This window comes from Streptomyces sp. NPDC002958 (assembly GCF_055563255.1).
This window is the reverse complement of the sequence record NZ_JBVHDS010000010.1, coordinates 56102-113536: the sequence shown is the minus strand read 5'-3', so window position 1 is coordinate 113536 and position 57435 is coordinate 56102. Positions and strand designations below refer to the sequence as shown.

Below are 57435 nucleotides of genomic sequence, written 5' to 3'. Positions count from 1 at the left end.
ATTCCGACCGGCGGAACGCTCAGGCCGACTCGCGCGGCACCAGCCGGTGTGCCGGCACGATCTCCTTGGCCGTTCCCGGACCGTCCCCGTCGAGCCGGTCGCGATCGACGTGTACACCGTCGACCAGCCCCGCGTACCGGCACTCACCGCCCGCGGCTTCCTCACCGACTTCGGATGATGTCCTCATCGCCGGGCCCAAGGACATCCCGCAGGTGCCGAGCGTCGCCCATCCCCGGGGCGGCGAAGGACAAGGCTCCTCAGCCGTGCCAGGACCGCCACAGCGCCGCATAGGCACCGTCCGCCGCCACCAACTCGTCATGGCTGCCCAGTTCACAGATCCGGCCGCTCTCGACCACCGCGATCACATCCGCGTCGTGTGCGGTGTGCAGCCGGTGGGCGATCGCCACGACCGTACGGCCGTCCAGCACCCGGGCCAGCGAACGCTCCAGGTGCCGGGCGGCCCGCGGGTCCAACAGTGATGTCGCCTCGTCCAGCACCAGTGTGTGCGGATCGGCCAGGACCAGCCGGGCCAGTGCGATCTGCTGGGCCTGAGCAGGTGTCAGTGCCAAGCCGCCGGAGCCGACTTCGGAGTCCAGCCCGTTCTCCAGGGCCTTTGCCCAGCTGTCCGCGTCGACCGCCGCGAGCGACGCCCACAGCTCGGCGTCCTCGGCGCCGGTACGGGCCAGCAGGAGGTTGTCGCGCAGCGAGCCGACGAACACATGGTGCTCCTGGTTGACCAGCGCCACATGCGTACGTACGTGCTCCGCCTTCATCCGTGACAACTCCGCGCCACCGAGCGTGACTTCACCCGTGCGCGGGGCATAGATCCCGGCCAGCAGCCGGCCCAGCGTGGACTTGCCGGCACCGGACGGGCCGACCAGCGCGAGGCGCGTCCCCGGTGCGATGTCCAACGACACCTGGTGCAGGACGTCGAGCCCGGCGCGGTAACCGAAGCGCACCTCGTCGGCCCGTACGTCCCGGCCGTCCGGGACGACCTCCGCATCGCCCGCGTCCGGTTCGATGTCCCGTACGCCGACCAGCCGGGCCAGGGACACCTGTGCGACCTGCAACTCGTCGTACCAACGCAGGATCAGGCCGATCGGGTCGACCATCATCTGCGCCAGCAGCGCACCCGTCGTCAGCTGTCCCACGGACAGCCAGCCCTCGATGACGAACCAGCCGCCGAGCATCAGCACCGCGCCGAGAATCGTCACGTAGGTGACGTTGATGACGGGGAAGAGCACGGAACGCAGGAAGAGTGTGTACCGCTCCCACGCAGTCCATTGCCGGATGCGTGTGTCCGACAGCGCCACCCGGCGCGCACCCAGACGGTGCGCCTCGACGGTCCGCCCGGCGTCCACGGTCTCCGCGAGCATTGCCGCGACCGCGGCGTATCCCGCGGCCTCCGAACGGTAAGCGGACGGTGCCCGCTTGAAGTACCAGCGGCAGCCGAGGGTCAGGACCGGCAGGGCGATCAGCACCGACAGCGCCAGTGGCGGAGCCGTCATGGTGAGCGCAGTCAGAAGCAGCCCTGCCCACACGACACCGATCGCCAGCTGAGGCACTGCCTCGCGCATCGCATTGGCCAGCCGGTCGATGTCCGTGGTGATCCTGGAGAGCAGATCACCGGTCCCGGCCCGCTCCAGCACACCCGGTGGCAGCCCGACCGACCGTACGAGGAAGTCCTCGCGCAGATCGGCCAGCATCTCCTCACCGAGCATCGCGCTGCGCAGGCGCATCATCCGGGTGAACACGGTCTGCACGATCAGCGCGAGCGCGAACACCCCGGCGGTGCGCTCCAGATGCAGGTCGGTGACGCCGTCGGAGAGGTCCTCGACCAGCCCGCCCAGCAGATACGGGCCGACGATCGAGGCGATCACCGCGATGGCGTTGAACGAGATGAGCACGGTGAACGGCCTGCGGTGGCGCCGCAGCAGTTCCCGTACATAGCTCCGTACGGTGGTGGGGGTGCCGACCGGCAGGGTCGTCACCGACTCCGGCGCGGCCGGGTCGTACGCCGGTTCTGCGACGCCGATCATGCCCGTTCCTCGATTTCCTCGATCGTCCTGACCGCGCCCTGAGAGGTGAGGGCCGCGATCTCGTCGTCCGTCTCGCGTGTCACGACCGCCCGGTAGCGGGGGTCCGTGTGCAGGAGTTCACGGTGCGCGCCGACCGCGACGACAGCGCCCCGGTGCACCAGCACCACCCGGTCGGCGAGGTCGAGCAGCAGCGGTGACGAGGCGAACGCCACGGTGGTACGGCCCTTGCGCAGGGCCTTGATTCCGGCGGCGACCCGGGCCTCCGTGTGCGAGTCGACGGCGGAGGTCGGCTCGTCGAGAACCAACGCCTCCGGGTCGGTCACCAAGGAGCGGGCCAGTGCGAGCCGCTGGCGCTGGCCGCCCGAGAGCGACCGGCCGCGTTCGGTGATGCGAGTCGTCATCGGGTCGCCGTCCGTGGCGACGGACGCCTGCGCCAATGAGTCCAGCACATCACCGCATTCGGCGGCGGACAGTGCGTCCTCGGCGGTCACCCGGCCGGACGACGGAACATCGAGCAGTTCGCGCAGCGTGCCGGAGAGCAGTACCGGGTCCTTGTCCTGGACCAGTACGGCGGTCCGCGCCACATCCAGCGGGAGTTCGTCCAGCGGTACGCCACCGAGCACGACGGACGGGGTCTCACGCTCCGTCGATGCGTCGTGCGTGCAGTCCTCCGCCCCGTCCTCCGCCGCGTGCGCCCCGTTCTCCGCCGCGTCTCCATCCGCGCCCGCGCTCGCCCGGGAGCCCGCGTCCACGTGCGCGTGTCCGCCGAGCCGGTCGGCCAGCCGGCCCGCCTCGTCCGGATCGCCGCAGACCACCGCGGTGAACAGCCCGGCCGGGGCCATCAGCCCGGTGACCGGGTCGTACAGATCGCCGGTCGGTGTGGCGTCAACGGTCGACGACTGGGTCGTGCGGCGCAGCGAGAGCACCCGGACCGCACGCTGGGCGGACGGCCGCGAGAAGGAGTACGCCATCGCGATCTCCTCGAAGTGACGCAAAGGGAACAGCATCAGCGTCGCCGCGCTGTACACCGTGACCAGCTGACCGACCTCGATCCGGCCGTCACGGGCCAGGGTTGCCCCGTACACGACCAGCGAGATGAGCAGCACGCCCGGGAGCAGCACCTGGATCGCCGAGATCAGCGACCACATCTGCGCGCTGCGCACCGCGGCCTTGCGGACCTCCTGCGACGCGCGCCGGTAGCGGCCCAGGAACAGCTCTTCGCCGCCGATTCCGCGCAGTACCCGCAGCCCGGCCACGGTGTCCGAGGCCAGTTCGGTGGCCTTGCCCGCCTTTTCGCGCTGGAGGTCGGCGCGCCGGGTGGCCCGGGGGAGCAGCGGCAGCACGGCCAGGGCCAGCAGCGGCATGGAGAGCGCCACCAGGGCGCCCAGTGACGGCAGATAGAGGATGAGCCCCACGCAGATCAGTACGAGGGCGGCAGCTGCCGCCGCGAAGCGGGAGAGCGCCTCGACGAACCAGCCGATCTTCTCGACGTCGCCCGTGGACACCGCGACGACCTCGCCCGCGGCGACCCGCCGGGTCAGCGCCGAGCCGAGCTCCGCGGTCTTACGGGCCAGCAGTTGCTGAACGCGCGCGGCGGCGGTGATCCAGTTGGTGATGGCGGTCCGGTGGAGCATGGTGTCGCCCAGCGCGATCAGCACACCCAGCACCGCGATCAGGCCGCCCGCCCACGCGAGCCGGCTGCCCGAATGGTCCACGACCGCCTGCACGGCGAAGCCGACGGCAGCCGGCAGACCGGCGATGGAGCACTGGTGCAACAGCCCCCAGGACATGGACTTGAGCTGGCCGCGGAGCTGGTTGCGGCCGAGCCAGAGCAGGAAGCGTGGGCCTGACCTGACATCGGGTTCGCCAGGATCCGAGTACGGAAGATCGCGAATCTGCATGACGTCCCATGGTTCGGTGTGCCGGTTTGTTCGGTGAATGACTCAAACCGTGCAAGGTTCACCCCGCAAGGCCCGTCGGAGCAATCGATTTTCTCGACGAACGGTACTTATCGCGCCATGGTCGCGATGCGGGCGGGCGGGGAGGCCCTGCGGGGACCGGCCCGGTCGAACCGGGCCGGTCCCCGCAACCCGTGGTGTCGGCCGGTCAGGCCTTTTCCGGATTCTCCGAGTCCATCCCGGAGCGGGCCTTCTTCCACTCACCGCGCGTGAAGTCAGGTATCTGCTGCGGTGCGCCCTTCGCCTTGATGGACAGATGGCTCAGCGGTACGGGTGACGTCCATGTGGCCGCGTCGTACACATCGAAGTCGGGGACGAGGCCGAGCCGCATGCACTGCATCAGCCGGAACACCAGCATGTAGTCCATACCGCCGTGACCGCCGGGCGGGTTGGCGTGTTCCTTCCACAGCCAGTGGTCCCACTGGGTGTACTTCGAGAAGTCGCCCCAGCTGTCGTTGGTGTGGTCGGGCTCGATATAGATGCGGGCTGGGTAGTCCTCGAAGACACCCTTCGTACCGCCGAGGCTGTTGATCCGCGAGTACGGATGCGGAGTGGACACATCGTGCTCCAGCCGGATGACCCGTCCCTTGGCGGTCTGGACGAGACTGATCGTCCGGTCGCTCTCGATATAGGTCTCCTTCCAGCTCGGATCACCGGCCGGCATGTTTTTCTCGCGGTACTCGGCGAGCCCCAGAGACGGGGAACCCATGCTGGTGATGCTCACGGCACGGTCGCCGCGATTGATGTCCATGTAGTTGGCGACCGGACCGAAGCCGTGGTTGGGGTAGAGATCGCCGCGCAATCTGGTGTGCCACAGTCGGCGCCAGGGACCTTCGTAGTACCCGGGATCGAACATCAGACCACGCAGATCGTGGTTGTACGCGCCCGCGCCGTGCAGCAGATCACCGAACAGACCGGCATGCGCCATGCGCAGCACCCGCATCTCGTTCCGCCCGTAGCAGCAGTTCTCCAGCTGCATGCAGTGGCGTCTGGTGCGCTCGGAGAGGTCGACCAACTCCCAGAGCTGGTCGAGCTGGAGGGCGATCGGACACTCCACCCCGACATGCTTGCCGTTCAGCATGGCGGTCTTCGCCATCTCGAAGTGGAAGTCCCAGGGCGTCGCCACATAGACGAAGTCGATGTCCCCGCGCTTGCAGAGATTCTCGTAGTCGTCCTCGCCGTTGGTGTAGACGGCGGGCGCCGGCTGACCGGCGGCCGTCACCCTGGCAGCCGCCCGCTCGGCCTTGGCCTTCACCGGGTCACAGACTGCGACGACCTGAACGCCGCTGACGGCGAGGAAGAGATCGATCATGCCGCCACCACGGTTGCCGAGGCCGACGATGCCGACCCGGACGGTGGAGCGCCGGTCGAACGGCACCCCCACCATGGTGCGTCCCCGGCGTTTCGGAACGGCCGCCTGATCCGTGACAGCGGCCTCCCGGCTCCGGGCGGGGGCGGCGGCTGCGGTGCCGCTGCCGAGGCCGCCGAGCCCGAGCCCGGCGCCGGCCACTCCAGCGGTCGTCCACAGGACCGAGCGGCGGCTCATCGATCCTTCGTCGCCGTCCTGCGTACCGTCGTTCTGCTGTGCTGCGTCGTTCATCGATCCTCCAGAAGGGGGGTCTGACGTGCGCGGCTGATGAATGAACTTCGGTAAGGACCTTGGTCGTCGGAACTGCTGATGCGCAAGGGCAGTGATTGGACTCCTGTTCCGAAACCATGGACTTTCGTGCCCATGCAAAAGCCGGGCGGGCCCGGAAACCGAGCCCGCCCGGCGATTGAGGACATCGTCAGGACCGGCAGGTGCGTCAGGTCCGTCCTACGGCCGAGGACGAACTCGGCCGCAGGACGGCCCGGTCATCAGCGCACGACTGCCCCCGGCCGTGTGGCTCGCTCCAATTCCATCAACACCGAGTAGTACGAGCGGCCCGTGGCCCGGTCCATACCGATCTCGCACATCCGGTTGGCCGAGAGATACGCGTCGTACTCCCGCGCATTCACCTCGGCGGCCTCCTTCGCCGTCGCGGAGGCCGTCAACTCCTTGTGCAGCATGCCGCGGTCGCCCGCGAAGGCGCAGCACCCGGCGTCGTCAGGGATCACGACCTCCTCCGCGCAGGCTTCCGCGACCGTGCGCAGCTGCTCCACATCGCCCAGATGCTCCATGGAACACGTCGGATGCAGAACCGCGGAACCGGTCTTGCGCAGCACTGTCAGCTCGGGAAGCAGCTCGTCGGCCGCCCAGACCAGGGAGTCGACAATGGTCAGTTCGCGGTGCAACTCCCGGTTGTCGTCGGTGAGATACGGCACCACCTCATGGGCGATGCCCAGCGTGCACGACGAGGCGTCGACGACCAGCGGCAGCTTTCCGCCGGCCGTCCAGCCCCAGGCCGCTTCCACGATGCGATTGGCCATCACGGCATTGCCCTCGTCGTACCCCTTGGAGTGCCAGATGGTCGCGCAGCAGGTCCCCGCGACATCGTCAGGGATCCATACCGGCTTTCCGGCGCGGGCGGAGACGGCGACGACGGCCTGCGGCAGCGACGGGCCGCGATGGCCTTCGGGACCGCCGAAGATACGGTTCACACAGGCCGGGTAGTAGACGGCGCTCGCCCCGACACGGGAGGTACGGGGCAGCTTCCGGGCGGCGGCGCCGGGGATCTCGGGCAGCCACTCGGGCACCAGATCGGGCCGCACGGCCTTGCGGGCGAGAGCGGTGATGGTCTCCAGCGGCCCGTCGCCGATCCGGTCACCGATCCGGTCGGCCGCGGCGATCGCGAGCCGTGCAGCCGCCTCCACGGCCTTGAAGTTCTTCGCGGTGCGCGCCGCGATCCGCTCCTCGCGCGGCGAGTGCCGCTGGTGGCGGAAGTCCTTCATCATGGCGCCGGTGTCGATGCCGACCGGGCACGCGAGCTTGCAGGTCGAGTCGCCCGCGCAGGTGTCGACGGCGTCGTAGCCGTACGCGTCGAGCAGCTGTGCCTCCACCGGTGAACCGCCCGGCTGCCGCATCATCTCCCGGCGCAGCACGATCCGTTGGCGCGGCGAGGTGGTCAGGTCATGGCTGGGGCAGGTGGGCTCGCAGAAGCCGCACTCGATGCAGGGGTCGGCGATCGACTCGACCTCGGGAATGGTCTTCAGCCCGCGCAGATGGGCCTTCGGGTCGCGGTCGAGGACGATCCGGGGCGCCAGGACCCCGTCGGGGTCGATGATCTGCTTCGTGCGCCACATCAGCTCCGTTGCCTTCGGGCCCCACTCCAGCTCCAGGAAGGGGGCGATGTTACGGCCGGTGGCGTGCTCCGCCTTCAAGGAGCCGTCGAAGCGCTCCACCGTCAGCCGGCAGAAGTCGTCCATGAACGCGGCGTAGCGGTCGACGTCGGACGGCTTCGCCGCGTCGAAGGCGAGCAGGAAGTGCAGATTGCCGTGCGCCGCATGGCCGGCGACCGCGGCGTCGAAGCCGTGCTCCGCCTGAAGTCCGAGCAGTGCCTCGCAGGCATCGGCCAGCCGGGAGGGCGGCACTGCGAAGTCCTCCGTGATCAGTGTCGTACCCGAAGGCCGGGAGCCGCCGACCGCGGTGACGAACGCCTTGCGGGCCTTCCAGTAGCCCGAGATGACCTTGGCGTCGCGGGTGAACTCATTGGTCACCGAGGCCACGGGCGCGACCAGGTCGAGCCCCTCGACGACGGTCGCCGCCGCCCGCTCGTACGCCTCCTGGCCCGCCTCGTCCGGAGCCCGGAACTCCACCAGCAGCGCCGTGGTCTCCTTGGGCAGCTCGGCCCAGTCCGCGGGTACGCCCTGGACGCTCACCGACGCGCGCAGCGTGTTGCCGTCCATCAACTCGACGGCGATCGCCCCCGCCTCGTTGAAGCGCGGCACGGCGGCCGCCGCCGCGGTCAGGGAGGGGAAGAACAGCAGGGCGGTGGAGACGAGGCGGTCCAGCGGCAGTGTGTCGAACACCACCTCGGAGATGAAGCCGAAGGTGCCCTCGGAGCCGACCATCAGACCGCGCAGGATCTGCACGGGGGTCGAGCCGTCGAGGAAGGCGTCGAGCCGGTAGCCGTTGGTGTTCTTGATCTCGTACTTGGCGCGGATCCGGGCGGTGAGCTCGGCATCCGCCTCGATCTCGGCCTTGAGTGCCAGCAGTCCCTCGCACAACCGGGGCTCGGCACGGGCCAGGTCTTCGTCCGCCGCAGGGTCGCCGGTGTCGACGACCGTGCCGCTCGGCAGTACGAAAGTGAGGGAGGAGACGGTGCGGTACGAATTGCGGGTCGTTCCCGCGGTCATCCCGGAGGCGTTGTTGGCGACGACTCCGCCGATCGTGCAGGCGATGGCGCTGGCCGGGTCGGGCCCCAGCAGCCGGCCGTGCCGGGCGAGGGTGGCGTTGGCCCGCAGGATCGTCGTCCCCGGCCGGATACGGGCCCGAGCGCCGCCGTCCAGGACCTCTATGCCCGCCCAGTGGTGGCGTACGTCGACAAGGATGTCCTCACCCTGGGCCTGACCGTTGAGGCTGGTGCCGGCCGCGCGGAAGACGACCTCGCGGCCCTTGCCGTGTGCGTACGACAGGATGGCCGAGATGTCGTCGATGTCCTCCGGGACCACGACGACCTGGGGGACGAACCGGTAGGGGCTGGCGTCGGAGGCGTACTTCACCAGGTCGGAGACCTTGCACAGCACCTTCTCCGGCCCCAGCAGGGAGATCAGCTCGCCGCGCAGCGGTTCGGGCGTTCCCGGAGCCTGCTGGTCGGGGACCCGGTCCGGGGACGGTGTACGCACCGCACCGGGGCGGAGTGCTTCCGGCTTCGGCTCCAGCAGTGGCATGTCGAGCTCTTTTCGGCGGTTGGTCTGTACGGCGACGGCGCAGGCGCAGCACCCATCGGGTGTACGTGTGCTCGTACATGTCTAACAGGGACGCTCCGGCATTCCGTAGACCAGGGCGGACAACAGCCCGCCGAGCAGCTCGCGCTGTTCGGCGGTCAACGGAGCCAGGATCTCCTCTGCCGCGTCCCGGCGCGCGTCGCGCAGTGACCGGAGGGTGGCGAGGCCCTCCTCGGTGATCTCGATACGGACCACCCGGCGGCTGTCCGGGTCGGGGACGCGACGCACCCGGCCGCTCGCCTCCAGACCGTCGACGAGACTGGTCACGGCGCGCGGGACGACGTCCAGGTGCTGCGCGAGGTCCGCCATCCGGGGCGGACCGTCGTAGTGCGCGACGGTGCGCAGCAGCCGGGACTGTGCGGGAGTGATGCCGATCGGCTCCAGCTGGCGGCTTTGAATCCGCTGGAGCCTGCGGGTCACCCGCAGCAATTGCTCGGCGAGCACGCCATCGGCGTCGGAGGAGTCCATGGGGGAACCGTATCAGGACCTTGTGCAGTGTGAGCATAGGTAACAATGAGCTATGCTCTCAAAAGTTGGCGTCACCGGTCCGAATCTCCGGTGCGAGTCACTGCTCCCTGGCCCGAGTCGCCGGTCCGAGCGCCTGGTCCGAGTCACCACTCTGAATCCCGCTGTCGCGCGCCCGACGAAGGAGCCCATGAAACCCGACGAAATCACCTGGACACCCCCGCCCCGGGACAGGAGTCGCCCGCCCGCCGAGCTGCGCCGCATCCTGCGTCTCTTCCATCCCTACCGAGGACGGCTCGCCCTGGTCGGGCTACTCGTCGGCGCCTCGTCGCTGGTGTCGGTCGCCTCGCCGTTCCTGCTGCGCGAGATCCTGGACACCGCGATCCCTCAGGGGCGTACGGGACTGTTGTCGCTGCTCGCCCTCGGCATGATCCTCACCGCCGTGATGAACAGCATCTTCGGCGTGCTGCAGACCCTCATCTCCACCACGGTGGGCCAGCGCGTCATGCACGATCTGCGCACCGCGGTCTATGCCCAGCTGCAGCGGATGCCGCTCGCCTTCTTCACCAGGACCCGCACCGGCGAGGTGCAGTCCCGCATCGCCAATGACATCGGTGGCATGCAGGCGACCGTCACCTCCACGGCGACATCACTGGTCTCCAATCTCACCGCGGTCGTCGCCACAGTCGTCGCCATGCTGGCACTCGACTGGCGGCTCACCCTGGTCTCGCTCCTGCTGCTGCCGGTCTTCGTCTGGATCAGCCGCCGGGTCGGCCGTGAGCGCAAGAAGATCACCACCCGGCGTCAGAAGCAGATGGCCGCCATGGCAGCCACGGTCACCGAGTCGCTGTCCGTCAGCGGCATCCTCCTGGGGCGGACGATGGGCCGGGCGGACTCCCTCGCCAAGGGCTTTGCCGAGGAGTCCGAGAAGCTGGTCGACCTCGAAGTGCGCTCCAGCATGGCCGGGCGGTGGCGGATGTCGACGATCGGCATCGTGATGGCCGCCATGCCTGCCGTCATCTACTGGGCAGCGGGCTTCGCCCTCCAGTCCGGCGGCCCCGCCGTCTCCATCGGCACGCTCGTCGCCTTCGTCTCGCTCCAGCAGGGCCTCTTCCGCCCCGCCGTGAGCCTGCTCTCCACGGGGGTGCAGATGCAGACGTCCCTCGCACTCTTCCAGCGCATCTTCGAGTACCTCGACCTCGATGTGGACATCACCGAGCCCGAGAACCCCGTCCGGTTGGAGGAGATCCGCGGCGAGATCCGCTTCGAGGACGTCGACTTCAGTTACGACGAGAAGAACGGCCCGACCCTCAGCGGCATCGATGTGACCGTGCCGGCCGGCGGCAGCCTGGCGGTTGTCGGGCCCACCGGGTCCGGCAAGTCCACGCTCAGCTATCTGGTGCCCAGGCTCTACGACGTCACCGGCGGCCGAGTCACGCTCGACGGTGTCGATGTACGCGATCTGGACTTCGATACCCTGGCGCGGGCCGTGGGCGTGGTCTCCCAGGAGACGTACCTCTTCCATGCCTCGGTCGCCGACAATCTGCGCTTCGCCAAGCCGGATGCGACCGACGCCGAAATCGAGGCGGCTGCGCGTGCGGCGCAGATCCACGACCACATCGCCTCATTGCCCGACGGGTACGACACCCTGGTCGGAGAGCGCGGCTACCGCTTCTCGGGCGGAGAGAAGCAGCGCCTTGCCATCGCCCGTACGATCCTGCGCGACCCGCCCGTCCTGGTGCTCGACGAGGCGACGAGCGCCCTCGATACCCGTACGGAATTCGCCGTGCAGGAAGCGATCGACGCGCTCTCCGCGGGGCGCACCACCATCACCATCGCGCACCGGCTCTCCACCGTCCGCGACGCCGACCAGATCGTCGTCCTCGACGGCGGCCGAACCGCGGAGCGGGGCAGCCATGACGAACTCCTCCAACGGGACGGCCGCTACGCCGCACTGGTCCGTCGGGACACCCAACTGGCCCCCGAGGCAAGCTGATCGGCGAGGTCGGGCCCGGTGCCCGCGTCGAGGCCGTACACGCGGCGACGCCGCCGCTCCCGTGGGACGGAGAGCGACGGCGCCGGGCGGAGCAATGGTCAGACGAGCCAACCCACGAAGTGGACGATGCCGGCGAGCAGGTTGGTGATGAGGTTCATTCGGTGTTTCTCCTTGTGCATGGTGCATCTGTGGGACTGCGCAGTCGCGGTCTGCAGCCCGTCGCTTGCGCCCCGTAATCATCATCTGTCGCAGGGAAGTTGAGCAACGAAAAGCGAAACGATCACGCGTTCGAGCGAACGTCCGATCCCCTGTTCGTGTGTTCTGTTCGTGGGCGTGTGGGACCGTGTTGCCCGGGATGGGATTCCAGAGGCGGGATAGCGTGTTCGCATGGTGAACGAGTCTCCGGACAGCCCGCCCCGTCGCACGCACCGCTCGACCCGGCGCGGCCGCTTCGTGCTGCTCATCGGCATCGTCCTCGCCCTGGTCGTGGCAGCAGCCGTCCTCGTACCGCTGCTCACCCGGGGGCCGGAGGTCGAGCGGGCGCGCTCACTGGTGATCCCCGAAGGATGGCGGGCGTCCCAGGTGTACGCCGCGGTCGACAAGACGCTGGCCGTCGCATCCGGCACCACTGAGAAGGCCGCGGGTGCGGCAGATCTGCCGCTCCCGGCCGAGGCGAAGGGCAATCCCGAGGGCTACCTCTTCCCGGCGACGTACCCCGTCACCTCGGACACCACCCCGGAGAGCCTGCTCAGGTACATGGTCGACACGGCGATCGAGCGATTCGGCGCGGACCACATCACCGCGGGCGCGCAGCGCAACGGCGTCTCGGTGTACCAGACGGTGACGATCGCAAGCATCGTGCAGGCCGAAGCGGACACCGAGCGCGACATGGGCAAGGTCGCCAGGGTCATCTACAACCGGCTCGACCAGGGCATGCCGCTCCAGATGGACTCCACACTCAATTACGCGCTGAATCGCAGCACCCTGGACATCACCACCGGCGACACGAAGATCGACAGCCCGTACAACAGCTATGAGCGCAAGGGCCTGCCGCCCACACCCATCGGGAACCCGGGGGAGCAGGCGATGACAGCGGCTATCACCCCCACGCCCGGACCATGGCTGTACTTCGTCACGGTTGCGCCGGGGGACACCCGCTTCACCAGCAGCTATGAGGAGCATCAGAGGAATGTGGAGGAGTTCAACCGCAACCGCCGCAGCGCGTCCGGCGGCTGAGCACCCCCGTTGTCACGCCGGGGTGGGCGCGCGGCTGGGCGCCCCTGCCGTCACACCACGGCGGGCGCGATCTCCTCATCCATTGCCGTCGCTGTCTCCGCCTCGGTCTCGTCCAGCAGCCGGGTGATCGCACGCACTGCGGCCCGCCCTGCCCGGTTGGCGCCGATCGTGCTGGCGGACGGCCCGTACCCGACGAGATGGACGCGCTCGTCCCGTACCGCCCGCGTGCCCTCGACCCGGATGCCGCCGCCCGGCTCGCGCAGCTTCAGTGGCGCGAGGTGATCGACGGCAGCCCGGAATCCGGTCGCCCAGACCATCCGGCCGTCGTCCCAGGCGACCCCGGTCGGCGTGATCCGGTCGAACATCGGCACCCGGTCGAGGACCCCCTCCTCGCGGGCGCGCCGGACCGCGTCGGTGAGCGGCAGGCCGGTCACGCTCACCACACTCTGCGGCGGCAGCCCGCGCCGCACCCGCTCCTCCACCATCGCCACGGCGGCCCGCCCCTGGTCAGCGCCGAACGGCCCGTCCCGGAAGACCGGCGCTCGACGCGTCACCCAGTACGTCTCTGCCGCCACCTCTGCGATCTCCATCAGGTGTTGCGTACCGGAGGCACCGCCGCCGACCACCACCACGCGCTGCCCGGTGAACTCTGCGGGCCCCGGGTAGTTCGCGGTGTGCAGCTGCCGCCCCCGGAAGCTCTCCTGACCCGGGTAGCGCGGCCAGAACGGCCGGTCCCAGGTGCCGGTGGCGTTGATCAGAGCACGGGCGGCGTACGTGCCCTCGGATGTCTCGACGAGCAGCCGACCACCGTCGCCTTCACGCACTGCGCTCACCTCGACCGGTCGGTGAACCCGCAGGCCGAAGGTGCGCTCGTACGTGTCGAAGTACTCACCGATCACCTCGGAGGAGGGCCGGCTGTCGTCGGCTCCGGTGAGTTCCATGCCGGGCAGTGCGTGCATGCCGTGGACCTTGCCGTACGTCAGCGAGGGCCAGCGGAACTGCCAGGCGCCGCCTGGGCGCGGGGCATGGTCGAGTACGACGAAGTCACGGTCGGGCTCCAGTCCTGCGCGTCGCAGATGGTAGGCGCCGGACAGTCCTGCCTGTCCGGCGCCCACCACGACGACATCCACCGTTTGTGCTGCGGCCGTCCCGAAATTGTTCACACTTCTACTAACTTCTTCGGGGGTGAGGATCTTCCCGCGATCGGCTGCGGATCTCACTCGCAGGCGCAAGCGCCGTCCGGACGGCACCCTCGAGCGCCAGCCCCACGGCAACCCGCTGCCGTGATGTCCCCATTGCGGACGGCGGCGTCCCGTCGACCAGATCCGCTCCGGCACGGGCGATGGTGCCGGGTGGCGCGAGCGCATCGGAGTGAAGGACCCCGGTGGCACTGAGCACCTGCCACAACACGGGAAGCAGCACCGGCCTGACGGTGCGCCGGAACCAGCGCGGCACTACCCGTAGACACACCCAGGGCAGAAGCCGGAACAATCGGCCTCCACATCGAGCGACCGGTGGGCAGACGAAACGGGTGGCCGGAGCGCCCGGTCGCCGGCGGGGGATACGCTGAAAGGACGTCAGCAGCCGCGACAACACGCGGCGGAAGCCACTCCCAGCAGGTCGATGTGACCGCGCGAAGTGAGCAGAGCCGAACGGAAGATGGCGCTGAATGTAGGCAATCCACGACTGAGACGGTCAATGGCGTCTCGGCACGTGGGCGCGCGATCTCGCCTTATGAGCGAGAGGATGGAGGCATGCCTCATGCCTTCACCACCAGCGTCCTGCACATCACCACCGGAGCGACGGAGACCGTCACCGACCTGACGCACGAGTGCGAACAGTTCCTCACCCGGTCCGCCGCCGGGCACGGTCTGCTCAACATCTTCGTACCGCACGCAACCGCCGGCATCGCCATCCTCGAAACCGGATCGGGCAGCGACGACGACCTCCTGGCCACCCTCCATACCCTGCTCCCCGCCGATGGCCGCTGGCAACACCGCCATGGCAGCCCAGGCCATGGCCGCGACCACGTACTCCCCGCGCTCGTCCCACCGCACGCCACGCTGCCGGTGATCGGGGGCCGACTGGAACTGGGGACGTGGCAGTCGGTGTGCCTGGTCGACACGAACATTGCTAAAGACAACCGTCAGGTTCGTCTGAGCTTCCTGGGCTGACCAAGATCGCTCCCAGGGGTCGTGCCGCCGATTCTCCGTACCATGCGTGCGCGAACGGAGAGAATCTTGCACGGTGACAGCTGGGTTGTCGGTGAAGGTGCGGCGTCGTCGACGACCTTCTGGCCATGATCGCAGCGCAGGAGGCATGGGTCTCCCCGATGAGCACAGAGTGTCGCGGCTCCGTGATCAGCGTTTGAGACCGCTGAGGCGATTTCCGAGAACGCCGCGTAAGGTCCGCGCCGTGGCGAGACTGCACCAGCACGCGCCCAGGCTGGGCGAAGACGATCGCACGGAATCCGTCGCTCCTCTGCTCCATGACCAGGCCGTCTGGCAGCGCACACTCCGGCGGCAATACTCTCCGCGCCTCGGCGAGTCGGTGTACGGGGAGAGGCGAGGGCCATACCGCCACAATCGACACAGGTTCTGAGGCTGCTGGAGACCTACCGGGACCGGCAGCAGCCAAGCCTGTCATGACATCGCCGACGATCGCGGGCAGCGCACCCGTCGACGGCAGGTCGCCGCGATCCGGTTACTCGGCGGCGGCGGCGGGGGCTTCGTTACGGATCCTGTCGACGAAGGCTGCCTCGACCTGTGCGATGCGGTTGGCTTCTTCGAACACGCTGAGGACCTGTGCGGCGGGGATGACGACAGCGCCGGATGCGTCCGCGAACACGTAATCACCTGGGCGGACGGTCACGCCAGACACGACGACCGGCCGGTTGGCCTCGAAGGGTGTCACGACATCGCCACCCCACTTGGTTGACTGCCCCAAGCAATAGGCGGCGAAGTCGTAGGTCGCGATTTCGGTGAAGTCCCGGAGACGCCCGTCGGCCAGGACGCCCGCAAGACCGTGTGCTGCCACCAGCGAGAGCTTCGATCCGCCTCCGAGCGATACCCCGGGATGCCCGTTGCCGGCCAGCACCAGCACCCGCCCCTGCGCACCGTTTTCGATGGCGTCATGGAACAGCCGGGAGAAGTTGTACTGCTCGAGTGGGAGTGCTTCCTCGCACGAGGGGAGGAACGAGATCGTTATCGCGGGGCCCAGGAGGATACGGCCCGGGGTTGGGGTCACCAGGTCGTTGATGTGACACCGGTGGCGGTGCATCCGTCCCATGGCATCGGAGACGTCTGGGGTACGTACTCGCGAGGCAAGACCTTGCAGGCGGTCGTTCTCGTGTGCCATGAGGCCTCCCGTCCGGTCGTGCAGTCGTACGTCAGGCCGGTGTGGGGATCTTGACGTAATCCAGTCCACCGGCGTCGAGCCACATCTGGGTGGGGGAGCGGACCAGGCGAAGCAGGACGCTGTCGCAGCCGGGACAGCGCAGCACCATCCCGGGACCACCGAGGTAGGCGTGCGTTTGGGCAAGCATCATCTGTTCGCCGCAGCCACGGCATCGTCCGGAAGCCATGGTCATGTCGGTTCCGAACAGAGACTCGAGGTCCCCGGCAGCGGCGTTGCCGTCAAGGAAGTCAGGCGTCAGGGTCACGGAATTCACCTCGCTTTGTGCCGATGCACCCGGAGAGTCGTCGCCACTGGTGAGCCCGGCCACTGGCGGGGTACCACCCATGGCCGCGCACGCCACCTGCCTCGCGTCATCTGCTGGGTCCAAAACGCTCGGTTCGGATACGGCCAGGGTGGTGGCCGAGAGCCACCAGCAGTCCGGCGGCCTTTTCGACGAAGCCGGTGGAACCGCAGACGTAGCAAGTGGGTTCGAAATCCGGTGGCCACCCGGCGTCTGACAGGTCAGAAGCGGTGAACCGCCCCGGGGGCCGTGGCCACTGTGGTGGGGTGGAGCGGGAATAGAGGTACGTCTTGTCGAGGCCCGGGTCGTCCCGTCTCAACTCCGATACGAAGAGCTGGTACTCAGGGCTGCGCACGGAGTACACCAATCGGAAGGGCGTACGGCTGCCGATCGCGCGGCGCATGCGGATCATCGCCATCAGTGGCACCAGGCCGGAGCCGCCGGCCACGAGCAGAATCGGCTCCTTCTGTTCGGGACGCCACACAAACCATCCGCCGACCGGTCCGCGCAGCTCGACCACGTCGCCCACGGCGAGTTCGTCCGTCAGGTACGGGGAGACCTCGCCGTCATCTACGCGCTGAACGGTCAGCTCGACGCTCTTGCCGTCGGGTGCCGACGCCAGTGAGTAGCTGCGCTGTGTGCTGTAGCCGTCCTCCGCCGTGAGCCGCACATCGACATGCTGTCCCGCCAGATGACCCGGCCAGTCGGGCACCTCGAAGACGAGGGTGCGCGCGGTTTGGGACTCGACGCGCCGATCGGTCAAACGGGCAGCCTTCCAGCGCAGCCGGTCGCTCAGTCGCCTTGATACCGCTGCTCGCGCCATGGGTCCCCATAGTCGTGGTAGCCGATGTTCTCCCAGAAGCCCCGCTCTTCCTCGTCGAGTAGCTGGATGCCGCGCACCCACTTCGCGGACTTCCAGAAGTACAGGTGCGGAATCAGCAACCTGGCGGGGCCGCCGTGCTCCGGCGCGAGTTCCTCACCGTCGTATCGGTAAGCGATCCATGCCTGCCCGTCGAGGAGGTCCTCCAAGGGGACGTTGGTGGTGTAGTCGCCGTAGGAGTGAACGAGCGCGTAATCGGCACTGGTCTCCACGTCCTCCAGAAGGACGTCCAAGGACACTCCCTGCCACTCCGTCTCGAACTTCGACCACTTGGTGACACAGTGCAAGTCAACGGTTTGCTTTTGGCTGGGCAACGCCATGAACTCCGCCCAGTCCCAGATGTGCCGTGCGCCGGTCTCTGTGCGGATGGTGAACTCCCACTGGTCGAGGTCCACCGCAGGGGTGGGTCCTGCCGACAGAACGGGGAAGTCGGCGGTCTCGTACTGCCCAGGAGGCAGTCTGTGTTGTGCATCCCGTGCTCGGCCGTGGAACCCGCGTGAAACGATGGGCATAAAGCGCTCCCATTCTCCGCACAATTCGGTTTCCATTCTCCAGGACATCGCGCAACACAGCATCTCGAGACGAGCCGGCGCGGTGTCGTTCTGGGCATCAATCCGGCTTGTCCTCCGCCCCCGATCCTGCGGATGTCCGTGTATGGCTCAGCAAGGGCAGCGCAATCAAGGGAAACACGATCACGGACAAGAGGCCCGCTGCCACCAGCGCGGCTGCGTTGGCCGGTCGGATTGCGTCCAGCTTCAACCCGATCGCTGTCGCTGCCACGATCACGGGGAGGGAAGCGGCCTGCAGGAGTCCACTGGCCGTGATCTCTGCCCGCGAGAGACCCGCGCTGCGGTAGGCCAATGCGGGCAGTCCACGAACGAGGAGGAGTGCGGCAAGGAACATCGGTACCCGCAGCACCGTCGCGGCGTCCGCGAACAGTGCGCCGAGGTCGAACTGGATTCCGCTGGTCACGAAGAAGACCGGGACGAGGAATCCATAGCCCAGGACCTCCAGTTTCACCTGGAACTGCGGATGCGTCCGTTCGGCGTCTGGGTCGACCAGCCGCAGTACGGCCCCAGCCATGAAGGCACCCAAAATGGCCTCGAATCCGAGATGTATGGCGACCGCGGACAGGCCGACGATCAGAAGCATGGTCAGGCGGATTCGGACTTGGGCGCTCGTGTCCGCCAAATTCACTACGGCTCGGGACAGCCACATCGAGCGCCCCGCACGTATCGAAGTCACCGCGATGAGCGCCGTCAGGCAAGCCAGGCTGAGCAACAGAAGCAGCCTGGAGGCCGGGCCCGAAGCATGCTCGGAGAAGAACAACGACAGCAGCAGCACAGCGCTGATCTCACCTGCAGAGGCTCCACCGATGGTCAGTTGGCCGACTGGCCGGTCGATTGCGTCGGCGTCCTTCAGGATCGGGACCAGAAGCCCCAAGGACGTTGCCACCAGCGCGGTGCCGATCAGCAGTGGGCTCTCGACCAGCCCGGCGAAGTCCAGCACCCAGCCAACGATCCCGGCCAGCACAATCGTGCCTGCCAGACCGATGGCGACGAGCCGCGCCCGTGGGCCGCGCAGTTGCTGGAAATCGATCTCGAGCCCGGCAAGGAACAGCAGGAAGCTCAGTCCAATGATCGACAACGCCTGAACGGTGGCGTCCGGCTGTACCAGATTCAGCACCGCCGGACCAACGATCACACCGGCCACGATCTCGAGGACTGGGCCCGGGAGGGGGGCTCGGGGCACCATGGCGAGGAGGAACGGGACGGCGGCGCCTACCGCGAGAACGATGACCAGATTGTCGTAAGACATGGTGACTCCGGTGGCCGGTAGGCGGTGCGCTGGCTATGACCACTGTTGCCCCTTTACGTGATGCTATGGGCTGCTGGTCCTTCTGGTTAGGCGAGGATCTCAACAAGGTGTCGAACGGCCTACCGGCGGATGCAGAACTACGCCCACGGCTCTTGCATCGCCTGTTGCCAGGCCAGCAAGCCTGCTTGCCGCCTACGGGGGACCACCCTACGGCCGTAGTTGACACACACTCCGAACTTGGCTGCGCCCGCGTTCGTAGGGATGAGACTGCGAACGCAGGGGCGAGCGGGGTACTACTCCGTGCCGGGCCACTCGTACACGGTCAACTCCAATGACACGTCTCGTACGCCCTGGAGACGGACGTCCGTTGGCGGTTCGACTTCGAAGCGGTGCACGGGGTCGTTCACCAGGCGGAGGGTCGGCTTGCCGGCGCCCTTCTCCAGGTGTGATGCGATCACGAGCGTGTAGTTTTCGCCCTCAGACCAAGCCCGTACGAACGCCGAACGCGTCAGGGTCAGCTCGCCCGGGACAGCACGCCCGTGGGCCTTGATCTCGTAATAGCGCCCGGTCGAGTCGTATGCGTCGGCGCCCACGCCCGACGTACCCCGCTGGTCGTCCAGCTCGGCACCCTGCTCTTGCAGGATCCGGCGGAGCGCCTGGATGACGAACTCCTCCTTGTGGTGGTCTGCGTAGCCGAGCGGTGAAGCCTGGCTGCGGGGCGGGGCCCCTCCGGGCTGGGCTGGGGGAGTGGGGTCCCGTGTCGGCGAGGTGAAGGTCCCGCCGTCCCCGGCGTACGGGCAGGGGTGCTGCCCGGTGTGGACGGCATTCCAAGGCGGGTGACCTTGCCGGGCAGCACGTCGAAGGCGGCCGCGTCCACAAGGGGGCGCGCGGTTGGCGCGTGCTGCGGGCCGGCTTGGGTGTCGGGTCCTGGGTTTCCGGGCGCGGGTGCGGGAGTTGAACCGGTGCGGGGTGGCGGGACGATGCGGATCGGGCCAACAGCGGAGACAGTCGCGCCGGTGCCCGCGCCCCGCTGAACGGTCGGCTTTCCGTTCGGCATCGGCGCGGCGGGAACCAGCTGTGCACGCTGGCGTAGTTCTTCGGCGAGCCGTTGCCGTTCCTCGCGGTCCCGCTGCCCTGCCGATGTGAGCGCGGTCCCGGCCCCTGCCTCCACCAGGCGCTCCTCCCAAACGTCCCGCCAGCTGTGGCCCACGCGCGACCGTTCTTCCGCGAAGTGGCTGGCGATGGCCGCGCCCGCACCCGCCTTGGTGGTCAGCGCCGTGTGTGAACGCAGGAACAGCGTGTTGCGGCCGCGGTCTATCTGCGCGTCGACGGGGAGCTCGATGGGCTCGTACGCGCCTCCCGGATCGAGGCGGATCTGCAGGCCGGGGAGTAGCCGGACCTCCAGGCCCGCCAGCCAGGTCCAGCCGGTGAAAGCCTCTGCCGTCTCGGGCTCGTCGCGCACCAGAAGGTCCTGGAGCGCGGCGACTCCCCGCCGGAAGTCCTCCGTGAGGCTCGCGTCGGCCGGTTGGTCCAGGGCTGCGCCCTCGGCCCCGTCCACGCCTTCGGTCTCGTACGTGACCCGGGCGCCTGCGACGTCCAGGGGTGTGACGCGCAGCCGTCCGAACAGTGCCGTGAATTGCTGCACGTTTCCTCCCGGCTTCCACAGGGGCAGACGGTCCGTCAGGACTCGCTCGACCCCGGAGTCAGCCACGGCGAACACCGATCGACCCTTGCCTTTGACCCAGCCGGCCGTGGTCCACAGCGGCAGACTGCGGTCGGATCCCCGAGCAGCAGACGGCCTTGCACCCTTCACCACCTGGAGCAGCGCGCCCCGTGACCTCCTGGCGGTGCGCATCGGGGGCGCACCAGTGCGGTGCCCGGGTCCGCATCGGGCGCGGCGGGCAGAGTGCGGCGCATCGTTCGCCACACAACGCGGTGGAGTGCCGCATCCATAACAGGGTGCGCATCGCGACGCGCGGCCGCACCGCCGATGCGGTTCCGCCGGGGGCGGGGCCGACGGGACTGTCCAGCGAGAAAACAGCGTCGCCCGGCCGCCTGGAACCGCTTGCGCTACTCGCGGAGCTCCTTCTTCTTCTGCGCGTCCGCCTTCGACACCGGCCCCTGTCAGCAGTTCGCCGGACTACTCCGGGTGCGCCTGGACACCCCGGCCCGGCGGAATATCAGCTGACACCAGGCGCCGGCCCCTCGGCCGGGCTCATTCCTCGGCCCGTTGGGTGATGGACGCCTCGGTACAATCGCCCAGGAATTCGTACCACCGGCGCTCCAGACAGACGTAACGCACATCGGCTTCGACGAGGCTGAGGAACCCGGCCACGGTTTCGGACAGACGTTGCTGCAGCCCCGGGTCGATCAGCGTTCCGTCCTCCGTGAAGGCCTGGTAGCTGTTGGCAAGGCTGAACATGTCCGGGTAGACACGGGTACCGAGGTGCTCCAGGGGGACCCTCAGCGCCCACAGCCCTCGGTTGCCGCCGACCAGGGACGGCGAGGCGGAGACAAGCATCGCGTGCTTGGTCTTGAACGGCTGCGGCCGCACACGCGAGACCCAGTCGATCGCGTTCTTCAGCAGGCCCGGCATGGAGGCGTTGTACTCGGGGGAGGACATGACGAAGGCGTCGGCCTGTTCGATCCGGTCACGCAGCAAAAGAGCGCCGTCCGGCAGCCCTTCAGCGGCCTCCGCGTCGCCGTCGTACAGAGGCATGCCGAAGTCGTGCATCGCAGCGTGGTCGACGGTGGCGCCGGTGTCGGAAATCAGCCGGGCCACGAGCGACGCGAGGCGGGCATTGGATGAATCGGCCCGCAGCGCGGCGCCGAAGACGAGCACCCGCAGCGGGCCGGGCTGGGCCTCCGTGGGCATGTGGTACGTCCTTTCGTCGCAGGGGCCCGTGCTTGGCCCGGGCACCACGCGGACCATTGGTTCCATGGTGAGGCCTTCACCCTCCAGGGGGCCGGTTGAGCTCGCCCGAAGGAGGGAGGAGCCCAGGCACCGAACCGTCCGCTGTCACCTGCGGGTCAGAGCACTTCTCACAATCGCTTCACCACCGCGCTGAAGTTATCCGCGGTTTGATCTCGGCTAGTGGTGGTTCTTGCAGCTCGCCATGTTGATGAGATGTCATCAACGGAGCTTCGCTGTTGTCGATGGAGGAACTGGCCCGGCGCTCTCGTTCTGCCGCCCCGCCATTGTCACCGTCCGAATCCAGCCCGGTGCGGCACGTCGCCGATCGGCCGCATCGTGCCGCATCCCGTTCCTTCCCAAGTGTGGTCATGCGACCGATAGCGGCTGCGTCGTTCGGCACGCAGGCTGGGGGAATGGACGCCATCGTGCTTGGAAACGCGGAGATCACCCGTGTGGTGGAGCTGCCCGCCAAGGGCCGCGCCTGCGACTACGTCTTCCCCGACGTGCCCGTCGAGCACTGGCAGGCACACGAGAACTGGCTCGTCCCCACCTTTTTGAACCCGGCCGCCGACGAGACCGCTTTTACAACGCGGCGGTCACGAAGGGAGCAGAGTTCTGCCTGGCGCGCACCGGTATCTGACTGGGGCGGTGGCCGGGCGGCCATGCCGACGTGGGGTTCACGGTTGCTGTTGGGCCTCAGCCGGAAGCCGGGTGGGGTCTGTGGGATCGCAGTTGCGGGTCCGTCACCCCGCCCGGGCAGGCGAGCGGGTCGATCGGCCATCCGGCGCGCCGGGCACCGGCTTGGTACGCGCTCTCGTAGAAGGCGAGTACGGCTGCACGCGGGTCGGCCTCGGCTCGGACTTCGTCGTACGGCAGTACGGCCAGGTGGCTGTCGTTCCGGGCGGCCCAGTGCGCCGCCGCGGGCTCGAGTGGCTCCTCGGCCAGGTGCGTGGGCTCCGGAGCGGTGTAGGAGTAGAAGGCGGGCGCGGGGAAGGTGTCGTCCCCGAACCAGAAGCCAAAGCTGATCACTTCCCGGGAGTACGCCTCCCGGGTGACAGGGTCCAGCTGCTGAGGATGCTCGATGTGACGATCGGAGAACCGGGTGTGCGCGATGTCGAAGGTGTGCCAGAAGTGGTGCACCGGGCTCACCTTCCCCGAATACCCTGCGGCGAATTCCTCCAGCACCGACGCTACCTGGCTGAGGACCTGCCAGTAGCGGTTGGCCTGTGCGGGCTCGTACGTCGCATGCTCGGCGTCCTCGGCGAACGGTCGGCCGGAGTCGGGCAGGCCGAAGGGCCTGGGCACGTCCAGTCGCACCCGGATGCCCAACGTTGCCAGCGCCTCCATGACCGCGTCGTGGAAGGAAGCAACGGACTGGCCGACGAGCGGAAAGGAGATCTCCCGGCCGTCCAGAGTCGACACGACCAGCCGATGCGCGACGAAGTCGAAGTCCATCGTGAAGATCGGGTTGCCGTCGACCTGCCCCATCGGGCGCGTTGTGATACCGCGCCCCGCGAGGTGGAAGGGGACATTCCACCAGTGGTTGCGCCGGGCGCTGGCGGCGAGACGGATCTTCCCGACGATCTGCGCGAAGCGGTGGAGCGTCTCCTTGGTGTCACGCCACTCGGCAAGCGGGATCGGCAGGAACAGTTCCATGGTCATCACCCTTCCCTCTGACCTTGCTGAACGGACCCGCGCCGTCCGGTAGTCCTGGCGCGTCCCGCCCCGTTGTCAGGGTCGCTTGTCACCCTCCCCGGCGTTCCCCGGACCGGGCTGCCCCAGCTTCACCGGACCGTTGCGACGACCCGGCGGACGAGTGCGTACGTACCAAGGCATCGCTCGGGGCCATGGTGACGCTCGCACCGTCCTTCCAGCAGGAGAACAGTACGGTGACCGCAGGCAACTCACTCGCCATGACACGGCGGCCCTTGACCGGCGAGGGCCTCGCCGAAGTCCTCAAGGGCGCCCAGGTGGTGGTGGACGTGTCCAACTCCCCCTCATTCGCGGACGACGCCGTAATGGAGTTCTTCCGTACCTCGACCACCAACCTCCTCCAGGCGGAGGCCGAGGCGGGCGTGACCCACCACGTCGCCCTGTCGGTGGTCGGCACCGAGCGCCTCCAGGAGAGCGGGTACTTCCGTGCGAAGCAGGTGCAGGAGGAGCTGATCGAGGCGTCCGGGATTCCGTACTCCATCGTGCACGCCACGCAGTTCTTCGAGTTCATGAAGGGCATTGCCGCCGAGGCGACCGACGGCGACACCGTACGTCTGGCCCCGGTCAAGATCCAGCCCATCTACTCTGACGACGTGGCCGCCGCCGTGGGCCGCACGGCTGTCGGCGCCCCCGTCAACGGGGTGGTGGAGGTGGCGGGCCCCGACACCTTCCGACTGGACGAGCTCATCCGCCAGGGTCTCGCCGCGAAGGACGACCCGCGCACCGTCGTAACTGATCCGCACGCCACGTACCCACCGGGAGAGAAACCCAACCGCAAGCGCACGGCAAGGGCCTGCGTCTTCGACACCACCCCCGCCCAGCGCCGGCCGCACGACATACGGGTCCACTCCGCGGCACGCATCGCGGTGACTTTCAGGGCATGCTGGCCACGAATCGTGACGTCAGCTACCGGAGCATCGAGATTTATCGCCTGGAGGGCGGCAAGATCACCGAGGAGTGGGTCGCTTCGGACATGATCAGCCTGATGCAGCAGATCTCGCCCGCGCCGGTCTGGGCGGCATCGGGATGCTCCTGGTGCATGTTACGCCGCAGATGTCGAAGGTCGAGACGTACGCGGCGATCCGGTGTGACCATCGTCGACCGGCTCACCTTCAACGGCACCTTCAACGGCACCATCATCGAGACCGGCACCGACTCCTATTGGATCGCCAGCACCCGAGCCCGTGCCGCGCCGCGCCGCTAAGGCCGGGTGACACACCTGCGGCCCGCGAGGCACCACTGGGATGCCACAGATCCCGTCAACGGCCCGGCAGCCGCGTCGTGACTTCCTGCAGCACCCAGCCGTTGCCGTCCGGGTCACTGAACGAAGCGAACGAGCCGTAGCTGGCTCGCTCCGCATCCGGCCCAGGCACGCGTCCCTCGATCCCGGCGCGATGGAACACCCCGTCCGCGTCGTGGAACACCTCGCTGACCTCTACGCCGCGATCGGCGAGCTCGGCCCGGGCCGCCTCAATGTCGGAGACGATGAGGTGCAGGCCCTCGGTAGAGCCCGGTGCGGCGGAGCTGAGCCCGTTACCGAAGATGACCGAGCACGGCGAGCCGGGCGGGGTGACCTGTACGACGCGGAAGTCCTCGCCGTGGGCCACGTCGGCGTCGAGCCGCCACCCCAGGTTCTCGTAAAAATTCTTGGCTCGATCGACGTTGGTGACCGGTACCACCACGACCTCGAGTTTCATGTCCACGATCGATTTACTCCTGTCACTTGGTGCCTGACGGCCTCGCCTATGACGATGCATGCAGCTCGTGGCACCCGCGGCAGTATCCGTGGAAGGCCCTGGGCCGTGGTGGGCGCTGAACCTGGGAACGGACCCCTATGTAACATATTGCGATCTTGATGCTACTTTGAGTGTATAAATGATCCTAGCCACACGCGTGCCTGGTGGCGGGCGGCGGCGCGGGAGGTGGTCGGGTCGATGCCCTGGGTTTCCGTTGCTACTACCGCCCCTGTGCTGCGCATCGGCTTCCCACACATGGCGGTGGTGGGACATGCCGTGCCGGTTACGAGAGCCCGCACCGGCGGACAGTGCCCCGGAACGGTCAGGAGCGGCGACGTGTCGCCACCGGTGCCTCTGACATGGAGTCCGACATGACCACACCCCGGGACCTGTTGATCGCCGCCTTGGACATCGCCTCCGACCGTCCCGTCGAACGGGGCGACCTCTCGCTGGCCCTCGCGGGGGCGGAACTCATCGACCTCGTCAATGCCGGAGCCGTCACCCTTGACGGCGACCGCATCGTGCCCGGCCCACAGCGGGCCATGGACGATCGCCTGTTGGACGTGGCCGTGTCGTCGCTCGACCGCGAAGCGCCGTACGAGTCCGTCGAGGACTGGCTGTGGCGCCGAGGCCGTGGCCTGTCCGAGACCTACCGCGCCGCACTGGAGGCAGAAGGGACGTTCACCCGGCAACGGCACCGCTGGATTCCCCGCAGGATCGACCGGACAGCGCCGGCCGACTCACCGTCCCGTCGCCACGCGGCCGAGCGCTGGACGTCCGGCGAGCCCGTCCTCGCCAGCTTGGCGGCTGCCGTGGGGGTCCACGACGAGCCGGCCGACGACTTCGAGGGTCCCGGCGCCGACGCGCTCGTCACTGTACTGGTCGGCGTCAACGAAGCAGTGACGGAACTCGCAGCCGTACGGCAACAGCGGCAGATCGAAGAGGCGGCCTTCGACAACATCTGGCGAGAGCCGTGACCGGGATGCGGGACGGTGAGTTCTTCGGTGCACGAGCACCGGGACGTTCGACTCGCACCAGCCCGTCACCCGGCGGGGTCCTGGGAACAAGACCGGTCCAGACATGGACCGGCGCCATTCATCGACCCCAGCGTTGGGACCAACCGCGAACCGCCGACGATCACTGTCTGAAATGGTCCGGGGCAGCCGTCGGACACAGGAGCCATAGACCATGTCTTGGAACTACTCGGCGATCCGAGCGGAACTGCGTAACGGGGTCCTCTGGGCCACGATCGACAATCCCCCGATCAACCTGATCGACGAACGGTTCGTAGCTGACCTGATCGCGTTGCTCGACGACACCGAGGCCCACGGCAGTGCGCGGGTCGTCGTCTTCCGCAGCGGGGACCCCGACTTCTTCATCTCGCACGTCGACCTCGAGCGGAACGCCGAGTACACGGCGATGGCGGCGACGTCCGGCGGGCCCGACGACAGCAGCCTCGGCACGCTGTTCCGCAGGCTCAGTGAGGCGCGCCCCGTGACGATTGCGGTCCTCGAAGGCCGGTCGCGCGGCGCCGGTGCGGAGTTGCTGTATGCGTGGGACATGCGGTTCGCGTCTGCTGAGCGTGCGGTGATCGGCCAGTCGGAGGTGGGCACGGGCGTCTTCCCCGGCGCGGGCGCGGTGCAGCAGCTCGTGCGGCTCGCCGGCCGCGGCCAGGCCATGCAGGTGATCCTGGGGTCCGAGGACCCACGGCTTGAGCCGACGGCTGGGAGCGGCCGAGCCTGCTACTTGACCAGGTGGAAGTCCGGATGCCGCAGCCAGGCGGTCAAGAACTCCACATCACCGACATGCCGGAACCAGCGGCCACCGCCGCCCGTGTCATAGGAGACCTCCGCGACCGTCCCCGGTAGGGATGCCACCAGTGCCCTCGCGTTGGCGAGGTCGGCCTCGTCGGGCGTCTCATCGCGCGGGGTGCAGTACCCCCACAAGGTGCTGAACGCGTACGACCGCCGCCACCCGCTCAACCCGGGCGGCAGCGTGCTGGTCCTGATCTGCCTGGGCTGGACCCTGATCGCGCCGCTGATCTCCTTCCACAACACCGGAAAGGACATAACGAACGCCCAGCGCGCGGCGGGCCTCCCGGTGACGTGCAGCCAGGCGACGAGCATGTGGCTGGTCTTCGTCTTCGGCCTGAACACCTGGTACATGCAGCGCCAGCTGAACCTGGTCACGGAGGCCCACGCGGGAGCCGCCCCGGGCGCGGCGGTATCGCTGGCGGTGTGAACATCCCGGGCACAGGCCCCCGTTCGCCCGTCGCCCGCTCCCCGGCGATCTTCGACGGGGAACGGGCGACAGGCCGCTCGGTCGCTACGTATCGTGTGCCGAATGGAGATTCGCATTGCCACCGACGAGGACTGGCCGAGCATCTACCCGTTCTACTCCGCGATCATGGCCAAGGGGTGTACGTACGCGTTCCCCGAGGGGCAGAGCCTCGACGAGGCGAAGCCGTGGTGGATGGAGCAGCCGCCGGGACGCACCGTGGTCGCCGTCGTGGACGGCAGGATCGTGGGCTCGGCGAAGATGGGGCCGAACAAGCCGGGACGCGGCTCCCACATCGGGACGGGCTCATTCCTGGTCGACCCGGCCCACCAAAACAAGGGCGTCGGCCGCCGGCTCGGCGAGTACGTCATCGAATGGTCCCGCGAACAGGGGTTCCGCGGCATCCAGTTCAACGCGGTCGTGGAGGTCAACGAGCCGGCGGTGCACCTCTGGAAGTCGCTGGGCTTCGAGGTCGTCGGCACCGCACCGCTGGCCTTCGACCACCCCGACGAAGGACTCGTCGGCCAGCACATGATGTTCCGTCCGCTCTGACGCCGCGCATGGCGGTGGCCCCCGCGCCGGGGCCACCGCCATGAGGGAGGGGACGGATGCTCACGCCTCGACGGTGTACACGTCCTCGCGCAGCTCCTCGACCAAGAGGTAGTCCCGATCGAGCGCTGTTCGGTGTCCTGGCTGGTCAGGAACACGCGCAGCGGGCTGGTGAGCAGATCCTCGGTCGGGCTGATCCGGTCGCCAGGCTTCTTCTTGACGGTCAGGTCCACCACGCCGGGCAGGGCCCGTATACGGGAGACGACCGCGTCGTCGACGCCGACGACCCGCCCCGACAGCGAGGTGGGGATGTTGTACACGACCGCGGGCTGCCGGATCGAGTACGGCGTGTCCGCTAGCCGCTCAGGAAGCGCTCCGGATCGCCGTAGGCGAGTGCCGTGAGCTGGGCCTGGTCCAGGCCGAGGCAGGTCTGGTGCATGGCCGGGTGCATATTGCCGTTGAGGCGCGCACCGACCTCCACCAGGGCGGGGCCGTCGGCCCCCACGATGATCTCCGCGTGCGCGGGGCCGTTGACGATCCCGAGCGCGTCCAGGACCTTCTCGACGTACGGCACCAGCTGTCCGCACACCGGGTCGGCGGGGTCGACGAGGATGTCGCGGTTGTACAGGGGCCTGCCGTGCTCGGACAGCCGCTTCTCGTAGCGCCACACCCCGCAGACCCGCCGCCGGCCGTCGCACGGCACCGTGTCCACGATGTATTCCGTGCCGGTGAGGTAACTCTGGATCAGAGCATGGTCGTTGGCGGACCCATAGATGTCGTGGGTGCCGAGGACACCGGCGACGGCGTCGCGCAGCTCCTGTTCGGTCCGGCACACCCGCACCCCGTCGGTGGAGGCGGAGGAGAGCGGCTTGGCGACGCAGGGCCAGTGGCCGCCGGACACGACCCAGGCCGCCGCAACCACGGCGTCGTCGGTGCACAGTTGGGACGCGGTGCGCAGACCGGCGGCGGCCAGGGTGTCGATCATGCGGGCCTTGTCCCGCCGCGCCGTGGACAAGGCCGATCCGTTGCCGCGCAGGCCGAGCTCCTCGGCAAGCCGGTCGGCCAGCGGGACCCCGGGCTCCTGGCCGGCGAGGACGAAGGCCCCTTTGCGCTCGGCGAGGAGGCCCGGGGTCACCGCCTCGTTCATGACGAGGAATTCCCGGTACGACGCCGCAGCCGGCTGGAGCATGGTGAGCATGGGTTCGGGGGTACCGGAGCCGTGACCGCAGAGGCAAGGGCCGTAACGAAGCCGGAACCACGGCGCTGTGTTGTCAGACAAGGCCGCTGGCACGGCATCGTTCAGCACAGTCGCCCTCTGCCAGAGAACCGGGCGCGGGGTAGTGTAACTCGGTTATTCAGTAGGGGAGTTCGTGATCACGATTTGACGATGAATACGCCGCCGCGTGTCATCAGACGCACCGGGGGTCACGCTGGGGCATGGGGTGCGCCTTGCTCGTGGCCGGGGCGGGTCGAGCGGGTGGCGTAGCCGGCGAGCAGGGTGCTCATGTCGGTCAGTCGGGGTTCGACGTCGACGACGGAGTGGGACAGTTCAGGGGCGGTCTCGTAGAAGGCGCACAGGAGGTCGTTCAGGCGGCGAAGCCGATGTTGGTGACGTACTCGTACTGACCCCACTGCGGCCCAAGGTCGACGATGACGTCCTCCCAGGCGTCTTCCAGGCCCTGCTGATCACCGGATGCCCAGGCCTCGACGATGCGCCCCCAGCTCCGGACGTTCACCGTCCGGTACTCCACCACCCGCTGCAGCCGGGGTCGCGCTGGTCAATGTACAGGTGGGCACGCCAGCAAGCGCCGTTGACTACACGGTCCGGCTCACCCCCCATGCCTACCTCAGGGGGATCGAGGAAGCTGACCCGGGCCTCTATCCGTCTCCGAGGAGCGACTCGCCGGGTGCCGCCACCACTACCGTCGGTCGGCTTCTCGTCGGTCTTTACGCTGCTGCTGACCATCGTCGCGGCGCTCGGCGTCTTCACGGCGTCCAACCCTGGAGTTCGTCGACCGTGTGACCAACGGCCCGCTCGTCGGAATCGGAGTATGACCGGCACAGAGAAGGTCGTTTCTTTGCCTCCTGAGCTGTGACGCTTTCGACCGGAAGAGTGCACCCCTGGCGCAAGGGCGTGCCTTGTGCCAGGGGTGCGGTCAGGAACGGGCTGCCGTGAGGGTCAGCGAACGGCGTAGGCCTTGATCAGGGTCTGCTCGATCTTGCTGCCGTTGGTGTCCTGTGCCTTGACGCGCAGGGACACGTAGCCCGAAGTCGGGTTGTTCACGGACACCTTGTAGCTGCCGTCGCTCTTGCTCTTGACCTTCGCGGGGTGCCAGGTGGCACCGTCGTCGGTGGACGCCTCCACCTCGACCCCGTCGATGTCCGGGGTGGCGCCGTTCTGGAGGGCGAAGGCCAGGTCGAAGTGGTAGTTCTTGCCGCCCGTGGCGGTGTTCTCTTCGTCCAGGTCCAGGCCGTACTCCGGCCAGAGCAGCGCCAGGTCCTCCTGGCCGTTCGTCGGCCGGGTGGACTTGAACGTCCACGCGGTGCTGGTCTTCGTGGACAGCGGGAACCACTCCCGGTGCTCGGCGTCCTTGGTGATCCGGTAGGTCGCCGGGTCAGGGCTGACCGGCACCGTGGTCCACGCGAACCGGTTGGTTTCCGTGAGGAGTTTGCCGTCCTGGTACAGCCGCACCGTCGACTTGTCGTCATCGTCCAGGTTGTCGCCATCGTTCAGGAAGAAGGCGTGGTGTCCCGGCTCGCTGTCGCCCATCTCCGACATGTTGAGGGTGACCTGGTCACCGTCGCGGAACGCGTTGGTGGTCTCCGGTCCGGCCGGGCCGTTCGCCGCACCCAGCCAGGTCTCCTCGCGCTGCTCGCCCGGGCTGTAGTTGCGGATGACGTCACGCATGACGCGGAAGATGTCGGTGCGGTCCGGGTTGGCCTTGTGCCACCACCCCATGTCCTTCATCGTCGGCCACTTGCTGCCGGTGGAGTACCACTCCTCCCGGTCAAGCGGCGCCTCGAAGGATTCCACGAACTGGAAGATCGTGCCCTCTCCCGGGCGGATCGCCGAGGTGGTGTCGCCGAGCAGAGTGCCGTTGGTGCCGCGGTAGTGGGACTTCACCACGGCCGAGTTCTTCCTGGTGACCGCGTCGGTGGGGTCGGCCGGGATCCCACCGGGAACCATCAGCGCGATGTTGTACACGGAGGGGTCTTTCTTGATGCCCTGCAGGTTGATCCGCGTGGGACCGTCGGCCATCCGGCCGAAGAGCACCGCGCCCTCGTCCTGGGTGAGGGTCCAGGCCGGGATGGCAGAGCCGGTGGAGCGTGGCACGCCGGCGTAATAGGGGCCGGGCCGGTCGTTGACGATGATCGCTGCCTTCGCACCGGCGCCGGCCACTGCGGCGATCTGGTCGACGGCCTTCCGGGTGGCGTCGCGGGTGACGACCGCGAGCTTGCCGTCGAGGTCCTTGCCGGCCAGGTCCTCCGGCCGTCCCGTGCCGGCGTCGACCGCCCGGAGCTTGCTGGAGCCGTACAACCAATCCGCATAGACCACCGGCTCGAGTGGGAGCGCGCCTCCCTGCCCTGCAATGGACGCCCGGATCACCGGCGAGTACCTGCGCTGCTGGAAGTTGAACTCGAAGGTGCCGTCCGTCACTGGCGCGGTGGGCACCACATAGGCGTGGTCCCACAGCGGGTCGGATGCGGCCTTCATGTAGTCGATTCCCCGCTTGCCGGGGAGCTGCTGGCGGTACCCGAGTTTGTAGCCGTTCGCCTCGGACTCCTTGGGGGTCGCGACCTTGACCTCCTTGCCCAGCCGGGCGTCCATCGTGATCGTCTGGTCCGTCTTCAGATCCACGACGGGCTCACCGGCGAGCGTGTGGTTCAGGGTCCGGGAGGTTACCTTGTCCGTCGTGTACACGAAGCCCATGACGGAGTAGCGGCCCTGCGGCAGTGCGACGGTCTTGGTTCCGCCCTGGGAGAAGACCTGGCGGACGACGCCGTTGTCCAGGTCGAACACCGTGAGTTCGCCGAGGGCCGGGTCTCCGTTCCGGTCGATCGTGTTGAGAGTGAGGTCGACGGTGGGCACGTCCTTCGTGGCGCCGACGGTGGTGCGGATCGCGGTGCCGTCGGCCGCGGTGGCGGTGATGACACCGGTGTAGTCGCCCATGGCGCCGAGTTCGGGACGGTAGGTCACCGTCACGCTGGCGGTGGAGTTGGCCGGGACCGTCACGTTGTTGGCGCTGAGCGTGAACATGCCGTCCGGCGGGGGTGCCGTCTCTCCGCGGCTGAGCAGGCGGAGCGACAGCGTGGTGTCCGCCGTGGAGGTGTTGACGTAGTCGATCGTCTTGGTGACCGGTGCGCTCTCGGCCGACTTCTTGCCCATGCTGATGACGGCGGGGCTGGAGTAGACCTCGGCGTCGATCGCCTTGGGCACGTCGACGCGGCCGTTACCGCCCTGGTAGGCGTTGTACGAGCCCTGCTTGGCGGTGCTGGCCAGCACCTGCTTGAGCCGGTCGGCGGACCAGTCGGGGTGGCGCTGGGCGAGGATCGCCGCTGCGCCGGACACGTGCGGGGTGGCCATCGAGGTGCCGTTGGCCGCCGTGTAGTTGGCGTCGACCGGCGTACCCATGGAGGTGCCGGCGGCGCGGGCGGCGACGATGCCCACGCCCGGTGCGGTGATCTCCGGCTTGACCGCAAAGGTTTCCTTGACCGGGCCGCGGCTGGAGAAGTTCGCGAGCTGGTCCTGCTTGGACACCGCGCCGACGGTCAGTGCGTCCTGGGCGGCACCGGGCGAGCTCACGGTCCCCTTGCCCGGGCCCGTGTTGCCGGCCGCGATGACGAACAGGGATCCGGAGGACTCGGTGAGCTGGTTGACGGCCTGACTGATCGGGTCGGTGCCGTCGCTGGGGACCGAACCACCCAGGCTCATGCTGATGACATCCGCGCCCTGGGCCGCCGCCCACTCCATGCCGCCGATGACCATCGACTCGGAGCCCGAACCGGCCGTGTTGAGGACCTTGCCGATGTACAGGTCGGCGCCCGGCGCCACACCCTTGAGCCTGCCGCCCGACGCGGCACCCGAGCCGGCGATGGTCGAGGCGACATGCGTGCCGTGACCGTGGTGATCGACCGCGTCAGGGTCATCGGTGAAGTTCTGCGCCTTCTTCACCTGCCCCGCCACATCGGGGTGGTCCGGGTCGATACCCGTGTCGAGGATGGCCACCTTCGTGCCACTGCCGTCATAGCCGGCCGCCCACGCCTCCGGAGCACCGATCTGCGGCACACTCTGATCCAGCGTCACGCGCACCGGCTTGTCGAGCCAGAGCTTCTTGATCCCACCGGCAAGCTTCGGCGCCTTCGACGCGGCGGCGCTGTCGTCATCAACCGCCTCCCAGAACGCCGACACCTTCTTCTTGCCGGCGTGCAGCGCCACCGCGTTGGCACTGGGCAACTCATCCTTCTTCACCGAGCCAGCCGGCGCGTCCCGCTTGAGCACCTTGCCGGCCTTGCCCGGCGCGCCCCCGTAGGTCGCGATCAGAGGAACGGCGGAACGGCGCGCGTCGTCATAGCCGTACTCAACCAGCTTGGTGACATTGAACAGCTCACGGTCGAGCTCGTTCGCAGCGAGGTAAGGCTGCGCCTTGTCCGGGATGACATAGACCTCGTCACCCACCTTCAGGGTGGTGAACGCCGCCGGGGTACCGTCGGCCGCGGGCTCCACCGTCGCCGCCTGCAAGCCATCGGCGTGACGCTCCAACGTCACCACCTCTCCCGTGACGAGGGTGAGCTTGTGCGTGGCGACAACGGGGCTCTTCTGCTGTGGCTGGCTCGCCCGGGTGGCCGGCGTTTCGGCGGCGGCGGCGACGGGGAGGACGGCAAGCGTTCCGGCCACACACGCCGCGGTCAGCAGGCCCAGGACCGTCCCTACTGGACGGTATGTCAGCCAGTAGGGTGTGGAACTGGCCGGGCGGTCCGGGTGTCTGGTCTGCCCAGCCAGTCGTGACTGTCTCATTGAAATGATGACCTTCTCTGAGGGGGAACAAGGGCGCACGAAAGCCACGCGGTCACGGGAATTCGGCGCCGCATCGGATCACTGCGTCGTACGTGGTGGGTGGTTGTGCCAGCCCTCCTGAGATGCCTTTTTGTTCGGGTTCGCCGCGAATCTGGCGTCAGAGATGCAGTGATCGCCTTCTACTCGTCGCGAGAAGGAGGTCCCTGACACACCAGCAGATCCTGAGATTTCCGTACCGGTAAGGCAACTGGCTGGAGTTGTCGAGTTTCTGCCATGACATAAAAACGGCACACAAATGTGGCCGGACAACCGGCGGGGGACGTGAACGAGATCTTCACGCACGCTCCGCGTTGGGGTCGATCAGCTCGCGATGCTCGGCCTTGTCGGCCTCCGCCTCGGCGATAGAGCCGAGCAGGCGACGGACGTTCTTGGGGGAGCGCAGGAGGTGCACTGTCTTCGTCCAGGAGCTGAAGTCCTCTTCGGACGTCAGGAGCCTTGGTGGTTTCCACTGATCGCCGTGAGTCGTGCGGGCGGCGGGGAGCCGTCCCCGTACTACCGGCGACTGCGTACGAGCAGATAGAGGAAGTACGGCGTGCCGATCATGGCGGTCATGAGGCCGGTGCCGAGCTGGGCCGGTGCGATCACGGTGCGGCCCACGAAGTCTGCGGTGCAGACGAGGGCAGCGCCGAGGAGCAACGCGACCGGAATCACGCGGGCGTGCTGCCGCCCCACGAGGGCACGGGCCGCGTGAGGGGCGACGAGTCCCACGAAGCCGATGGTGCCGGCGGCGGCCACGGCGGTGGCGCTGAGCAGGACGCTCAGGGCGAGGAAGCCGAGGCGCCCGTGTCCGAGGTCGAGCCCGAGGAGCCTGGGGGTGTCCTCGTCGAGCGACAGGAGGTCGAGCTCGGTATGCCGCGCGACCGCGACGGCCACGCCCACGGCCAGAGCGACCGCGAGGGGCACCACATCGGGCAGGGTCCGGCCGTAGGTGGAGCCCGAGAGCCAGGTGAGCGCCTTCGTCGCGTTGAAGGGGTCGGTGAGGATGATGAGCAGGCTGATCAGGGCGCCCGCCCCGGTCGCGACACCGAACCCGACGAGGACGAGCCGGTTCTGCCGGAATCCGCCCCGCGCGGCGAGTCCGAAGACGAGGACGGAGCTGACCGCGGCGCCGGCGAACGCCGCACCGGCCACGCTCCACGACCCGGCCTGGGGCACCGTCGTCACGAGCAGCACGGCGCCCAGCGCGGCGCCGTGGGAGACACCCAGGATGCCGGGTTCCGCGAGAGGGTTGCGGGTCACGGCCTGGACGAGTGTCCCGGCCAGGGCGAGTGCGGCGCCCGCGAGGAGGGCGGCGAGGACGCGGGGCACTCGGGTGTCGAGGACGAAGGTGGTGGTCTGCCCGGCGCGGCCTTGTACCCAGTTGGCCACGTCGCCCAGGAGCAGCTTGGCGTCGCCCAGCAGGACGGCGGCGATGGTGACGCCGACGACAAGGGCCACCAGGACGGCTGTGCTGGTGAGGAAGACGGTCCGGCTCCTGATACGCAGCCGGTCGGCCACGGGGGCTTCGGCGGTGTCCCGGACCCGCGTGGCCATGACGATCAGAAAGACGGCGCCGACGAGGCTGGTGACGACGCCGGTCGGCACGGTGACGGCGGTGTCCGCCGGGACCAGGGTGCGCAGCAGCACGTCCGAGCCGAGCACCAGGGCGGCGCCGACGAGGCCCGCGAGGGGAATGGCCACACGGGTTCGGGAGAACGCGCGGAACCGGCGGGCGAGGGGGCGGACGAGGGCGGGGGCGCACAGGCCGACGAAGCCGATCGGGCCGGCCAGGGTGACGGCGGCCGAGGAGAGGAGGGCCGCGAGCGCGACCGCGGTGACGCGGGTGGCGCCCACCGGGACACCGAGGCCGCGGGCGGCGTCGTCACCGAGAGCCAGGGCGTCGACCCGGCGGGCGAGGAGCAGCAGCCCGACGAGGCCGGCGACGCCGATGGGTGCCATCTGCAGCACGCCGTCGAACCCGTTCTGGGAGATGCTGCCCTGGTTCCACTCGTAGAGGCCCTCGGTCTGCTGCGGGAACAGCAGGAGCAGTCCCTCGGTGACGGCGGTAAGGCCGAGGGTGAGGGCGCTGCCGGCGAGCACGAGCCGGACGGTGCCGGCGCCCAGGCCGGACAGCCCGAGCACGACGGCCGCCGCCGTGAGGCCGCCGACGAAGGCGACGCCGGAGGAGGCGAGCAGCGGGAGGGAGACGCCGGTGGCGGCGACCAGCCCGAGGGCCAGGTAGGAGCCGGCGTTGACGGCGAGGGTGTCGGGCGATGCGAGGACATTGCGGCTGACCGCCTGCAGGGCGGCGCCCGCCATTCCGAGCACGATGCCGACGAGCAGCCCTGCGGCCATCCTCGGCAGTCGCGAGGCGATGACGACGGACGCGTCGGCGGGGTCTGCTTTTCCGGTGAGCGCCTTCCAGACCTCGGGTGCGCCGACGGAGGCCGTGCCCTGGGTGATGTCGACGAGCGCGAGGCCCGCGACGAGGAGGAGCAGTGCGGCCGTCACCGCGGCCGCGCCCGTCCGGGACGGGGCCGCCGACGGGCGGGTGGCGGGAGTTTTCGTGGTGACGGCCATGGTGTTACTTCGTCAGCGCGGCGACGACGGAGTCGATGTACTTCATCATCGACTCGGGACCGCCGAACATCCAGATGCCGTCGGGCAGTCGGTGGACGTTGCCCTTCTCCACGAACGGCAGCGAGGTCCACACCTTGTCATTGGCGAGCGCGCCGGTGAAGGGGGTGCTGTTCTTGTCGCCGTCGTTGCCGATGTAGGCGAAATGCACGTCGTCGCCGAGCTTGGTGAGACCCTCGACGTCGGTGGTGCCGAGGCCGTACTCCTCGTCGCCCTTGACGGACCAGGCGTTCTTCAGGCCCAGCTTCTCGTTGACCCCGCCTATGAGCGAGCCGCTGGTGAAGGGCCGGATCGAGACCTGGTTGGAGACGACGTAGCCGTCGGCGAAGGCGATTTGCGCACCGGCGAGTCCGGCATCGGCGAGGTCCTTCTTGCCTTCGGCGATCTTCGCGTCGAACTGCTTGTTGAGCTTCTCGGCCTGCTCCGTGGTGCCGGTGGCCTGGGCGATGAGGTCGAGGTTCTTCGTCATCTGGCCGACCGGGTCGGAGGCGTCGGCCGCCTTCACCTCCAGGACCGGCGCGACCTTGCGCAGCTGCTTGGTGGCGGCCGGCGGGAGGCCGGTGGTGGCGACGATGAGGTCCGGCTTCAGGGCGGCGATGGTGTCCATGCTCGGCTCGCTGCGGGTGCCGATGTCCTTGGGGTTGTTCTTCAGCGGGGCGGCGGTGTCCCAGGTCTTGTAACCCTTGACATCGGCGACCCCGACGGGGTCGACGCCCAGCGAGACCAGGCTCTCGACGACGTTCCACTCGGTTGCGACGACCCTCTTGGCGGGCCCGTCGAGTTCGACCTTCGTGCCGGTGGCATCGGTGAGGGTGATGGGCTCGGCGGTCTTCTTCGCCTTGTCGTCGGCGGCGGGCTCGGTCGTCCCGCAGGCGGTCAGAGTGAGGGCCGCGACGGTGGCGGTGACCGCGGTGAGGAGGCGCTTCATGAGGGGGTGTTGAGCCTTTCGCTTCGCTTGTGGTGTCGGCCGATGGCACGGGTGCGCAGTCGGCACGTGAGCAGGTCGGTCTCGACCTCGATACGGATGCCGTACGTATCGGTCAGTCGCTGTGCCGTCAGGACGTCTTCGGGGAGGCCGGCAGCGACGACCCGTCCCGCGTGGAGCAGGACGATCCGATCTGCGACGGCCGCGGCCTGGTCGAGGTCGTGCAGGACCGCGCCGACGGCGATCCCGTGGTCGTCCGCCAGGTCGCGTACGAGGTCGAGGAGTTCGACCTGGTAACGCAGGTCGAGGTAGGTCGTCGGCTCGTCGAGGAGCAGCACACCGGTCTCCTGGGCGAGGCAGGCAGCGAGCCAGACGCGTTGGAGTTGTCCTCCGGAGAGCTGCTCGGCACCCCGGTCGGCGAGTTCCGCGACGCCCGTCATGGCGAGCGCGCGGTCTACGGCGGCCCGGCTGCCCGGGTCGGCCTTGCCCCAGCGGCCCCGGTACGGGTAGCGGCCGAACTCGACGACGTCCCGCACGGTCAGCCCGCTGGGCGTGGGCCGTCCCTGCGTCAGCAGGGCGACGCGGCGTGAGAACTCACGGGGGCTCAGAGCGAGGCCGTCGGTGTCGGCGTCGATGACGAGCGTCGCGGTCCTGGGCCGCTGCAGGCGCGCGATCGTGCGCAGGAGCGTCGATTTCCCGCTCCCGTTCGGTCCCACCAGGACGGTCACCTCGCCGGGCTGCAGTGTCAACGACGCGCCATGTACGACATCGACGCCGTCGTACGCCACGGTGACCCCCGTGGCCGACAGTTCATGACCACGGGGGTGTGTGGCCGCGGAATCTCCTTCACCAACATGCACGCAACACAGGTTAGCCTAACCTAAAATCGTCTTGGCGGGGGGTAGGTCGACGGCAACGCGATCTGGCTTCGACTTCGTCGCGCATCGGCTGGTCGTCTCGACGCTGCATGGCCGGAAGATCTCCGTTCCGCTCGTCGGCCAGTCCGTTGCTTCCTTCCGCGACGCGGTCATGGAGTCGCTGGCGACGTTGGGCATCTGGGTGCGGCTAGACGTGCCCAGGCCCTTCGTAGTGACTGTCGGCGTTCGCTGCGGGTAGCTCTGCAGAGAATTCCGGATGTGTCATTGCACTGTGCCATGTCACATGGTTCACTCGCGGGCAATGAGGTCGGCTCGGGAGACGCCGGGTGTCCACGCGGTCGACCAAGGAGACCTTGCCCCGCCGGTCGACTACCCCTCTGTGCCCATGGCCTGACGGCCCGTCCCGCTGTCCCGTATCAGGATCGGACCCAACCATGACCATCACCGACATCCGTACCGTCGATTATCACGCCGGCGGCGAGCCGTTCCGGATCGTCACCGACGTGCCCGGGATCGCGGGTGACACCGTGGCGGACAAGCGCGTGAGCGCGATCTCCGATCCCGGGATCGACGGGCTGCGTGCCCTGCTGTGCTCCGAGCCCCGCGGCCACGCTGACATGTACGGCGGGTTCATTGTTCCGCCCGACGACGCGGGGGCCCATTTCGGTGTGCTCTTCTGGCACAAGGACGGTTTTTCGACCGCATGCGGTCACGGCACCATCGCTCTTGGCGCGTGGGCGGTGCGTAGCGGCCAAGTTCCGATCGATCCCAGCGGGGTCACGGAGGTAGTGATCGACGTGCCCTCGGGGCGGGTCCGCGCCCATGTGGCCACCGACGGCGACCGGGTCGTCAGCGTTGACTTCGTCAGTGTTGCCAGCTACGTCCTGCACGACGAGGTGGCGGTCCCGACCTCGCGCGGGGAGGTCCGGTGTGGGATCAGCTTCGGCGGCGCGATTTATGCTCACGTCCCGGTCGCAGCGGTCGGCCTCGACGTGAGTGTGGCCTCGCTTACGGCGCTGATCGAGCTGAGCCGCGAGATCAAAAGCTTCCTCAACCCCACCGCCTTCGCCGAGCACCCGCTCGACGACAGGCTGAGCGGCATTTACGGCGTCATCTATATCGACGACCAGGGGATCGGTCCGGACGGCAGCCTGCGCCAGCGCAACGTCACCGTTTTCGCCGACGGTGAGGTCGACCGTTCGCCCTGCGGGTCGGGTACCTGCTCGCGGGTTGCCGCTCTGCATTCCACCGGCCAGCTCAAGCCCGACCAGGTTCTCGCGCACAGCTCGATCACCGAGGCGACTTGGCTTGCGCGGGTGCAAAGGACCACGCACGAGGCAGGCCGGGAGGCCGTGGTGCCGGTGGTCACCGGCCGGGCCTACCAGACCGGCGAGCACCGGTTCATCGTCGACCCCGACGACGACATGGTGCCGGGTTTCGTGCTTCGCTGAGGGGCAGTCACAACGTCAGCGGTATACGACGGTTAAGAAGCAGTTGGCCGTGACTGGCGATCCCGATCGTGCGAAGGACCGGAATCAACCCGCCAACAAAGTCAGGAGCGCTTCACCTGGCGAGTGGGCAGTCGACTTGGCGGACAGGCCAGCGGTATGGCTTCTGGTCGGCAGGGTCGGCTCGGCTGCAGGCCGGACAAGATCCGGGCAGACTCGGCCGACCAGTTCGGCGGGGAGACTGTCCTCATGCAGATCCCCGCCGAAGCCGTGGCCGCCACCGTGTTGATCGAGGTCGTACGGATCTCCGCCCTCCCGATCGAACGGGGCGCCCCGTACCCCGGCAAAGCGGTCGCCTACTGGGCCGGGAACGAAGCAGCCAACGCCCTGACCCTGATCGGGTCCCTGCCCAGCGGTGAACGGCACCGCTGTCGCTTCTCACCGGGCTGGAGCATTCGCGCGTATGAGGAGTGCCTCGATCTGGCCCTCTTCGAGGCGGCGTTCTGCTTCAGCTGCCACGAGATCCGCATGCACGGAACAGCCGTCCCACCCACGCTGGCCACGCAGTTCTTCGACGCAGACACTCCGTCGGCTCAGGCCCTCCTCGCCCTCTTCCGTGCGACGCCGCCTTGACCCCCTGGTGGCTGGTCGGAAGCTTTCGAAATGAGCGCTTCAGCTGGCGAGTCCCGCCAGGTGGAGTGCTCAGTCACGCGTATTCACAGGCCGCCGTACAACGCTCTGGCGGCGGCCCGCCCTGATTCCGCACCACGAATGCGAGGCCGACGATGACCACCTGGCCGCCGGCGCGGTGCTCGCCGCCGCGCCCCGCGAACCGGTCTACCGCGCCCGCATCGGCTGCCGCGTCGTACGCTGCGGCGCGAGCACAGGCGCCGGCTGGGCCGAGCAGGGGCACCCCGACCGGCTACCGGCCACCTACCACCGCACCCACGGGGTGTGCTACTTCCACGGCTGCTACTCCATCGGTGACGACCGCCTGTGGGGCGTCAACCGCCGCAAGAAGGGCGGCGCCGCAAACACCCTGGCCGCACTGAAGTCGATCCGCGCCGCCCGCCCCGATCTGCGTGATTCCGGACAACCTGTCCGCCCACGAGGGCACTGGCGCCGCCGCCCACGGTCGTTTCGCCGGTGCGGTCGGCGACGAGATCGAGCACCAGGTCGTGGGAGAGATCCCTGCCGGAGGACGGGGCACGCCGTCCGAGCCGGGAGGAGGCCGATTCGGCCACGCGCGAGGCGGACAGGCGCGCAGCCGAGCGCAAGATAAATGTACGTACAACTGATGTGAAATTTGCTCAGGCGGCTTGCGCGCCGGAGTTGCGCCGCCTAACTTGAATGTACGTACATTCGATCGGGAGGGTTCTCTTGGTGACCAAGCAGCGCCACCGGACCGTGATCATCGGCGGCGGGACCGCAGGTATCTCGGTCGCGGCTCGGCTCCGCCGCGCCGGTGAAAAGGACGTCGCAGTGCTCGACCCAAGCCTTCACCACTATTACCAACCGTTGTGGACGCTGGTCGGCGGCGGACGAGCACCGCTGAAGGAGAGCATCCGCCCGCAGGAGACCGTGATGCCGAAGGGCGTGCGGTGGATCCGCCGCGCCGCGGTCTCCATCGACCCCGAAGCCCAGGAGGTGACACTGGATGACGGTGGCACCGTCTCCTACGACCACTTGGTGGTCTGCCCCGGCATCCAGTTGGACTGGGATCGAGTGCCGGGCCTGGAGGCCGGGCTCGGCAAGGACGGCCTGTCGAGCAACTACCTGCCGCACGCTGCTCCCGCGACCTGGCGCTTCATTCGCGGGACCCGCTCGGGCAGTGCGGTGTTCAGCATGCCGACGGGCGCCATCAAGTGCGGCGGCGCCCCGCAGAAGATCGCGTACCTCGCCGCCGACTACTGGCGGCAACAGGGCGTCCTCGACAGGATCGACATCCACCTCGTGATACCCGGTGCCGCCATCTTCGGCGTTCCGGAGTTCGCGCGCGTGCTCGACGACGTGGTCCGCCGGTACGGCATCAACGTCCACTACGGCAGCGAGGTCACCGAGGTGCGCCCCGAGGCCCGCGAGGTGGTCGTCACCGACCTGGGCACCGGGGGCACGAAGACCCTGCCGTACGACATGGCCCACCTCGTCCCACCGCAGAGCGCCCCTGACTGGATCAAGCGCAGCCCGCTCGCCGGAGCCGACGACCCGGCCGGCTACGTCGAGATCGACAAGCACACCATGCGGCATGTCAGGTACCCCAACGTCTGGGCCCTCGGCGACGTCGGATCGTCCCCGAACTCCAAGACCGGCGCCGCCGTGCGCAAGCAGGCGCCCGTGGTCGTCGAGAACCTCCTCGCCACGATGAACGGCCGGGAACCCACGGCCGCCTACCACGGCTACTCCTCATGCCCGCTGACCACGGCCCGCAACAAGATGCTGCTCGCCGAGTTCGACTACAGCGGTCAGCCCACCCCGTCGATCCCGGTGATCGACACCATCCGCGAACGCACCGACATGTGGTACCTCAAGCGGCGCGGCCTGCCGTTCCTCTACTGGAACCTCATGCTCCGCGGGCTCGCCTGATCCGAAACCGGAAAGCGGGAACCCGACCGGAGACCCGGCGGATCGCACCCGCGGTCCCGGCCCTGCGTACATCGCCACCCTGCCCCTGGCCACCTAGCCGTCGCCGCGCCGCATCCGTGACGCGCGGCCCCACCGACCCGCCACCCGCGCCCCGGGCCCGATGCCCCGGCGCACCCGTCACCGCTCATCCTCAGGAGCCCGTCATGCCGAACCACACCGGACCGCTGGTCTTCGTGCAGTTTTACCTCGACTGCCTCTCCCACGCCTCGTACCTCGTCGGCGACCGCACCACCGGCCGGGCCGTTGTGGTCGACCCGCAGCGCGACGTCAACGACTACATCTCCACCGCCGAGCGTCACGGCCTGACCATAGAGCGGGTCCTCGAGACCCACATCCACGCCGACTTCCTCTCCGGTCACCTGGAGCTGGCCGAGCGCACCGGCGCCCGCATCTCCTATGGCTCCGCCGGCACGCTCGACTTCGAAACCGACCCCCTGGACGACGGCGAGCACCTCAGCCTCGGCGAGGTCGACCTGGAGATCCTGCACACCCCCGGCCACACCCCCGAGTCGATCTGCGTCGTCGTACGCGAACATGCCGACGACGCCATCCCCTACGGTGTCCTCACCGGCGACACGCTGTTCATCGGCGACGTCGGCCGTCCCGACCTGCTCAGCGCCCGCGGCCGGTCCGCCGAGGACATGGCCCGCGCCCTGTACCACTCCACCCGCGAGCGCCTGCTCACCCTCCCGGACGACACACGTGTCTACCCGGCACACGGGGCCGGCTCGGCTTGCGGAAAGAACCTCTCGACCGACCTGAGCTGCACGATCGGCAACCAGCGCCTGGGCAACTACGCCCTGGCCGACATGACCGAGGACGAGTTCGTCTCCGTTGTGACCGAAGGCCAGCCCGCCGCGCCCGCCTACTTCGCCTTCACATCCGTGCGCAACCGCCAGGCCCGTCCAGTCCTGGACGAAAACACCCCTGTTGTCTCCCTCACCCCGGACGCCTTCCTCGACGCCCGGGCGCGCGGCGTCATCGTCCTGGACACGCGGGACCCGGAGTCGTTCGCCTCCGCCCACCTGCCCGGCGCGGTCAACGTCCCCCTCGGCGGACGCTTCGCCGAGCTCGCCGGCGAGGTGCTCGACGCCCGGGACAGCATCATCCTGTGCGGCGACCCGGCCACCGCGCGCGAGGCCCGCAACCGTCTCGCCCGCATCGGCTTCGACCGCGTCCTCGGCGCCTTGACGACCCCGGTCGACGCCGTCGGCGCCGAATATCTGACCGCCGCCGTGCGCGTGGAGGCCGCCGACCTCGGTGACCGGCTCGCCAAGGGCGCGGACGACTTCGAGCTGGTGGACGTGCGCGGCCGGGGCGAGGTGCGTGAAAGCGGCACCATCCCCGGCGCTCGCCTCGTCCCGCTGCCCGAACTGGTCGGCCGCCTCAGTGAGCTGCCGACCGACCAGCCGCTGACCGTGCTTTGCGCGAGCGGCAACCGCTCGTCGGTGGCCGCGTCCGTACTGCGCGCCCGCGGCTTCGAGGCCACCGACCTACGCGGCGGCTTCTCCGCCTGGCGCGGTGAGGTCGCGCACCCCACCGACACGACCCCGGGTGGCGTCCCGGCGTGAGCGAGCTCATCCTCTCCCTGCTCTGCGGAGGCGTGGTCGGCCTGGCTCTCGGCGCGCTCGGCGGTGGCGGGGGTGTCCTCGCGGTCCCAGCCCTGGTGTATGTCCTGGGCGTCGCACCCGCCGACGCCGGGACCACCAGTCTGGTCGTCGTCACCGTCACCTCCGTCACCGCCCTCGCCCGCCACGTCGGCACCGGCAATATCCGCTGGCGGACGGGCGCCCTGTTCGCCGCGGCCGGCGTGGCACCCGCCATCGGGGCGTCCATGCTCGCCCACCGCATCCCGCAGGCCGTGCTGACCACCGCGTTCGCTGTCCTGGCCGCTCTCGCCGCCGCGGTGATGCTGCGTGGTCTCCGCGCAGCGCACGGGACCCGCTGGGCTGCCGCATCCGAGACGGCCGCCTCGCAGACCACCGCACCCGGGCCGGCCGTGGGGGCCGTCGCGTCCCACTCCAGCCGGCCCGGGCTCGCGGACGCGACCGCCGTCCGGGCGGCACCCCGAACGACCGACGTGACCAGTGCGGCCACGAAGCGTGCGGGCGGTCCCGTGCCGGAAGAGGCGGGCGGCGCTGACGGCCCCGGGAGGTCCGTCGGCCGGGCCGGGTACCTGCGCACCGCCGCGGCCGGAGCCGGCCTGGGTGCAGTGACCGGGTTGCTGGGTGTCGGCGGCGGCTTCCTTGCAGTACCCGCCTTGGTCTCGGTGCTCCGCCTGCCGATGCGGCAGGCCGTCGGCACCAGCCTCGTGGTCATCCTCATCAACTCGGTCGCGTCCCTCGCCACCCGCCTCGCGGCCGGAGGAATGTCCCTCGACCTCGCGATCGTCGGTCCGTTCGTGGGCGCCGCCATCCTCGGCGCCTGGAACGGCAAGCGGCTGGCAGCCAAGCTTTCCGGCGCCGCCCTGCAGCGGACTTTCGCCACCCTGCTGCTCGCGGTGGCCGCGTTCATGCTCATCGATGTGTTCGTCTGAGGTTCGCCGCACGGCTGCGGTTGGTGCCGCGGCGGGTGACGGTCACTGCTGATCGGCTGCCGCCTGAGCGACGGGCATCCGAGCCCGTCGCGCGGCCTTTGGCGTCCGGAACCCGCCCGGAGGTACGGGTGCCGGTCACCTCGGGCCGCCACCCCTGCGGGCCAGGTCAACGCATCATTGTCCGAGGAGCCGGTGAGCGCGGGTTTGCACCGCCCCTGCAAATGTACGAACATCCAACTTGTGCCAGTGGCATCCGTCCGACCCCCGAGCCCCAGGAGGGCACCGGTGACCTCCCGACCCGGCCCCCGTTCCCTCACCCGATCCGCGGGCAAGCCGCTATGGGCACAGCTGCGCGCCGACCTGCTGCGCCGTCTCGAAGATGGCGAGTTCCGCGATGTCTTCCCCGGCGAGCACGACCTCGTTGCCGAATACCAGGTCAGTCGGCACACGGTCCGCGAGGCCCTCCGTCAGCTGCGTGCGGAGGGCCTCGTCACCGCCCGGCGCGGCAAAGTCTCCCGGTTCACTGCCGGCCGCCCGCTGGAGCAGAAGGTCGGTGAGGCGTACAGCCTTTTCCGTTCTGTCGAGGAGGTCGGCGCCGTCCAGCGCAGCGTCGTACGTGTGCTCGACCAGCGCGCCGACGGTGTCATCGCTGCCCGTCTGGGACTTGAGGAATCCACACCGCTTGTCTACCTCGAACGTCTCCGTCTCGCCGACGAGGAGCCGCTCGCCGTCGATCGCGTGTGGCTTCCTGCGGACGTGGCCCGCCCGCTCCTGGACATCGACTTCACCCGCACCTCGCTCTATGACGAGCTCGAACGCCACTGCGGCACCCGCATCAGCGGCGGCTGGGAGCGCATTCGGGCCGTCACGCCCGGCCGCGGAGAGCGCACCCTGCTCGACTGCCCCGAGTCCACCGCGCTGTTCGCGATCGACAGGCTCGGTCACGACACCGGCCTCCGCCAGGTCGAGTGGCGGCAAACGCTCGTCCGAGCGGATCGCTTCGCCGTCGCCGCCGCGTTCTCCGCCGACGACGGCTACCGGCTCGGCGCTCCGGTACGTACGCCCTGACCCGAAATCGCTCCTCGGGGCCCGACGGAGCGTGCCGCCCGAGCACGGTGCCGCCGTCGTCGCCACCGTCCTGGAGGACAAGCGGCCGCGGGCCGCGTGGCTGGGGGAACTCGATGGCATGCGCCATCGGATCACGGCCAACCGCGCGGACCTCGTCGCCCATCTCCGCGCGCTCGGCCACGAGGAGCAGGCGACGTTGCCCGTACGGCAGAAGGGCATGTTCTCGATGCTGCCGCTCACGCCGGACCAGATGGCTGCTGCAGCCGGGCCGCGAGCTCCCGCGGCAGGACGTCCCGGTTTGCCGGAGTGAGCTGGACGACCTCGATGTCGGCGCGCCGCTTGAGGGCGTCGGTGAACGGATCGCGGTGTGCGTGGACCGTGGCGACGACGTCGACCTCTGCGACGAACAGCGCGTTGACCGCGTGGCGAAACGCCGTGCACGCCAGTTCCATCCGCCCCAGCTCGTCGATGAGCACCAGCCGCCCTGCTGCCTCCCTGGTTGCTGCCGGCCGAAGCGACGGCAGCGCCAGTCGTTCCATGACGCCCAGGTCGACGCCGTATTTCCCTACCCGTGGCGGACCGGGCAGGTCGACATGGGCGAGTACCTCCCGCCGGCCTGCCAGGGTCTCCAGGGCGAAACCGACGCGGGCGCCGGATTGCCGGATCTCCTCCGTGGTGAAGCCGGTGGCCGCGTGGGTGGGCAGCAGCGCGGCCAGCCGACGGAGAGCGGTCGTCTTGCCCGCGCCAGGGCGGCCCTCGAGCAGGATCCTGGTCGGCACACTGCCATCTTCACCCCGCTTCCGGAGGCGGCTCGGGTGGGCTCGGCCGAACGGGGGTTTTGGGGTGCGGACTGGTGCCGGTGTCGCCGTTGCGGGTATGGCGGCGGGCATGAGCGGAATTGAACTCAGCAGCACCGCGTTCGACGACAAAACCGTGATCCCCCGTCGGTACAGCGGGGAGGGTGAGAACATCTCACCGCCCCTGACCTGGTCGGGGGTGCCCCACGAGGCCACGGAGTTGGTGCTCCTGTGCGAGGACCCGGACGTGCCGGGGACGACCTTCCTGCACTGGCTGGTGACCGGCATCGATCCGGGGACCACCGGGGCGGCGGAGGGCCAGAAGCCCCACGGGGGCCTGCCGTGGCCCAACGGCTTCGGTCGCGTGGGCTGGGGAGGGCCGATGCCTCCACCGGGGTACGGGCCGCACCGCTACTTCTTTCGCCTGTACGCCCTGTCCGAGCCGCTGCCGCTGCACGACCACCCGGGCGCCGAGGACGTGCACCGTGCCCTGAAGGGCAGGGAGCTGGCCTCCGGCACCCTGGTCGGGACCTATCAGCGCTGAGCGCGTCACCGCTGGGCGTAGCCATGGGCGCCTTACAGCGGCGGGGCGAACCGGGCCGCGGTGACCGTCCTGCGGTGCACCAGGTTGCGGGCCCGCCGCCGGGCTCACGAGTACGACGCGCCGGGTGTTTTGCATGCCGCTCATCCGCCGCGCTGCCGCTCCAGCCCAGTGTCGGCACGTTCCGCGCGCGGTGCGATCCGGGGGTCGGGCGCAAGGGGCGACCCGTGATCCAGGAGGCGCTGCGCGCCGGTGTCAGGACAGGGTCCCCGGGTCGGTGTATCGCAGCAGGGCGCCCACGCCCTCGTACAGCCTGAGCTCGCTCTCCGGTACGACGACCAGCTCGGCACGGGTGCCGACGAGGGCCCGGACGAGGGCCTCGTCGGCGCGTTCTGCGCGCGGGGCCCGCACGCCGAAGGACATCAGCTCCGCCTCGGTCAGGGCGAGCTGAGTGGGCTGGGGGCCCGCCCAGAGCCGCAGCGAAGACCCTGGCGGCCGGTTCAGCAGCAGTGCCGCGACCTGGCCGCGCTGGAGGGCGGCGACGGTGGCGGCCAGCCCCTCCGCCATGGGTCCGTTCAGGGCACGCCGACCGATGAAGATGTCCACGAGTTCCCGGTCGTGTGCGGCCATGCGGCCGCGGAAGACGCCGTCGAGCTGCGGCTCCAACAGGGCGCGTCCGGTGTCGGTGGGCGTTCGGCCGCCCACTCGTACGACCTTGTCCCGCAGGGTGTGCGGCAGGCGGCGGATCAGTACGTTGCACGCCCACTCGTCCCCGCCCACGACGACGGCGTCGGCATGGGCGCGCCGCGCCCGTTCGTCCAGCCGGTGGCCGAGCCGGAGGGAGGTGCGGTGCCAGGTCGCCACCGCGACCCTGCGGTGCAGCCGCTCACCCGGCATGACGGTGGACGCGGGCCAGGTGCCGGTCTCCGCCTCCAGAGTTACCCAGCCGTGAGTCTCGGCGGTCGGAAGGCCGCCGTAGTGGACGACTACGGCCATGTAGGGGATCTCCGGAACGTGCTGGGTTACCAGGGGCATCGCGTCCGGCAGGGTGCTGTAGCGCGCGGAGTCGTGCTCGGGCGGCCTGGGCAGCTCCCCGTCCAGGACAAGCGTGCCGTGGGCGGCGAAGATGGCCTGACCGTGCACCCCCGGCACCCCTGTGTCGGCGCCGACCGCCTCCTCCAGTACGTTCAGCAGCACCCGGTCCGAGCCCTGACGGGACAGACTCTCGCGCAGCCGCCGCCAGCGCAGCGCGATCGCCCGCTCGGGATGCTCGACGTCTCGGGAAGTGTCCAGGTACACGGAGGCGAACGGGCCCGGCTCCGCGTAGAGGGGTTCAAGGAACGACAACCTCATCGCCACTCCTCGTCGATGGTTCAGCCTCCTTTGATGATGCGCGCCCCAGAAGACGATGGAGCTCGACTAGCACAAAGCGGTGCGGAACGCGGGGTGGTCAGGCGCCGGCCGACAGCAGCCGGGACGAGGCGAGCGGCGATGACGGCCGCCCAGGCCGGGCCCATCCCGTCCCGCGAGTACCTGGTTCTCGGCCACGGCGCCATGACCTACCAGCGCTCCATCCGCACCCGCGACCACCTGTTCCCCACTTCGCTGAGGCCCTGGAACAGCGCCTGGCCTCCCTCGCGGTTCCCGTCAGGCACGGCCGGCACGGCCGGTCCGGCTGTCTCGTCCGACGACTGCGGGACGGAGAACCGGTGAGCAGGCACCGTGCCCGGCCGCGCGGTCACCCCCGGCTCGGCCCGGCTTGCCCCGGGCGGAGCCGGACACGGCCGAGCCCGGCGACAGCCAGCCGCAATCCCCCCTCGCCCCCGGTGAGGACTGCGTCGTCGAGAGCGGCAACGCCTCCATGCCCGTGGATTGCCGAGGCGCTGTTGGCACGGCGCGCGGGCTACACCGAGCGGTGCGCCGCGAGGTGGTCGCGCAATGCGCGGGCGGCCAGGTCGCGTTCCTCGCCGGTCACGAACGCCCGTACGCCCTCGGCCCGCCACTCCGCCCGCCGGGCGGGGGTGCGGGCCATGGCGCAGAACGGCACGCCGTGTTCGGCGCCGGAGGCGCGGAGCGTGCTGACGGCTTCGCGCACCAACGGGTGGGTGAGCTGCCAGGGCACGCCGTAGGACTGCGAGAGGTCGGCCGGGCCCGGCAGCACCAGGTCCACGCCGCCGGCGGCGAGGATCTCGTCGATCGCGTCGACTCCTTCGCGGTCCTCGATCAGCGCGATGACCGCGATCTCGGCGTTCGCCCGCTTCGTGTAGTCGAGCGGGGCGATCGCGCCGAAGCCGGGTCCCCGCCCGCCCCCGAGGGAGCGCATGCCCTCAGGGGCGTAGCGGGCGGCGCGGATCGCGCGGTCCATGTCGGAGCGCTGCCGCACATGCGGGATCACGACTCCCATCGCTCCGGCGTCGAGCACCCGCAGCACCGCGCCGGGGTCGGCCTCGGGTACGCGGACGAAGGCGGTGAGGCCGACGGCTTCGGCGGCCCGGATCAGGTTCTCCAGCGTCTGTGGGTCGACCAGGGCGTGTTCGGTGTCGAGGATGACGAAGTCGTATCCGGCGCAGCCGATCATCTCGACGACCGACGGCTCCGGGATCGAGCAGAACAGTCCGTCGACCTCTTCGCCCGCGGCGAGCTTCGCCTTGACGGCGTTGGGGCGCAGCATGTCAGTCCTGCCTCCCGTCCGGATCGTCCAGGTAGTGGAAGCCCGGCCGGGGGTGCATCAGGAAGTCGTGGTGCGAGATGTTCCAGGCGTATGCGCCGGCGACGGAGAAGGCAACCCGGTCGCCCGCGCGCAGCCCTGCCGTCGGAACCTTTCGGGCCAGGACGTCCTTGGGGGTGCACAGCTGGCCGGTGAGGGTGACCCGGTCCTGGCGGGCCACCGACCGCGGCCAGGGGTGCGGCCAGCCGTCCACCGGCAGCACGGAACAGGGCTGGTCGTGGCCCTTGGTCGCGGGGGTGCGCAGATGGTGGGTGCCGCCGCGGACGACCGCGAACTCCTCGCCCTGGCTGTGCTTCACGTCCAGCACCTCGGTGGCGTACCAGCCGCAGTACGCGGTGAGAGCGCGGCCCGGTTCGATGCGGAGTGTCAGGTCGGGGTGGGTGTCGGTGAGTTCGCCGAGTCCCTTGCCGTACGAGGCCCAGTCGAAGCGGCGGACTGGCTCGGCGTAGTCCACGGTCATGCCGCCGCCGACGTTCACCTCGGCGAACCGGACGCCGTGCCGGTCGGCCAGGCCGGTCGCCCAGCGCACGATGGAATCGGCCACTGCCAGTTGCTCGTCCGCCTCCAGGCCGCTGGCGAGGTGGGCGTGGACACCGCGCAGCTCCAGCTGGGGGCAGGTGCCGTCGGTGAGCTGCCGCACGGCGTCGTCGGCCTCCGAGGGGTCGAGACCGAACGGTGTCGGGCGACCGCCCATCGCGAGCGAGCTGTTCTCCAGCAGGGCGTCCGGCAGCGGCAGATTGAAGCGGAGCAGCACAGCGATCTGCGCGTCCGGGGCGGTCCGCGCGGCCAGTTCGGCCAGCATGCGCAGATCGTAGCCGCTCTCCACATGGAAGCGGCGTACGCCGAGTTCCAGCGCGGCCGTGATTTCCGCGGGCGTCTTGCCGGGGCCGCCGAACGCCAGCGGCCGGCCGGGGACGGCCTGGTGGACATGGGCGATCTCGCCGCCGGAGGAGACCTCGTAGCCGTCCACGTACGGGGCGAGGGCGGCCAGGATCTCGCGGTCCGGGTTGGCCTTGGCCGCGTAGTACAGCTCGACGCGTTCGGGCAGGGCTGCCCGGACGGCGGCGGCGTGTTCGCGCAGCGCGGCGATGTCGTAGACATAGGTGGGCAGTTCGGCGGACGGCAGGGAGAGGACGTGGTCGCGCACCGGGCGGGTGGGGAGGGTCATCAGGCGTTCCAGGGGTTGTCGGCGTCAGTCGCGTGGTCGTCGGCGCCGATCGCGCCGGACAGGACGTCCGCGGCGAGCGGTGAGGGAAGGCAGACGTAGCCGGCCTCGCGGTCGGCCTTGCGTTCCCAGCGGGTGAGCAGATTGGCCTTGGCGGGCAGCGGCACTCCCGCGAGCAGGGCGGCGAGCCGGGGCGGGCAGCCGTTGCGGTCGGCGTAGTCCTGGATCGTGGCCCGGACCGCGGCCCACAGGGCGGGCTCGGTCTGCGGGTGCAGGTCGGCCAGGGCGGCGAGCAGCTCGGCGGCGTGGTTGACCAGCAGGCAGTAGACGACTCGGTCCCAGCCGCGCTCCGCGTCGTACGTCATGGGGCGCGCGATCTCGGGTGGCAGGGCGGCGAGCGTGTCGGCGTGGTGCTCGGGGACGAGCTTGGTGCCCTCCAGGTCGCGGAAGAGGATCTGGGCGGGCATGCCGTCGCCGTCGACGCAGACCATGACGTTCTGCAGATGGGGTTCGAGGACCAGACCGTGGTCGAAGTAGGCGGCCAGGACGGGCGGTAGGAGTAGTCCGAGGTATGCCTGCCACCAGTCCAGGGCGGCCTGGGGGCCGATGCCGTCGAGGAGGCGGGAGATATGGCCGGGCCCGGTCGGGTACTCGTCGGCGACGGCTGCGGCGAGCAGTGCGGTGGTGTCGGGCAGTTGCCGCTGGGCGAGGCCCTCGCGGACGATCACGCCGAAGCCTTCGAGCAGGGCGAGGTCCGGTGCGCCGTCGGGGCCGGGGACGGCGAGGCTGCGGTAGGCGGGCTCGCGGAGCATGGCGCTGCCGGGGAAGCGGTCCGCGAGGTCGGCCAGGGCGGGCTGGAGGAGGCGGGTCAGGGCGACTGCGCCGGACAGCTCGTAACTGGCGTTCTTGCGCAGGCAGTTGGTGATCCGAATGTTCAGGCTGAACTTCAGGAAGGTCTCGCCGTCGTACAGCGTGCGGACGGAGGCGGTGGCGGCGAACGGTGTGTCGCCTTCGCCGAGGTCGACGATGTCGCCACGTTCCAGTGCCTCGAGCAGTGCGGGGTGCTCGTGCAGCAGCTCGTACTGCCAGGGGTGCGCGGGCAGAAGGCGGTAGCCGTCGGGGACGTCGGCGCGGAGCCGGTCCAGCGGAGCGGCTGCGCTCGGATCAACGGTCTCCTCGACGACCAGCTCCTCGCGCACGGCGAGGTGGCGCAGCGGGAAGACGGCCGCGGCCTCGGGGGCGTAGGCGGACCAGGAGTCCGCGTCGCCGCCGCGGGCCTTGGGGGCGGGGTGGAAGCGGTGGCCGAGAAGGAGGGACTGCTCGGAGGCGAGGTACGAAAGGCCGACGGCCGCCCGGCGCTCACCGGCCGCGAGCGCGGCGGAGACACCCTGGTGGCTGGAGGCGATCTGCTCCAGGAACTCCTCGTTGCCGACACCGGTGCGCAGCGAGAGCTCGGCGTGCACATACTCGGCGAGCAGACGCCAGCCGACCTCGGTCCAGGCGCCGTCGCGCTGCTCGGTCACCGGCCCGGTGAACCGGTGGGCGCCGAACAGGGAGGTGCGGCGCAGTGCGATCCGCAGGAGGACGCCCCGGCGCGGGAGCCGCAGCAGCAGGTGGCCGTCGGCGACGGCGGTCTGGTGCTCGCGGCCCGACACCTCGCGGAGCAGGCAGTTGAGGAGGGTGTGGGCCACGGCCTCCTCGGCGGTGGGCAGTTCGCGCGGTACGGACGGCGGGGCGGACGTATGCTGCGGGGCGGTGCCGGTCGGCAGGTTCATCAACGGCTCCAGCGAGGACGGGGCGTACGGCGGATCAGTGCAGGGAGGGCGACCAGGAACGCGGCGATCAGCGCGGCGGCGGATCCGGTCAGTAGGGGCGCGCCGGGGCCGAACCAGCTGTTGCCGGCCGCGGCGGCCAGGCCGGCGGCGACGGCGCCGGCCTTGGAGAAGAACTCGAGCGAGCCGAACATGCGGCCGGGCGCACGGCCCTTGGCGCAGGCTGCGGAGAGCAGGGACAGGCAGACGAGCCCGAGGGTGAGTCCGGCGCCGAGCAGCAGCCGGGCGCCGACGAAGGCGGGGAGCGAACCGGCGACCTCGTGCGCGGCGAGGCCGAGCGCGATGCAGCCGAAGCCGAGCGCGATCCCGAGCCGGGGACGGCTGCGGAAGGCGGAGTGCACGGCGAGCGCGGCCACCAGGTAGCAGAGATGCGGCAGTGCGAAGAGCACGCCGGACATCAGCGGGGTGGTGCCCGGTATCCGCTGCTCCACGAGGGAGATCAGATACGGGAAGGAGATGACGGTGGAGAAGACGAAGGCGAACTCGAGGGCATAGCGGGTGCGCAGGGAGGTGACCGCAGGCGCGGCGGCCTGGCTGTCGCCGGCCGGTCTGCGTGCGAAGTCCGGCTTCGCGGTGGGGGGTTCCGGCAGCGCGGCGAGCATCAGGGCGGCGCCGAGCGGCAGTACGGCGAGCAGCGCGTACTGGCGGTGCGGCGAGAGCCAGGGCGTCAGCGCGCCGACGACGATGGGTGCGAGGACGAGGGCGGCTCGTGCACTGCCCTGCATCAGGGTGAGGGCCCGGGACAAGGCGGGGCCTTCGAGCGCGGCGCCCAGGTAGGCGTTGGACGCTGCGAAGGTGCCACCGAGGATGCCCTGGAGGATCAGTGCGGCGGTGAACGTCGCGAGCGAGTCGGCCCAGCCGGCGAGCAGAAAGGCGAGCGCGAGGCCCAGCTGGGCGCGCAGCAGCAGCCGCTTGCGGCCGTAGCGGTCGGCGAGCCGCCCCCACAGGGGAGCGCCGAGCCCGCCGAAGACGGTGGGGACGACATACAGCAGACCGGCCGACTGGGCGGTCGAGTCGTCCAGCCCGGGCAGGATCTCGGTGAGATACGGGGGCAGGCCGAGGGCGGCGAAGGACGCGACGAAGTAGCAGCCCGCGACGGCGTGCACCTGGCGGCGGCCCAGGGAGGGGGCGGCCGGGGCGTCGTCCGCGGCGGCCGGAGCCGGAACCGGTGCCCGTGCCGGTGAACTCATCGTGTCTCACCAGCCCGTAGCAGGTAGTTGGGGCCGTCGGTGTAGTGCTTGTTGATGTCGGCGGCGCCCGAGCGCTCCTTGCTGAGCAGGGTGCCTGCGCTGACCATCGCCTTGACCGGGAGGCTCGGCGCGTCCAGCACATGGGCGCGCAGCATGGCCCCGGGCTCGCCAGGACCGGCGCCGAGCCGTTCGACCGCCTCGGCGAGTCGGTCGCGCACGAGCCGCAGCAGCGTGTCGAGCGGGGCGCGGCCGTGCCGGGCGAGTCCGAAGGCGTATGCGCCGGCGCACAGATGCACGGTGATCGTGGTGAACAGGTCGGTGAGCGCCCGGTCGTCGTCGGCCAGGATCCGCGGGTCGGTGAAGTCGGACGGCGCGGGGGCGTCGGCGCCGAGCGTCTCACGCAGCCGGACGTGGCGGATGCGGGGCCCGTCGTTGTCCTTCAGCAGCAGCCGCAGCCGGGTGCCGTCCGCAGCATCGCGGTCCAGCACGAGCGAGATGTTCTGCTGGTGGGACTCCAGCGCGATGCCGTAGCCGAAGAGCGTGGTCTGCCAGTCGAAGAGGAGGGTGAGGCAGGCGTCGAGCAGGGCGAGCGGGTCGCCGCCGTAGAACCGGTCGGCGAGGTGGTCGATGACGAGCCGCCCGTCGGGCGCCTCGCTCAGCAGTGCGGCCATCGGAACGACGGCGGACGCGTCGAGTCCGGCCGGGTAGCGGCGGCAGAGGACGGCGAGGAGCTCATGGCCGGCGTGGGCGTAGCTGCTCTCGTCGGCGTGCAGGACCGTGTCCTGGAAGCGTTCCTCGCGGGCGATCACGCTCTCGATCAGGCGCTGGCCCGCGGCGCCGTTCGCGAGTGTGCGGGGCTTGATGGTGCGGCGGTTGCGCAGTCCGAGCGAGGCGGTGGCGAGCGGCACCTTGATGTGGAGGCCGGGGTTGTCGGCGAGGGCGACCGTCCGCATCGACAGGGTCGGGACGACATCGAGGTACGGGCGGCCGGACAGGACGGCCCGGCCCTCCAGGCCGGTCTCGCGCAGGGCTTCGCGCAGCGGCGTGCCGAGGGTGAGCGGGTGGACGGGGAGCGTGAGATGGCTGTGGTCGAGCTCGGGCAGGCCGACTGCCGCGGGGGTGGGCCAGGAGTCGGGCAGCGTCCCGGGGCCGCCCGGCAGGGTGAGGTCCTCCCGGGGCACGGCGAGCCAGCGCAGCGCGAAACATGGATGGAACTCGGGGGCGTAGGCACGTAGTTGGGGCTCGTCGAGGCCGGAACGGCCGCGTGCGGTCGGATAGACCGGGTGATCGAGGCGGGCGGCGAGGGTGTCGTGGGCGAGTTGGCCGGCCAGACCGGTCCAGTCGGCGGCCGCTGTGCCGTGGCGGGCGGTGAGGGCGTCAATGACCTCGTCGTGCGTCCGGGTGTGCAGCCGCATGGTGGCGAGGGTCTGCAGGCATTCCTCGAAGAAGTCGTCGAAGCCGCCGCGGTCAATGGGCTCGGCGAGCGCCCGCAGCGCGCCGACGACCTCGTCGACCGTGGCCAGTGCGGCGCCGTCGGACTCCCGGAGCAGCAGCGGCAGCCGGGCGGCGTCCGCGCACTGGAAGCCGTCGTCGGTGACCGGGAGCAGCACGGCGTCCCCGTCGCCGGCCAGCCGCAGCCACCGGCCGTCCGGCCGCTGTACGGGGGTGCTGCGGGTCCGCAGGCCGACGACGTCTTCGCGCAGCATCGCGCTGAGCACGCGCAGCAGCAATTCGGACTCGTCGGCGTCGACGTGAGCGGCGGTGGCGAGGTGGGCGGTGGTCGTGGTCACGGGGTGAACTCCCAGTGCTGTGCGGCGAGGTGGGCCGCCACGACCCGGTCCACAGTGTCCTGGTCGGTCCCTGTCGCCCGGAGCACTCCGATGTAGTCGCGGTTGGTGTGGTACAGCTCGTGGCGCTCGCCGACCGCACGCAGCGGACGGTACGTCAGATGGACGCCGTCGACAGTCAGTTCGGCGGCAGCGGGGGCCGCGATGAGCGTCCCGGCGCGTTCGGCGCGCAGATGGTCGATGCGGGCCCTGCCGTCGCTACGCGCACCGAGCTCCGCGGGGAGCGGCTCGCCCAGATGCGTCCGGAGGATGTGCTCGAACAGCGGGATGCCAAGGATCTGCTGGAGCATCAGGTCGCACTGGTCGCCGATGACCCGGTAGTTGACCTCGATGATCCGGGCGCGGCCCTCGTGGACCACGAACTCGGTGTGGCAGGCGCCGAATCCGACGCCGAGCGCGTCGAGCTGAGCGAGCACCTGGGCGACGACGGGTTCGGGGTGGGCGGGGACGTAGGTGTGACGCTTCTCGATGAAGTACGGGGGCGGGGAGAGCTCGGTGCGGAAGCCGCCCAGCACATGGCACACCTGGCCGTCGCCGAGGGTCTCCAGGGTGTGCAGCTCGCCGGTGAGGTACTCCTCGACGACCAGCGCGGCGTCCGGGCGGCGTTCCTGGATCTCCTTGCAGCGCAGCACGAGTTCGTCGGCCGTGCCGGCGAGCACCACGTCCTCGCTGGCCACGCCCTCGCGGGGTTTGACGACGCAGGGGTGGGGCACCGGGCGCGCGAGCAGCTGTGCGGGGTCCTGCCCCGGGGCGAGTTCGGCGGACCACACGGTGTCCGCGCCGGTGGCGGCGAGGTGCCTGCGCATCTCGGCCTTGTCCTTGGAGCGCAGCGCGGCCTGCCAGTTCTTGGCGGGGAGGCCGAAGTACGCGGCGGCCAGGGCGGTCTGGGTCTGCAGGTGGTCGCTGTTCGTGAAGATCGCGTCCGCCCGGTGGTGGGTCGCGATCCGGGTGATGACGGCGCGGTAGTTGCGTACGTCGCACGGCAGGATCTCGAGGTCCGG

General features: G+C 69.5%; 48 protein-coding genes and 5 pseudogenes (1 of these 53 running past the window's edge). 20 read left to right on the top strand and 33 right to left on the bottom strand.

All coding sequences use genetic code 11. The features are described 5' to 3' along the window. Positions 1-19: 19 nt before the first annotated feature. The 6 genes from ACZ3IC_RS19580 to ACZ3IC_RS19555 form a co-directional block, all read right to left on the bottom strand. The gene (locus ACZ3IC_RS19580) at positions 20-187 is read right to left on the bottom strand and encodes a hypothetical protein (RefSeq protein WP_467417729.1); all 168 of its coding nucleotides are present in this window, start codon (positions 185-187) and stop codon (positions 20-22) included. A 70-nt stretch (positions 188-257) separates the two neighbouring features. Then, positions 258-2039 carry an ABC transporter ATP-binding protein gene (locus ACZ3IC_RS19575; RefSeq protein WP_467417727.1) on the bottom strand — a complete coding sequence of 594 codons (1782 nt, stop codon included), beginning with the start codon at positions 2037-2039 and terminating at the stop codon, positions 258-260. Beyond that, positions 2036-3940, bottom strand: a complete 1905-nt coding sequence (locus ACZ3IC_RS19570) for an ABC transporter transmembrane domain-containing protein (protein ID WP_467417725.1) — start codon at positions 3938-3940, stop codon at positions 2036-2038. Before ACZ3IC_RS19570 ends, ACZ3IC_RS19575 begins: the two co-directional genes overlap by 4 nt. A 205-nt stretch (positions 3941-4145) precedes the next feature. Beyond that, positions 4146-5597 carry a Gfo/Idh/MocA family protein gene (locus tag ACZ3IC_RS19565; protein ID WP_467417723.1) on the bottom strand — a complete coding sequence of 484 codons (1452 nt, stop codon included), beginning with the start codon at positions 5595-5597 and terminating at the stop codon, positions 4146-4148. A gap of 257 nt (positions 5598-5854) precedes the next feature. After that, entirely contained in the window at positions 5855-8806 is a 2952-nt protein-coding gene (locus tag ACZ3IC_RS19560) for an FAD-binding and (Fe-S)-binding domain-containing protein (protein ID WP_467417722.1), read from the bottom strand. Between the two features lie 81 nt (positions 8807-8887). Then, positions 8888-9331: a MarR family winged helix-turn-helix transcriptional regulator gene (locus tag ACZ3IC_RS19555; RefSeq protein ID WP_467417720.1), complete on the bottom strand. Its 444-nt coding sequence runs from the start codon at positions 9329-9331 to the stop codon at positions 8888-8890. Between the two features lie 187 nt (positions 9332-9518). Between ACZ3IC_RS19555 and ACZ3IC_RS19550 the strand changes: the two genes are divergently transcribed. Further along, complete coding sequence (locus ACZ3IC_RS19550) at positions 9519-11324, top strand: ABC transporter ATP-binding protein (RefSeq protein ID WP_467417718.1); 1806 nt, start codon at positions 9519-9521, stop codon at positions 11322-11324. Between the two features lie 387 nt (positions 11325-11711). Beyond that, positions 11712-12560 (top strand): endolytic transglycosylase MltG, encoded by an 849-nt coding sequence (gene mltG, locus ACZ3IC_RS19545; protein ID WP_467417716.1) that lies wholly within the window; start codon positions 11712-11714, stop codon positions 12558-12560. A gap of 50 nt (positions 12561-12610) precedes the next feature. Here the strand turns inward: mltG and ACZ3IC_RS19540 are convergent, their stop codons facing one another. Continuing rightward, positions 12611-13723: an NAD(P)-binding domain-containing protein gene (locus tag ACZ3IC_RS19540; RefSeq protein WP_467417715.1), complete on the bottom strand. Its 1113-nt coding sequence runs from the start codon at positions 13721-13723 to the stop codon at positions 12611-12613. A 591-nt stretch (positions 13724-14314) separates the two neighbouring features. On the opposite strand from ACZ3IC_RS19540, the gene ACZ3IC_RS19535 reads away from it, so the two are divergent. Then, entirely contained in the window at positions 14315-14734 is a 420-nt protein-coding gene (locus tag ACZ3IC_RS19535; protein ID WP_467417713.1) for a secondary thiamine-phosphate synthase enzyme YjbQ, read from the top strand. A 529-nt stretch (positions 14735-15263) separates the two neighbouring features. On the opposite strand, the gene ACZ3IC_RS19530 is transcribed toward ACZ3IC_RS19535, so the two are convergent. From ACZ3IC_RS19530 to ACZ3IC_RS19490, 9 genes are all read right to left on the bottom strand, one after another. Next, the gene (locus ACZ3IC_RS19530) at positions 15264-15917 is read right to left on the bottom strand and encodes an RraA family protein (protein ID WP_467417712.1); all 654 of its coding nucleotides are present in this window, start codon (positions 15915-15917) and stop codon (positions 15264-15266) included. A gap of 31 nt (positions 15918-15948) precedes the next feature. Next, positions 15949-16221, bottom strand: a complete 273-nt coding sequence (locus ACZ3IC_RS19525) for a DUF6510 family protein (protein WP_189191374.1) — start codon at positions 16219-16221, stop codon at positions 15949-15951. Positions 16222-16327: 106 nt separating this feature from the next. Then, the gene (locus ACZ3IC_RS19520; RefSeq protein WP_467417709.1) at positions 16328-17080 is read right to left on the bottom strand and encodes a ferredoxin reductase; all 753 of its coding nucleotides are present in this window, start codon (positions 17078-17080) and stop codon (positions 16328-16330) included. Further along, positions 17050-17649 carry a sulfite oxidase-like oxidoreductase gene (locus ACZ3IC_RS19515; RefSeq protein WP_467417708.1) on the bottom strand — a complete coding sequence of 200 codons (600 nt, stop codon included), beginning with the start codon at positions 17647-17649 and terminating at the stop codon, positions 17050-17052. The genes ACZ3IC_RS19520 and ACZ3IC_RS19515 overlap by 31 nt, the downstream gene beginning before the upstream one ends. A gap of 97 nt (positions 17650-17746) precedes the next feature. Continuing rightward, positions 17747-18955 (bottom strand): cation:proton antiporter, encoded by a 1209-nt coding sequence (locus tag ACZ3IC_RS19510; RefSeq protein ID WP_467417707.1) that lies wholly within the window; start codon positions 18953-18955, stop codon positions 17747-17749. Positions 18956-19248: 293 nt separating this feature from the next. After that, complete coding sequence (locus tag ACZ3IC_RS19505) at positions 19249-19413, bottom strand: hypothetical protein (protein ID WP_467417705.1); 165 nt, start codon at positions 19411-19413, stop codon at positions 19249-19251. 56 nt (positions 19414-19469) lie between these two features. Then, the gene (locus ACZ3IC_RS19500; protein WP_467417703.1) at positions 19470-20600 is read right to left on the bottom strand and encodes a hypothetical protein; all 1131 of its coding nucleotides are present in this window, start codon (positions 20598-20600) and stop codon (positions 19470-19472) included. 570 nt (positions 20601-21170) lie between these two features. Further along, positions 21171-21830: an NADPH-dependent FMN reductase gene (locus tag ACZ3IC_RS19495; protein WP_467417702.1), complete on the bottom strand. Its 660-nt coding sequence runs from the start codon at positions 21828-21830 to the stop codon at positions 21171-21173. A gap of 735 nt (positions 21831-22565) precedes the next feature. Then, positions 22566-23525 (bottom strand): DUF5996 family protein, encoded by a 960-nt coding sequence (locus tag ACZ3IC_RS19490; RefSeq protein ID WP_467417917.1) that lies wholly within the window; start codon positions 23523-23525, stop codon positions 22566-22568. A 191-nt stretch (positions 23526-23716) separates the two neighbouring features. On the opposite strand from ACZ3IC_RS19490, the pseudogene ACZ3IC_RS19485 reads away from it, so the two are divergent. From ACZ3IC_RS19485 to ACZ3IC_RS19475, 3 genes and pseudogenes are all read left to right on the top strand, one after another. Next, positions 23717-24334, top strand: a pseudogene (locus tag ACZ3IC_RS19485) (SDR family oxidoreductase); the annotation flags it as partial. 128 nt (positions 24335-24462) lie between these two features. Then, positions 24463-24519, top strand: a pseudogene (locus tag ACZ3IC_RS19480) (hypothetical protein); the annotation flags it as partial. Positions 24520-24669: 150 nt separating this feature from the next. Then, positions 24670-24786 carry an ATPase gene (locus ACZ3IC_RS19475; protein ID WP_467417929.1) on the top strand — a complete coding sequence of 39 codons (117 nt, stop codon included), beginning with the start codon at positions 24670-24672 and terminating at the stop codon, positions 24784-24786. 55 nt (positions 24787-24841) lie between these two features. Here the strand turns inward: ACZ3IC_RS19475 and ACZ3IC_RS19470 are convergent, their stop codons facing one another. Continuing rightward, positions 24842-25285 carry a VOC family protein gene (locus ACZ3IC_RS19470; protein WP_467417701.1) on the bottom strand — a complete coding sequence of 148 codons (444 nt, stop codon included), beginning with the start codon at positions 25283-25285 and terminating at the stop codon, positions 24842-24844. A gap of 404 nt (positions 25286-25689) precedes the next feature. Here ACZ3IC_RS19470 and ACZ3IC_RS19465 point away from each other — a divergent pair, with 404 nt between their 5' ends. Both ACZ3IC_RS19465 and ACZ3IC_RS19460 read left to right on the top strand, forming a co-directional pair. Then, positions 25690-26295 carry a GOLPH3/VPS74 family protein gene (locus tag ACZ3IC_RS19465; protein ID WP_467417699.1) on the top strand — a complete coding sequence of 202 codons (606 nt, stop codon included), beginning with the start codon at positions 25690-25692 and terminating at the stop codon, positions 26293-26295. Between the two features lie 211 nt (positions 26296-26506). Beyond that, complete coding sequence (locus ACZ3IC_RS19460) at positions 26507-27160, top strand: enoyl-CoA hydratase/isomerase family protein (protein ID WP_467417697.1); 654 nt, start codon at positions 26507-26509, stop codon at positions 27158-27160. Here the strand turns inward: ACZ3IC_RS19460 and ACZ3IC_RS19455 are convergent. Continuing rightward, positions 27061-27300: a DUF6368 family protein gene (locus tag ACZ3IC_RS19455; RefSeq protein ID WP_467417695.1), complete on the bottom strand. Its 240-nt coding sequence runs from the start codon at positions 27298-27300 to the stop codon at positions 27061-27063. The two genes, ACZ3IC_RS19460 and ACZ3IC_RS19455, sit on opposite strands and share 100 nt — an antisense overlap. Here ACZ3IC_RS19455 and ACZ3IC_RS19450 point away from each other — a divergent pair. Together ACZ3IC_RS19450 and ACZ3IC_RS19445 are read left to right on the top strand one after the other, a co-directional pair. Beyond that, the gene (locus ACZ3IC_RS19450; RefSeq protein WP_467417927.1) at positions 27248-27559 is read left to right on the top strand and encodes a DUF4234 domain-containing protein; all 312 of its coding nucleotides are present in this window, start codon (positions 27248-27250) and stop codon (positions 27557-27559) included. The two genes, ACZ3IC_RS19455 and ACZ3IC_RS19450, sit on opposite strands and share 53 nt — an antisense overlap. Before the next feature lie 102 nt (positions 27560-27661). Beyond that, entirely contained in the window at positions 27662-28147 is a 486-nt protein-coding gene (locus ACZ3IC_RS19445) for a GNAT family N-acetyltransferase (protein ID WP_467417694.1), read from the top strand. 352 nt (positions 28148-28499) lie between these two features. Here ACZ3IC_RS19445 and ACZ3IC_RS19440 read toward each other — a convergent pair whose 3' ends face one another. From ACZ3IC_RS19440 to ACZ3IC_RS19410, 7 genes and pseudogenes are all read right to left on the bottom strand, one after another. After that, positions 28500-29342 (bottom strand): ATP-grasp domain-containing protein, encoded by an 843-nt coding sequence (locus tag ACZ3IC_RS19440; protein ID WP_467417693.1) that lies wholly within the window; start codon positions 29340-29342, stop codon positions 28500-28502. Positions 29343-29730: 388 nt separating this feature from the next. Continuing rightward, positions 29731-29916: pseudogene (locus ACZ3IC_RS19435) on the bottom strand (transcriptional regulator); the annotation flags it as partial. 407 nt (positions 29917-30323) lie between these two features. Next, the gene (locus ACZ3IC_RS19430) at positions 30324-34040 is read right to left on the bottom strand and encodes a S8 family serine peptidase (RefSeq protein WP_467417692.1); all 3717 of its coding nucleotides are present in this window, start codon (positions 34038-34040) and stop codon (positions 30324-30326) included. Between the two features lie 454 nt (positions 34041-34494). Further along, positions 34495-34653: pseudogene (locus tag ACZ3IC_RS19425) on the bottom strand (type II toxin-antitoxin system Phd/YefM family antitoxin); the annotation flags it as partial. Between the two features lie 59 nt (positions 34654-34712). Continuing rightward, a complete protein-coding gene (locus ACZ3IC_RS19420; protein ID WP_467417690.1) occupies positions 34713-36779 on the bottom strand; it encodes an iron ABC transporter permease in 2067 nt (688 codons plus the stop codon). Positions 36780-36783: 4 nt separating this feature from the next. After that, positions 36784-37764 (bottom strand): ABC transporter substrate-binding protein, encoded by a 981-nt coding sequence (locus tag ACZ3IC_RS19415; protein ID WP_467417688.1) that lies wholly within the window; start codon positions 37762-37764, stop codon positions 36784-36786. After that, the gene (locus ACZ3IC_RS19410; protein WP_467417687.1) at positions 37761-38621 is read right to left on the bottom strand and encodes an ABC transporter ATP-binding protein; all 861 of its coding nucleotides are present in this window, start codon (positions 38619-38621) and stop codon (positions 37761-37763) included. The genes ACZ3IC_RS19415 and ACZ3IC_RS19410 overlap by 4 nt, the downstream gene beginning before the upstream one ends. 31 nt (positions 38622-38652) lie before the next feature. Here ACZ3IC_RS19410 and ACZ3IC_RS19405 point away from each other — a divergent pair, with 31 nt between their 5' ends. From ACZ3IC_RS19405 to ACZ3IC_RS19370, 8 genes and pseudogenes are all read left to right on the top strand, one after another. Beyond that, entirely contained in the window at positions 38653-38877 is a 225-nt protein-coding gene (locus ACZ3IC_RS19405; RefSeq protein WP_467417685.1) for a DUF5996 family protein, read from the top strand. A 196-nt stretch (positions 38878-39073) separates the two neighbouring features. Beyond that, positions 39074-40090, top strand: coding sequence for a proline racemase family protein (locus ACZ3IC_RS19400; RefSeq protein ID WP_467417683.1), 1017 nt, complete (start codon positions 39074-39076; stop codon positions 40088-40090). Positions 40091-40336: 246 nt separating this feature from the next. Next, positions 40337-40720 carry a hypothetical protein gene (locus tag ACZ3IC_RS19395; RefSeq protein ID WP_467417681.1) on the top strand — a complete coding sequence of 128 codons (384 nt, stop codon included), beginning with the start codon at positions 40337-40339 and terminating at the stop codon, positions 40718-40720. Between the two features lie 247 nt (positions 40721-40967). Then, positions 40968-41202, top strand: a pseudogene (locus tag ACZ3IC_RS19390) (IS630 family transposase); the annotation flags it as partial. A gap of 268 nt (positions 41203-41470) precedes the next feature. Beyond that, on the top strand, positions 41471-42670 hold the full coding sequence (locus ACZ3IC_RS19385; protein ID WP_467417679.1) for an NAD(P)/FAD-dependent oxidoreductase: 1200 nt from the start codon (positions 41471-41473) through the stop codon (positions 42668-42670). A 203-nt stretch (positions 42671-42873) separates the two neighbouring features. Next, positions 42874-44301: an MBL fold metallo-hydrolase gene (locus tag ACZ3IC_RS19380; protein ID WP_467417677.1), complete on the top strand. Its 1428-nt coding sequence runs from the start codon at positions 42874-42876 to the stop codon at positions 44299-44301. After that, complete coding sequence (locus ACZ3IC_RS19375; RefSeq protein WP_467417675.1) at positions 44298-45266, top strand: sulfite exporter TauE/SafE family protein; 969 nt, start codon at positions 44298-44300, stop codon at positions 45264-45266. Before ACZ3IC_RS19380 ends, ACZ3IC_RS19375 begins: the two co-directional genes overlap by 4 nt. Positions 45267-45551: 285 nt before the next feature. Then, positions 45552-46334, top strand: a complete 783-nt coding sequence (locus tag ACZ3IC_RS19370; RefSeq protein WP_467417673.1) for a GntR family transcriptional regulator — start codon at positions 45552-45554, stop codon at positions 46332-46334. Positions 46335-46570: 236 nt separating this feature from the next. Here the strand turns inward: ACZ3IC_RS19370 and ACZ3IC_RS19365 are convergent, their stop codons facing one another. Beyond that, the gene (locus tag ACZ3IC_RS19365; RefSeq protein ID WP_467417672.1) at positions 46571-47113 is read right to left on the bottom strand and encodes a nucleoside-triphosphatase; all 543 of its coding nucleotides are present in this window, start codon (positions 47111-47113) and stop codon (positions 46571-46573) included. Positions 47114-47222: 109 nt separating this feature from the next. On the opposite strand from ACZ3IC_RS19365, the gene ACZ3IC_RS19360 reads away from it, so the two are divergent. Further along, entirely contained in the window at positions 47223-47675 is a 453-nt protein-coding gene (locus tag ACZ3IC_RS19360) for a YbhB/YbcL family Raf kinase inhibitor-like protein (protein WP_467417670.1), read from the top strand. A 252-nt stretch (positions 47676-47927) separates the two neighbouring features. Here ACZ3IC_RS19360 and ACZ3IC_RS19355 read toward each other — a convergent pair whose 3' ends face one another. Continuing rightward, positions 47928-49025, bottom strand: coding sequence for a baeRF2 domain-containing protein (locus tag ACZ3IC_RS19355; protein WP_467417668.1), 1098 nt, complete (start codon positions 49023-49025; stop codon positions 47928-47930). A 138-nt stretch (positions 49026-49163) separates the two neighbouring features. Between ACZ3IC_RS19355 and ACZ3IC_RS19350 the strand changes: the two genes are divergently transcribed. Continuing rightward, positions 49164-49385, top strand: coding sequence for a hypothetical protein (locus tag ACZ3IC_RS19350; RefSeq protein ID WP_467417666.1), 222 nt, complete (start codon positions 49164-49166; stop codon positions 49383-49385). A 190-nt stretch (positions 49386-49575) separates the two neighbouring features. Here ACZ3IC_RS19350 and ACZ3IC_RS19345 read toward each other — a convergent pair whose 3' ends face one another. The 6 genes from ACZ3IC_RS19345 to ACZ3IC_RS19320 all read right to left on the bottom strand — a co-directional run. After that, a complete protein-coding gene (locus ACZ3IC_RS19345) occupies positions 49576-50343 on the bottom strand; it encodes an HpcH/HpaI aldolase family protein (RefSeq protein WP_467417664.1) in 768 nt (255 codons plus the stop codon). 1 nt (position 50344) lies between these two features. After that, positions 50345-51568: a type III PLP-dependent enzyme gene (locus tag ACZ3IC_RS19340; protein WP_467417663.1), complete on the bottom strand. Its 1224-nt coding sequence runs from the start codon at positions 51566-51568 to the stop codon at positions 50345-50347. Then, positions 51568-53340, bottom strand: coding sequence for an IucA/IucC family protein (locus tag ACZ3IC_RS19335; protein ID WP_467417661.1), 1773 nt, complete (start codon positions 53338-53340; stop codon positions 51568-51570). Before ACZ3IC_RS19335 ends, ACZ3IC_RS19340 begins: the two co-directional genes overlap by 1 nt. Further along, on the bottom strand, positions 53340-54587 hold the full coding sequence (locus tag ACZ3IC_RS19330) for an MFS transporter (RefSeq protein ID WP_467417659.1): 1248 nt from the start codon (positions 54585-54587) through the stop codon (positions 53340-53342). Before ACZ3IC_RS19330 ends, ACZ3IC_RS19335 begins: the two co-directional genes overlap by 1 nt. Then, entirely contained in the window at positions 54584-56293 is a 1710-nt protein-coding gene (locus tag ACZ3IC_RS19325; RefSeq protein ID WP_467417916.1) for an IucA/IucC family protein, read from the bottom strand. The genes ACZ3IC_RS19330 and ACZ3IC_RS19325 overlap by 4 nt, the downstream gene beginning before the upstream one ends. An 80-nt stretch (positions 56294-56373) precedes the next feature. Further along, positions 56374-57435, bottom strand: the 3' portion of a protein-coding gene (locus ACZ3IC_RS19320) for an ATP-grasp domain-containing protein (RefSeq protein WP_467417657.1). 129 nt of this gene lie beyond the right edge of the window; the window shows 1062 of its 1191 coding nt (coding positions 130-1191); the start codon falls outside the window, past its right edge; the stop codon is at positions 56374-56376.

Excerpts from the sequence above, each read along its gene's own strand:
- ACZ3IC_RS19580 (WP_467417729.1), bottom strand. The coding sequence starts at position 187 with ATGAGGACATCATCCGAAGTCGGTGAGGAAGCCGCGGGCGGTGAGTGC.
- ACZ3IC_RS19575 (WP_467417727.1), bottom strand. The coding sequence starts at position 2,039 with ATGATCGGCGTCGCAGAACCGGCGTACGACCCGGCCGCGCCGGAGTCG.
- ACZ3IC_RS19570 (WP_467417725.1), bottom strand. The coding sequence starts at position 3,940 with ATGCAGATTCGCGATCTTCCGTACTCGGATCCTGGCGAACCCGATGTC.
- ACZ3IC_RS19565 (WP_467417723.1), bottom strand. The coding sequence starts at position 5,597 with ATGAACGACGCAGCACAGCAGAACGACGGTACGCAGGACGGCGACGAA.
- ACZ3IC_RS19560 (WP_467417722.1), bottom strand. The coding sequence starts at position 8,806 with ATGCCACTGCTGGAGCCGAAGCCGGAAGCACTCCGCCCCGGTGCGGTG.
- ACZ3IC_RS19555 (WP_467417720.1), bottom strand. The coding sequence starts at position 9,331 with ATGGACTCCTCCGACGCCGATGGCGTGCTCGCCGAGCAATTGCTGCGG.
- ACZ3IC_RS19550 (WP_467417718.1), top strand. The coding sequence starts at position 9,519 with ATGAAACCCGACGAAATCACCTGGACACCCCCGCCCCGGGACAGGAGT.
- mltG (WP_467417716.1), top strand. The coding sequence starts at position 11,712 with ATGGTGAACGAGTCTCCGGACAGCCCGCCCCGTCGCACGCACCGCTCG.
- ACZ3IC_RS19535 (WP_467417713.1), top strand. The coding sequence starts at position 14,315 with ATGCCTCATGCCTTCACCACCAGCGTCCTGCACATCACCACCGGAGCG.
- ACZ3IC_RS19530 (WP_467417712.1), bottom strand. The coding sequence starts at position 15,917 with ATGGCACACGAGAACGACCGCCTGCAAGGTCTTGCCTCGCGAGTACGT.
- ACZ3IC_RS19520 (WP_467417709.1), bottom strand. The coding sequence starts at position 17,080 with ATGGCGCGAGCAGCGGTATCAAGGCGACTGAGCGACCGGCTGCGCTGG.
- ACZ3IC_RS19515 (WP_467417708.1), bottom strand. The coding sequence starts at position 17,649 with ATGCCCATCGTTTCACGCGGGTTCCACGGCCGAGCACGGGATGCACAA.
- ACZ3IC_RS19510 (WP_467417707.1), bottom strand. The coding sequence starts at position 18,955 with ATGTCTTACGACAATCTGGTCATCGTTCTCGCGGTAGGCGCCGCCGTC.
- ACZ3IC_RS19495 (WP_467417702.1), bottom strand. The coding sequence starts at position 21,830 with ATGCCCACGGAGGCCCAGCCCGGCCCGCTGCGGGTGCTCGTCTTCGGC.
- ACZ3IC_RS19490 (WP_467417917.1), bottom strand. The coding sequence starts at position 23,525 with ATGGAACTGTTCCTGCCGATCCCGCTTGCCGAGTGGCGTGACACCAAG.
- ACZ3IC_RS19465 (WP_467417699.1), top strand. The coding sequence starts at position 25,690 with ATGACCACACCCCGGGACCTGTTGATCGCCGCCTTGGACATCGCCTCC.
- ACZ3IC_RS19460 (WP_467417697.1), top strand. The coding sequence starts at position 26,507 with ATGTCTTGGAACTACTCGGCGATCCGAGCGGAACTGCGTAACGGGGTC.
- ACZ3IC_RS19445 (WP_467417694.1), top strand. The coding sequence starts at position 27,662 with ATGGAGATTCGCATTGCCACCGACGAGGACTGGCCGAGCATCTACCCG.
- ACZ3IC_RS19440 (WP_467417693.1), bottom strand. The coding sequence starts at position 29,342 with ATGCTCACCATGCTCCAGCCGGCTGCGGCGTCGTACCGGGAATTCCTC.
- ACZ3IC_RS19420 (WP_467417690.1), bottom strand. The coding sequence starts at position 36,779 with ATGGCCGTCACCACGAAAACTCCCGCCACCCGCCCGTCGGCGGCCCCG.
- ACZ3IC_RS19415 (WP_467417688.1), bottom strand. The coding sequence starts at position 37,764 with ATGAAGCGCCTCCTCACCGCGGTCACCGCCACCGTCGCGGCCCTCACT.
- ACZ3IC_RS19400 (WP_467417683.1), top strand. The coding sequence starts at position 39,074 with ATGACCATCACCGACATCCGTACCGTCGATTATCACGCCGGCGGCGAG.
- ACZ3IC_RS19395 (WP_467417681.1), top strand. The coding sequence starts at position 40,337 with ATGCAGATCCCCGCCGAAGCCGTGGCCGCCACCGTGTTGATCGAGGTC.
- ACZ3IC_RS19380 (WP_467417677.1), top strand. The coding sequence starts at position 42,874 with ATGCCGAACCACACCGGACCGCTGGTCTTCGTGCAGTTTTACCTCGAC.
- ACZ3IC_RS19360 (WP_467417670.1), top strand. The coding sequence starts at position 47,223 with ATGAGCGGAATTGAACTCAGCAGCACCGCGTTCGACGACAAAACCGTG.
- ACZ3IC_RS19355 (WP_467417668.1), bottom strand. The coding sequence starts at position 49,025 with ATGAGGTTGTCGTTCCTTGAACCCCTCTACGCGGAGCCGGGCCCGTTC.
- ACZ3IC_RS19350 (WP_467417666.1), top strand. The coding sequence starts at position 49,164 with ATGACGGCCGCCCAGGCCGGGCCCATCCCGTCCCGCGAGTACCTGGTT.
- ACZ3IC_RS19345 (WP_467417664.1), bottom strand. The coding sequence starts at position 50,343 with ATGCTGCGCCCCAACGCCGTCAAGGCGAAGCTCGCCGCGGGCGAAGAG.
- ACZ3IC_RS19340 (WP_467417663.1), bottom strand. The coding sequence starts at position 51,568 with ATGACCCTCCCCACCCGCCCGGTGCGCGACCACGTCCTCTCCCTGCCG.
- ACZ3IC_RS19335 (WP_467417661.1), bottom strand. The coding sequence starts at position 53,340 with ATGAACCTGCCGACCGGCACCGCCCCGCAGCATACGTCCGCCCCGCCG.
- ACZ3IC_RS19330 (WP_467417659.1), bottom strand. The coding sequence starts at position 54,587 with ATGAGTTCACCGGCACGGGCACCGGTTCCGGCTCCGGCCGCCGCGGAC.
- ACZ3IC_RS19325 (WP_467417916.1), bottom strand. The coding sequence starts at position 56,293 with ATGCTGCGCGAAGACGTCGTCGGCCTGCGGACCCGCAGCACCCCCGTA.